The organism is Aestuariibacter sp. GS-14, assembly GCF_006494365.1.
GTDB lineage: Bacteria > Pseudomonadota > Gammaproteobacteria > Enterobacterales > Alteromonadaceae > Alteromonas > Alteromonas mangrovi.
Genome location: NZ_VHIP01000019.1, coordinates 1 through 57,671, shown reverse-complemented (window position 1 = coordinate 57,671; position 57,671 = coordinate 1). Strand labels below are relative to the sequence as shown.

Genomic DNA, 57,671 nt, shown 5'->3' with positions numbered 1-57,671 from the left:
ATAGTGCATATAAATGGGCTTCTGGAGTGGCCGATATCAACTCGATGTAATCCCCCCTGCGTTGCACCTGAACGTCTGGTAGCAGACTCTCAATATTGGCAATGGCGTGTGTGCTGCGAAAACGTATACACTTGCCGCCTAATCTGGCTTTAATGTCAGCCGGGATCCCTTCTGCCACCACCCGACCTTTCGACAGCACCACAATGCGGTCGGACAGTGCGTCGGCTTCTTCCAGATAATGCGTTGTGAGCAACACGGATGTGCCATTGGCCGCCAGCGTACGAATACAGGTCCAGAACTCTCGGCGAGCGGTGGCATCGAGCCCTACCGTTGGCTCGTCCAGAATAACCAGACGCGGATTACCGATGATCGCCATGGCAAACAGCAAGCGTTGTTTCTGACCACCAGACAGCGTTTGCACCTTGCGGTTGGTGAGGTCGGTTAATAAGGCGGTTTTCAGCACGTAATCGAGCGGCAGGCTGTTAGGATAGTAACTGGCAAATAACCGGAGTTGTTCGATCACAGTGACGTTATCGGGCAACGCGGCAGATTGGAGCATCACGCCCATTTGTTGTTTAGCAGCCCAATGCCCCGGCTTGTGGTTAAACACCAAAACCTCACCTACGTCCGGGCGAAGCTGGCCTAGCAGTGTGCTAATAGTGGTGGTTTTTCCTGCGCCATTCTCGCCTAACAGGGCAACAACCTCGTTAGCGTGAATGGTCAGATTAATCGCGTCGAGCGCAGTTTCTTTGCCAAAGTATTTTGACAACTGACGGACGCTGACCAAAGTATGTTGAGACGTTTGCATAATGAATCTCCCTAGTGTGGAGACCAGTATGCCCAGCGCAATGAATTGGCGTAATTAGCATGTGTCACAACTTTTATGTGACATTTGTCATAATCTGCGCGTTTGGGCACTACGCCCGGTATCGCATGGCTTCTACAAACAATGAAAAGGCCGGGGAGTATTGGCTGCGATTAGGGTAATACAAATAGTAGCCGGGGAACTCATCACACCAATCATCCAGCACGCGGATAAGCCGGCCATCGGCCACGGCGTCTTTCACCATGTCCTGGGGCAAATAAGCAATACCTACGCCTTTCAGCGCGGCATCACGTATAAAAAAGGACTTGTTTACGGTTAACGGGCCTTCAACCCTCACGTTTACCTCGCGCCCGTCTTTTTCGAAATCCCAAACCAATAATCGCCCATAGGTAGGCAGGCGTAAATTAATACAACGATGATCCGACAAATCCCTGGGGCTTTGAGGGATGCCGTGCTTCTCAAAATAAGCAGGCGACCCCACCACAGCCATGCGCAGTGGCGGGGAAATACTCACGGCAATCATGTCTTTTTCGAGGCTTTCACCTAACCGCACACCGGCATCAAACTTATCAGCAACGATGTCAGTAAGGGCATAATCCACCGACAGTTCAATGTGGATTTCCGGGTAGGTTTGCATAAAATCGAGGATTTTAGGCCATAGCACATTCCGCGCGGCATACTCAGCAGTTGAAATTCGAATCGTACCCGACGGGCTGTCTTTCAGGGCATTTAATGAGTCGAGTTCATTTTCAATATCCTGCAACCTGGGGGCCACGGAGCTATACAACTTTCGCCCGACTTCGGTGAGCGACACGCTGCGCGTGGTGCGGGTAAACAAGCGCAGTCCTAAGCGCTCTTCCATTCCTTTGATGGTATGACTCAGCGCCGACTGTGACACCGACAAACGGGCAGCGGCACGCGTGAAACTCTCTTCTTCAGCAACAGCAATAAAGGCAATTAAATCGTTTAATCGGGTTTTCATAGGCTACGTCTTATTGGCTGGCAATAACCATAACAGAAATAGTGTTACTTGCCTGACCGAAAATGAAGAGAGACAGCAAGGTCATGCGTTGGGTACATTGAACAAGCTGTCTCTGGGCACAAACTGTCGTTACACTAATCTTTTGTGATTTGAGGCGCGAAAGGCTGTTCATACAATCGCTTGCCGGTAGCCTGATACAGTGCATTGGCAAGGGCCGGGAAAATTGGTGGAAACGGTGGTTCACCAAGGCCCGTAGGATCAGTGTCGCTTTGAACAAAACTCACGCTAATGTTCCTGGGGATCTCGTTCATGCGAATCATCCGGTAACGGTCGAAGTTTTGCTTATCGGGTTTGCCATCGGTAAAGGTCATCTCGCCGTACATAGCATTGCCAATACCATCAATGACAGCCCCTTCCACCATATTAACCGCCCCTTCGGTGTTCACCACAATGCCGCAATCAAGCACACTAAACACATTATCAATCTGCGGATTGCGCGGATTGGCTGCGCTCAGTGTGACTACATGTGCGGCATAGGAGTTGTGGCAATAATACACTGCCACACCTTTGGGCGTAGTGGCGGGTATGCTGTCCCAGCCGGCTGTTTCCCGCAATTGATGCAGTACTCCGGCGTAACGGGCGGCGTCGTAATCATTGTTGCTACCCACCGGATTTTGCTGTGCCCGTTTTAGCAACGATAAGCGTAAATCAATGGGATCCTGCCCCATGACTTCTGCCACTTCGTCCAGGAATGCCTGCTCAGCCATGGCCATAAAATTAGAGCGCGGCGCGCGAAACGCCCCCACCGTAATATTTGAATCAAGGGCAGTGCCTTCCGCCAGATAGTGCTCGATGGCACCGGCAGGGAAGCGGTTTTCATGCACGCAATGCTCGGGTACACCTACGCCACTAACGTGATAGGCAATTAACTCTTTGTTGGCAGACAGCGCCGCACGCAGTTTTACTGAATACGTTGGGCGGTAAATGCCCATGGTCATGTCGTCTTCGCGGGTATACATTAACTTAACCGGCTTATTAACCTTTTTCGATATTACCGCGGCTTCAACCAAATAATGCGAATATGCCCGACGGCCAAACCCGCCGCCCATGCGTTTCATGTCTATCTCAATATTGTCGGGCGATACCTTTAACCGCTCGGCAAGGGTTTGACGAATAAAAATCGGCCCCTGCAACGGCCCTGACACTTTAATCACCTCGCCAGTGGCATCGGCAAAGAAGTTCATAGGCTCCATAGTGTTATGTGCCAGATAGGGCGCGTAGTAGGTACTTTCTACGATTTGCGCTGCTTGTTCAAAAGCGGCTTCGGGGTTACCGTCCCGGCGCAATACGTCTAATTTACCGGCTTTGCCACTCAATACAGCTGCCATGGCTTGCTTGTGACCGGCCGTACTTTCCAGTCCACCCGGCACGTTAATTACCACCGGCGAACCAAAGCGGTCAATGGTTTCTTGATAACTACCAACCGTTTTCCATTGCGCGCTGAGTGCCCTTTTGGCTTTCATGACCTGCCAGGTGGAATCACCCACAATAGCCACCATAGTGGGAAACGCGGTTACGTCGAAGTAGTTTTTGGTGTATTCCGGCGTCATTGAATCAAATACAAACACATCGCGAATACCGGGCATCTGCTTAATGGTGTCAGTGTCAGCGCTTGCCAGCGTTTGCCCGAATGCAGGCGCGTGCACAATCATGGCAATCAGCATGCCATCAACCTGCGTATCCATACCAAACAAGGGTTTGCCGGTAACAATATCCTGACCCACCAGATTCTTTTTAGCTGAGCCTATTAACGTGAAGCTGTCTTTTGATTTAACGGCGACGTTTTCAGGCACGGGCAAAGTGGCTGCCAACGACGCTAACTCGCCATAACTGGCCTGTTTGCCCGATGCCGTGTGTTTTACTGTGCCCTGATGCGTGGTTAGCGAAGCCATTGGCACATTCCAACTACCTGCTGCGGCTTGCATCAACATATACCTTGCTGCTGCGCCCGCCATGCGCAAGCTGCTCCATGCCTGCCGGATAGACTGACTGCCACCCGAAAACTGCCGTTGATAAAGCGCCGGATCATAAGGGGCTTGCTCAGCCGAAATCGACTGCCAGTCGGCGTCGAGTTCTTCCGCCAGTATCATGGGCATAGAGGTCATCAGGTTTTGTCCGAACTCCGGGTTTGGCACCATAGCCGTTATAACCCCGTTGCTGGCTATGCGAATAAACGCATTTAAACTAAACAACTTGTCAGGCAGGCTATCAGCGTCGGCGCGCGCTGCCAGAGACGATCCCAGCCAGGAGAAATTGATCAACAAGCCACCACCTGCCGCGGCAGAAGCCCGTAAAAACTGACGACGGCCGATGGAAGTGAGTACATTTTGTGTTGGGGAGTGTGTTGTCATGCCATTCTCCTTACACGTTTACAATGTCGATTGACGCTGTTTTGATGGCCGCTTTAATGCGGGTGTAAGTCGCACAACGGCAAATATTCCCGCTCATACCCGCTTCAATTGCTTTATCGTCGGGGTTTGGATTATTTGCCAATAATGCCGCAGCCGACATAATTTGACCTGACTGACAATAACCACATTGCGCAACGTCGTGTTCCAACCAGGCTTTTTGTACCGGGTGCTCGCCGTTTTCAGACAGCCCTTCAATGGTGGTTACCGCGTTATTGCCAACTGCAGAAACTGGTAACTGGCAAGCGCGCATAGCACTGCCATTAAGATGTACAGTACACGCACCGCACATAGCAACACCACAGCCATACTTAGTGCCCACTAATCCTAATTCGTCGCGAAGTACCCACAACAATGGGGTGTCAGCCTCAACCTCCACCTGATGGGAGGTGTTATTAACGTTTAACGTGTAACGTGGCATGCGTGCACTCCTGGCAGCGTAAATAAATTAGTCAGATTCAACTATAGCAATCATTAGTCGAAGCACTATTGAATTATTCCGCAAAGAATAATGAGAAAAACTCATCAATCACTATCACCGGTCTCATTCAATTTATTGATGTATTTATTTACCTATATAAAAGTGTCACCTATGCTTTTACTACTAAAGTTGCAGGCAGCCTCTCATTTTATGAGCGACATGTTAACGCTATTGAGGATCGCCAGTATAAGGGAACAACCATGCCACAGTTCGATACACTGACAGGCCTGTTTAGCCGCAGAGAAACTATTGCTTGTGTTGAAGCGCTTGCAAGGGATTGTGGCATTGAACATTTAGCCATTATCGATGTTGAGCTACTTCGCTTCGGCAGTATCAATAATGCCGTGGGTCCGGACACAGCGGATAAAATTATCAAAACGGCTGCTGCCAGATTGTTAAAGCAGTTTTCTCACGTACCGGTAATAGGTCGTTTGCATGGCGACCATTTTTGCCTGGTATTTACCCAATCTGAGAATCTGGAGGATGAAATCAGCAAATTACTTGAATTTGCGCAACGTCCAATGGCTATTGAAGGGCAGATAATTGTGCTGGGATTACGGCTGGGAATTGCAAAAGGCAATGCGTCTCTTTGTGACGGGAAAACCTTAGTTAATCACGCGGAAATTGCTTTAAACAATGCAAAGCGAAGGAACCTGAATATCGTAGAGTTTTCCCCGACAATGGTTTTAGAAGCGCAACAGGCCCACGAAATAGAAAATGATTTACGCGTATCATTATTCATTAATTCCAATGAGTTACATCAGGCTCTGACGAATAATGAATTTGAACTGTATTACCAGCCCATCATCAATATTGCGAGGAAACGGGTAGAATATTTCGAAGCATTGATACGCTGGCACCATCCAGTTAAAGGCCTGATCCCTCCGCTACAGTTTATTCCTATCGCAGAACGCATCAACATAATGAACATACTCGGGCAATTCATCATAGACAGAGCGTGTTTGGACGCAGCCAATATTCCCGAAATGAAGGGCTACACACCTGGTATCAGTATTAATATCAGCCCGTCTCAATTCCAGGATGCCGAGATATTATTGGCAACGCTTGAGCGAGCAATCCAAACTACCGGGATTTCGAGCAAGCAAATCCAGCTGGAAATTACTGAATCAACCGAGTTTTGTCATGTTCTGGAAGACTCACTCGCCTCACTCAAAGACCTTGGCGTGAAGCTTTCTATCGACGATTTCGGCACCGGCTTTTCCGCAATTTCCAGGTTAATCGAACTGCCGTTTGATTGCATAAAAATAGATAAAAGCTTTATTCGTGATTTAGTGTGTAGCGATACGAAAACCAGGAATAAAGCCGAGAAAATGATTTCAGGTCTCATCAGAATTGCCGAATCTATTGGTCTGAACATCATTGTTGAAGGCGTGGAAACCAAAGAGCAACTGGCATTAGTAGGCGCATTTGGTGCGACGTTAATTCAGGGTTTTTATTTCGCAAAGCCGATGCCATTTGATCAGGCAATTTCATTCCGAATTGAAGAGGAAACGGTATGAGTTCGCTCTCTCAGATCGCTTATATCAGCCGCAGTGCCATTGTCGGTAACCAACATACTGTTGAAAACGAAATTACCCGTATTTTACAGGTTGCACAAAGCAACAACAGAGCAAAAAACATCACGGGAGCACTCTTGTACTCAGGCGGCTATTTCTGTCAGGTTATAGAAGGTACGCAAGAAGATATTGAAACGCTTTTTGAGTCTATCCAAATGGATGCCCGGCACATGGCGGTAACCGTATTGAATTACGAACAAATCGCAACCAGGCAATTTGGCGATTGGCAAATGGCCCTCGCGGGCATTGAAGAATCACTCCGCTTTCATGTTGAAGGCCTGGTTGACGATGCAACTCAGATTAAAGTTCAGGAAAGTGCCAGGGATGTTGTAAATACGCTGTATAAACTGGTGATGCAAAAGCAGCATATATTCACTCAACGAACCACCCCATAACCGGAATATTGCGTTTACAGCGGATAAATCAGCGACACATTGATAAAGTCCAGTCCGGGATTAGAGGCGGTTATACCACCATTTGAATAATGCATATAGCGCAGTGAAACCGCGAGCCCTGAATTGAGCTGCATAAGCAAGCCCAGCCGGTCTTCAAACTGAAACTTGGATCCCAAATCCTTTTGCCCAAAATGGCGGTTTTCCAACAAGCTGGCGCCGATACCAAATTCCAGTTCAGTGGGTATTGAAAAAAGCCTGCCTAATGATTTGCGGAGCACGGGCGTAACTGCATAAACGGCGTTGTTATCAAATCCAGAATCCGCCCCTGCTGCCTGTAGTTGAGTAAGGCTTAATTCGGTAGTAACCGCCACCCTGCCCAATAATGGCAGGCGGTAATTGGCTGATGCCCAGGGCGACAGCCCTAATCTGGCCCCGGCAATTTCCCCTTCGCCTTTAAGCACGTCTACCGAGATTTGATTAAGCGCCTTTGCGGTTGACGAAAACAGGGTGAAAGTAAAGATAACCCAAAGATAGTTGTTAAGCGTATATCGCAAGCCGTTAATACCTCTCTTCAAATAAGTAAACTGAAAAACGCAGCGATGAATTGCATTATCCAGCGCTGCATATATTTGAATTAACCGGCTTGTTGCCAGCTTAGCGCTCCACTGAAACTGCGGTTCACCTCCACCAGGCGTAGGAAGTGCGATTGCTCGACTTGTGCGAGTTGGTCACGACTGGCAATGAGTTCGCGCTCCGTATCGAGCAATTGCAGAAACTCAAGGCTCCCTTCTTCGTAGCGGATCCTGGCGATAGTGGCAGATTGCTGACTCGCCTTAAATTGCTGCTTGGCACTTGCTAACTGTTCGCGGCTGTACTGATAGCTTTGTAACGACAAGTCCATGTCGTTTACCGCTTCAATCACGGATTGTTCAAAGCGAGCCAGCTGCGCATCAGCGTCAGCATTTGCTGCACGCACCTGTGCTTTTACTGCCGACCAGTTTAGCCCCGACCATTGCAACGTAGGCGCAATACTCCAGCTTTGCGAGGCACTGTTCAATGCCAGACCTGGCGATGACAAAAAGCCCAGAAACCCACTAACAGAGAGTGATGGATAAAGCGACGCGGTGGCCACACCAATATCCGCTACGGAAGCGGCAAGGGCGCGCTCTGCACTGGCCACATCAGGACGGTATTGCAGGTAATTTACGCCTTGCGCTACCGGCAGTGGCGCTCGCAAAGTTGGTAAACTGGCGGCGCCGCCAAGTTCAAGTTCATTAGCCTGACGAGCAACTAACGCCGCCAATGTGCGTTTGGCTGTTGCCTGCGCGATTCGCATCGACGGAATATCCGTTTCAACCCGGTGAATTTGTGTATCGATTTGTGCCAGTTCAAATGTGGTTGCGGTTCCTGCATCAACTTGTGCCTGAATCACGTCCCGGCTTTGCTGCAGAAAGGCCAGGTTCATTTGCGCACACACTAACCGAATCTGCGCCCCACGATATTGCCCATAACTGTTTACCACCTGACTGATCACCTGCAGTTGGGCATCGCGCCACAGCAAGTTGGCTTGTTCAGCTCTGGCTAAGGCCGCCTGCTCCGCTCGCACCAGCCTGCCAGCCAAATCAGCATCCCAATTCAATGACAAACCGGTATTGAAGCCGCGCAGCTGCACACCATCGTCGGCGTCGAGCAACGACGTATTTTCAACCGACTGATAGCCTGCGGACACACTGCCCTGAGGCCAACGCTGGGCACCGGATTCACTGAACACCGCTTGTGCACGGCGCACGTTGGCTAGCGCCTCGTGCAATGACCGGTTTTCAGTAAGTGCCAGGTCAATTAAAGACGACAAGGTCTCGTCCTCAAAAACCTGCCACCAGCTTTTCACCGAATTAGCGGTTTCATATGGCACTGTCAGTTCAACAGTGGACACGTTATCGGGAGCCTGGTAGTCAGGCCCAACCGCACAAGCTGAGACCATGCCTGTCAGTAACATTGCACTGGCGATACGAGTAAGCTTAAGCATGCGCCTCTCCTTCTGGTGATTGTGCTTTCGAAGCTGTTTCTGGCTGGCGCTTTGCCAGCAGGAAATAAAACAGCGGTGTTAATAGCAAGCCGAAGATAGTCACACCAATCATGCCGGAGAATACCGCTACCCCCATTGCCTGACGCATTTCCGCACCTGCGCCGGTAGAAAACACCAGTGGCGCTACCCCCATAATGAAGGCGATGGACGTCATCAGAATTGGGCGTAACCGCAGCCTGCCTGCTTCCAGAATGGCGTCCATGATCGACAGCCCCTGGTCTTGCAACTCTTTGGCAAATTCCACAATTAAGATGGCGTTCTTGGTGGCCAGCCCCACCAGCACAATAAAGCCAATCTGGGTAAGAATATTGTTGTCGCCGCCATATAGCAGTACACCGCTTAATGCCGACAGCAAGGTCATCGGAATGATCAATACAATGGCCAGTGGTAAACGCACGCTCTCGTATTGCGCAGCCAATACCATAAACACCAACACAATCACCAGCGGGAAGACCAGCATATTTGCGTTGCCCGTCAGGATTTGCTGATAGGTAAGCTCAGTCCATTCGTAGGTCATGCCGTTAGGTAGGGTTTCAGCCAGGATCTCTTCAATCGCTGCCTGAGCTTCACCCGAGCTATGACCCGGCGCAGGGCCACCGTTAATTTCAGCAGTGGGAAAGCCGTTGTAGTGCATCACTCTGTCGGGTCCAGCAACGTCACGAATCTGAATGAAAGAGTCCAAAGCAACCATTTGCCCCGCCTGATTACGCACTTTTAGCTGACCCACTTGTTCGGCAGTTACGCGATACGGCGCATCGGCCTGCATATTTACCTGAAAGGTGCGGCCAAACAGATTGAAGTCGTTCACATACGTCGCACTCATGTAGCCTTGCAGGGTTTGGAACAACAGATTGAGATCGATGCCTTGCTGTTTGGCTTTCTCGCGATTAATGTCAATATCCAGTTGCGGTACATTCACCTGATAGCTTGAAAACACGCCGGCCAGCACCGGATCCTGCCAGGCTTTCTGCATCACCTGCATAGTGGCATCATTCAAGGCTTCAAAGCCGTAACCAGCACGGTCCTGAATTTGCAGACGGAATCCACCAATGGTGCCCAGCCCCAGCACCGGCGGGGGTGGGAAGATAGCCACAAACGCCTCCTGAATAGAGGCATACTTCGCATTCAGTGCACCAGCAATGGCATTTGCCGACAAAGACGGATCCGTGCGTTCTGCAAAGTCATCCAGTGTCACAAACACAATGCCGCTGTTGGTGGCGTTGGTGAACCCATTTACACTCAGGCCCGGAAACGCAATGGTATTGGCAACACCAGGGTGTTCAAGGGCAATCTCCGACATCCGCGAAATGACGCTGTCAGTTCTATCCAAAGACGCAGCATTCGGCAGTTGAGCAAACGCAATCAGGTACTGCTTGTCCTGCGCGGGAATATACCCGGTAGGTGTAGTGGCAAACTGCAAACCCGTTACGCCCACTAACACCACATACAACGGCACCACTACCACACCAAAACGGATAATCTTCTTCACCACGCTTCCATATCCTTTGGACAAGCGCGCAAAGAAGCGGTTAAAAGGCGCAAACAGCCAGCCACCAAACAGCTTGTCCATCAATCGGGTAAGCCTGTCTTTGGGCGCGTCATGGCCCTTCAGCAACAACGCCGATAATGCTGGGCTTAGCGTTAACGAGTTAATCGCCGAAATAAACGTAGAAATGGTAATAGTTAGTGCAAACTGCTTGTAAAACTGCCCGGTTAAGCCGGTCATAAAGGCGGTAGGAATAAATACCGACGCCAGCACCAGTGTGGTTGCCACAATCGGGCCGGTCACTTCTTTCATGGCTTTGGTAGTTGCTTCTACGGGCGACAAGCCTTCGCTGATATTACGCTCAACGTTTTCCACCACCACAATGGCATCGTCCACCACAATCCCAATGGCCAGTACCAGGCCAAACAGCGACAAGGCGTTTAACGAAAAACCCATGACCTGCATAAAGGCAAAGGTACCAATCAATGAAACCGGTACCGCCACCAGCGGAATGATAGAGGCCCGCCAGGTTTGCAGGAATAACACCACCACAACAACAACCAGTAATACGGCTTCAAGTAGGGTTTTTACTACGGCTTCAATTGAGCCACGCACGAACACCGTCGGGTCGTAGGCCAGCTCATAAGCCACACCTTCCGGGAAGTTCTCAGCCAGCATCGCCATAGTGGCACGTACATCTTCTGAAATCTGAATGGCGTTTGAACCCGCAGATTGGAATACCCCCATACCGACAGCAGGGTTGTTATCGATGGTGGAGCGCAGGGCATAAGAGTCAGCGCCTAATTCGATGCGCGCAACGTCTTTCAGGCGACTGATCGCACCGTTGTCACCCACTTTAATGATGATATTTTCAAACTCTTCCACATTGCTCAAACGGCCTTTTACATTCATCAGAATATTAAAGTCAGCTCGCTTTACCGGTTGCGCACCCAAACTGCCCGCCACAACCTGCTGGTTCTGTTCCTGAATTGCACTGGCAATGTCTGATGGAGTGAGATTCAGTGCGGCCACTTTATTGGGGTCCAGCCACACACGCATGCTGAATTCACCTGCACCGAACTGACGAACCTGGCCAACGCCGTTTATTTTGGCTAGCTCGTCTTTCACGTTTAACGTGGCATAGTTGGCCAGATACAACATATCGTAGCGATCGTTGGGTGAATAAAGATGCACCACCAAGGTAAGGTTAGGTGAGGATTTTTCTGTTACCACGCCTAGTCTTTGTACTTCCTGAGGCAAGCGCGGCACGGCGCGATCAACCCGGCTTTGAACCTGCGACTGCGCCAAATCGACATCGGTGCCAATAGCAAAAGTAATAGTAAGTGTCATCAGGCCATCGGCATTGGCTTGTGAAGACATATACAACATGTTTTCAACGCCGTTGATTTCCTGCTCCAGCGGTGACGCCACGGTTTCAGCAATGATCTGCGGATTAGCCCCCGGATAGCTGGCGGTGACGACTACGGTAGGCGGCACGACTTCCGGGTATTCCGTGATCGGCAACTGCCACACTGCAATGCTGCCGGTAATAATAAACAGCAGCGATAAGACCGATGCGAACACCGGTCGATGAATAAAGAATCGGGAAAACATAATGACTCCTATTGCGTTGCCGTTACGTCAAACGAGGCAGACAAGGCAATTTGTGTGGGATCCAGCATGGCTTGCGAGGCTGCAATAGCCGTTAAGGTGGCGTCGTCGGCCATAGGGGTGAGGTCTGGATTGATTGTCATACCGGGCATGACACGCTGCAGCCCATTTACCACAATGGTGTCGCCAGGTTGAAGGCCCGAGGTGACCAGGCGCAAATCACCCACAGATTCCCCCAGCGTAATCGGGCGATATTCAATGGCGTTGTTTTGCGCGACTACCAATACAAACTTGTTGTTTAAATCGGTACCCACGGCTTTTTCATCAATTAAAATGCCGTCGTGTGGCTGACTGCCTGCCAGGCGAATATGCGCATACAGACCAGGCATTAATACGCCATCGTCATTACTAAAACGCGCTCTTACCGTAATGCCGCCGGTTTGCTGGTCGACCTGGTTGTCTACAAAATCAATGTAGCCGCGGTACTGGAATGCGTTATCACCAGACAACGCCAGCGCAACGGGTTGATTGGCGTTGTTGTTATCAAACCCACTCTGAATGACTTCGCTGCGCACATAACGCAGGTAAGTTTGCTCATCAACACTGAAATAGGCGTACATTTCGTCAACTGACACAATACTGGTAAGTGCACTCTGACCGGCAGTAACATAATTACCCTGTGTAATGTGGGCACGAGATACCCGTCCGGATACGGGTGCGGTTACCTTGGTGTAAGACAGATCCAGTTCGGCGCGTTTCAGTGCTGCACTGATGGCAGACACATTGGCTTGTGCCTGTTGTAATGCCGCGAAGCGACCATCAAGGGCCTCCTGAGAGATTGCCTGTTGTTTGCTAAGACGCTGACCGCGCTCATAGTCATTTTTAGCAAGCGTTAACTGGCTGGCTGCACTGTCCAGTTCTGCTTGCAACCTGGCTACATCAACTTCAAACGGCGTTGGGTCGATATCAAGCAGCACATCACCTTCTTTAACTAACGCGCCTTCTTTAAAGTGGATATGGTTAACGTAACCGGATACACGTGGCATTAATGTCACAGACTCAGGGGCACTGAGCCGGCCACTAAATTCATCCCAGTCACTAACCTGCATATTAACAACTTCAGCCACGCTTACCGTTGGCGCCGTCATTTGCTGGGCGGGTTGTTGAGCATCGCTACCACAACCAGCGAGTACAACGGTGGCAATAGCGCTTAGTAAAAATAGCCTGGCGGTGTGTCGTGTTGACATGTCTCACTCCTGTTTGGGACGATTTAAAAGTAAATATGAGCAATGGGGAGTGCTCATTCAGAAGTGAGAAGTGTAAATTTAGAAAGGGAGAACGATAATATCTGAAACTTGGCAATCATTGCACATTCCTCTAACCATTGGAGAATCAGGCAATGCAGAAACAGTATCAGGCAAGACTTGCCAATTTGTAAGAAAATATAACAACAAAATACACGCAAACCAATATACACAATAGCTTAAGGCAATACCTGCGTAGAAGCAGTTGTCAAAACCTACACAATCATTGCCTAATCCTACAATGCCTGATTCTACAAATTGGCCGAGTAAATATTACACTCTATACTTACTTTCAGAAACGAATTGCTGTTCAGGAGTCACCATGAACCCTCAGGTACATACTTATCAAAAAGAGTTAATCGAACTGACCGCGCGCGTGAGTCAGGAAAATGGGCTCATGGAAACCCGGGTACCGGGTGTGCGTACGCTGCGAAGTAATTCAAAAACCTGCACCAGCCCGGCGATTTATGAACCCATGCTGTGCTTGTTACTGCAAGGCAGTAAAAAGCTGTATGTGGGTGAAAATGTATTTCAATACAACGCACTGGACTACCTGATGGTGCCCATCATGATGCCGGTAATTGGTGAAATCGTGCAGGCATGCGACAACGAGCCCTACGTAGGTATTAGCATTGCGCTGGATTTGCGTGAGTTATCGGAGTTATTGATCGACATGGCCGATGTAGGCACGCCTACCTGCGGCAAAGAATGCAGCATTAAGATTATTAATGCCGACTTAGAGATGTTGTCTACCTTTAAGCGTATTCTGTCGCTGCATGAATCACCTTCGGATATTCCGATTATGCTGCCCATGTTAAAGCGCGAGTTAATGTATCGCGTGCTCAAAGGGCCAGCCGGTAACCAGTTGCGTCAGTTTATGCTCTATGATACCAATGCCAACCGCATCAGTAAGGCCATTGAAATTATTCGCGACAATTTTGATTCGCCATTAAAAGTGAAATCCCTGGCTAACGCTGTGCACATGAGCGAGTCGTCGTTGTACAGCACGTTCAAAGCGGTAACCAGTATGTCACCGCTGCAATACCAGAAACACCTGCGCCTTAACGAAGCGCGCCGTTTGATGTTGCACGAAGGCATCGAAGCCGCCGCAGCAGGTTATAAAGTAGGTTATGAAAGTCCGTCACAGTTCAGCCGCGAATACAGCCGCTTGTTCGGTGCACCACCAATCACAGATATCAACCGGGTTAAAACGGCGCAAGCTGCCGCTTCCTGAATTATGTCAAATATAGACGAAGGGGCCCGGTAGGCTCCTTGTCCTAAATACCGCAACACACCGTTTGGGCGAGAACTATATTTACGGCCTGTTATGTGCTCAGCCGAATATCGATGCAAAAGGTAGGTTACATCCATGAGCAGCATTGATACATTATGCGTTATTTCATGCATAAAATTCATATTCAATGTTAGAACGAATCCACCTTGCCATCCTTCATGCCATCGAAAAACAGGGCACCCTCACACAGGCTGCCGATTCCCTGCACCTGAGCCAATCCGCACTGAGTCATAGCATTAAAAAGCTGGAACAGCAGATGGACACGCCACTTTGGGAAAAAGACGGTCGCCGGTTGCGCCTTACCCGGGCAGGGTTTGAAGTGCTCAGGTTGGCAAAACGCGTATTGCCTCAATTTGAGCATACGGAATTGCTGGTGTCGCAAATTGCAAGGGGCGAACGGGGTATGTTGCGCATTGGCATGGAATGTCACCCTTGTTACCAGTGGCTGTTAAAGGTGGTGTCGCCCTTTCTCGAAACATGGCCGGATGTGGATATTGATGTAAAACAGGCTTTTCAGTTTGGGGGCATGGCAGCGCTATTCGAGTACGAAATAGATATGCTGGTAACGCCTGATCCGCTGTTTAAACCGGGCGTAACCTTCACTGCTGTTTTTGGTTATGAACACCGTCTGGTGGTTGCCCGTTCCCATCCCCTTGCTCAGCAAGCGTTCGTGAAGCCGGAACAACTGCAACATGAAGTGCTTATCACCTACCCGGTTGAACCCCAGCGTTTGGATATTTTCAGTCAATTTTTAACGCCTGCGGGCTGCACGGTAAAACAACACAAAACCATTGAAACTACAGAAATCATGCTGCAAATGGTGGCTGCCGGCCGCTGTGTGTGTGCGCTACCCGGATGGCTGGTTGAAGAGTATGCCAACCGACTTCCCATCACCAGTCTGGCCATTGGCGAAAGTGGCATTCATAAGCACATCTATTTAGGGGTCCGCGAGGTCGACCATACCATTCCTTATGTTCAGGATTTTATTCGCCACGCCAACGCCACCGACAACAGCTAAATGCTCAAACAATAAGCAGTTAAATCAATGTGTTGAACTTATCTCGTTTTTTTACCTCTATTTGACCCGACCGGGTGTACGCTCAGGTCGGATTGTGAATTTACAAGGAATAAAAAATGAAAAAGTACATTGGATTGATTATCGGCAGCCTGCTCTCGGCGTCCGTTATGGCAGAAACCCCCTCCTATAATTTTGTGCAGGCTGGCTACGTGAATGCAGATTATGCGGATCTGCAGCCCTTCGATCTGGTCGGTTTTGAATTTCAAGGCAGCGTTGAACTTACTGACTCAATATTTACAACGGGCCGTTTTCGCATGGTGGACGACACCATTTCATCTTACACACTGGAAGAAACCAACTGGCAGGTAGGCGTTGGTTACCAAATGCCGTATGGCGAGAATACCGTATTTGATGTGCGTTTGAACTATGGAGATATCGCATTTGATTTCTCTATTCCCCAAGGCGATTTTGAAGACTCTGCCAGTCATTACAGCGTGTCTTCGCACGCACGCCACAAGCTCACCGATGACATAGAGGTTTACGCTGGGCTGGAATGGCAAAAATGGAAAAAGGGCTCTGACCAAAAAGCGTATCGTTTGGGCAGCCTGTACAATTTTAACGAGCTGGCGGTAGGTTTGGAGTATGTAAAATACTCTGACTCCAGTGCATATACGTTATTTGCCCGCTACAATTTTTAGTTGCTCTCGAAGGCCGGTCGTTCACCCGCCCGGCTGGCAATGCTTACAAACATAAATGCGCCGATTGCCACGCTCCATTCTAACAATAGGCGTCTCACACACCCGGCACGGCTGGGTATCACGATTAAATACCATCAAGCGGCTGGCCTCATAGGGCAGCTTGTGATTTTTGGCATACCGATAGAATGCATCTGGGACGGTGTATCCCGCCGTTTTATAGGCGCGTTGAGTAACCTCAATTGATACGCAAGCCAGTGCCTTAAGCAGTTCTGCCGTCAAATCCTTAGGCCGCAAATCCGGATGCACGCCGGCGAAAAACAGGATTTCACTGCGAAGGTAATTGCCGATACCCGCCAGAAATGCCTGATCAAGATACAAACTGGCCAGCTTTCGTCCTTGAAAGCGCGTCATCATCAACCGTTCGGTAATCTCTTCCACAGAGGGTGAATCATTCAGCACGTCGGGTCCGAGTTTAACTAAAAAGGGATGCGATTGGATTTCGGCGGTCGGCCACACACTGATGTCTGAAGCGCTGTACAACAGTGCTGCGCCTTTGGCAGTGTGCAGGCCAAATCGAAGCTGGCGATTAGTGTTCGGGTATTCGCCGTTCTTTCTGACGTACCACAGGCCATACAGTTGATTATGAGAATACACCGTCAAACCAATATCAAAATGAATCAGCATGGCTTTGCCCCGACTCTCTACATTTATAACTGTGCTGCCGGTAAATTCCTGGCGATGTGATTGAATGGCAGAGTGCCCTGCATCAACGTGGGTTACTGTTGCGTCGATTAACACCTGCGCAAGCTTATCGCGGCTTCTGCGTATTTCCGGACCTTCTGGCATGTTATTTCCTTTTTAACGGTTGTTACTGATAAAGCGAGCATTTGGATGATACCACCAGCGACATTGTTACCCAGCTTCGGTAATTTTTATAAATCATATGAAAATTCAACACGTTGCAGAATGGCTACAGATCGCCTTTTTTGTCAAAATTGCGCGCAAAAAAACAACAACCATGAAAAAAATTCCAGTTTTTACCCTCCAATCAGGCAGATAATGATTGGCACACGACTTGAAATATCTCTTGTAACCAAACGTGCTATTCCGGCTGCCTTTTACTCCGGAAGCCAATCATTAACAAGAGGAATCGTGTTATGAAAAAACTGATCACTACACTAACCGCGTTAACCGCTGTAACGGCTTTTAATACTTACGCACAATCGCCAGATGAAAACCTGAATGAATCGGGCATTTATGTAGGTGGTAATTATGGCTACCTGCGCGTTGAAGGCGAAGACGAGTTTGATGACGACAAAGATGTATGGCAGGGCGTATTGGGTTACAAATTCAATTCCTACATTGCACTGGAAGGCTCGTACATCGACTTTGGTGACTACGGCAATAATGTAGCAGGTGCATCAACGGACGGTTACACCGCGGCGCTGAAAGGAATCATCCCTATTGTTGGTGGACTATCAGCTTACGCTAAGCTGGGTCAACTGTGGTCTGAAACCGATTATCGGTTAGCAGGCGCGACAACCACAAAAGACGACGAGAGTGTGTTTGTCGGTGCCGGTTTAAGTTTCGCGGTTACGCCGCAGTTTTTAATCAATGCCGAATATGTGGTGTATGACACGGAGCTGGACGCTGATCAGGTCGCTGACGACCTGGAAGATACCAATTTTGAAACGGATCTGAAGCAAGCCAGTATCGGGGTTGAATACCGCTTCTAAATGTTCCTCCCAAAGTATGAAGGAGGCAAACTGCCTCCTTCAGGTATTGCTTACTTAAAACGGCTCGCAACGACCGCAAACGCCTCCTGCCCGCGTTTGGCTTCGTCGTTAAGCGATTTTCTGTACCACTCATCAAACTGCTTTAGGGGCTTGGCTGAATTGAAGTAACGTATACCTTTAATTAGTAACGCTACGCCTGCAGTTGCGGCAAGTACTGGCCAACCAAAATCAATTTTACGATTGTACAAATCAAATCCCAAATAGACCAGGCCACCAACCCATAGCAAATGCCAAGTTCCTATTGAATGAGTATGAATTGCACTGTGGAATGCCGATGCTTTTAAAGCCTGAAAAGCATATTCTGGTGTTCGCTCAGTATCTTGATGCTGAACAATTAAAGAAGGCTGCCTATTACCATCCCAAGACTGCCCATATACGCTACCGGTTTCAATAATGTCATCCCCTTGTGTTTGTGAATCAGAATTCATTAACCATCCCAGACTCACTACCTGTCCGGTCTTTAATTTATCCAAATCCAAATCCACTAGCCGGAATTTACAGAGCTCGCCGTTAATGTCATATGCATCAATGTAATCATAATGTGTTGTAGTGTGTTTCACATCTACATCTTTTACATAACTATTACCATTGCGTGTGGTGCCCTTACGCTGAGTTACCTGGGTGGTGACTTCTTTATCCTTGTTGTGATCATCGATTATATAAGGCTGCCACTTCACAGATAAATGACATTTTTTACCTTTCTGCGTCACAGAGAAGAATTTTTCATGAGTCTCTGACGCAAATTTGGCGCCTAATTCTTTCAGTAAGCCCTGCCGAATTAGCTTAGCCTCAGCAGAACGTTTAATTTCCTGTGCGACCTCATCATTTACAGCATTAACCTGCGTTAACTGACTATCTTTTCCTGGAGCACCACATTGTGGACAGCTTGGTGACGAATCACTGATTTGCGAGTCACATTCCCAACATGCTACGAGTGCCATAAAACCTCCATATTATTTGCTTACACGAATTTTTTATTATTAAGTGTTGTAAAAGCCTGTTTATCTTTGCTGTGCGTTTTAGTCCTCCATGACAATGGCAATAATTTAAATTAACCTAACTACTATAAATAACAAGCAGTTACATGATATTTTTTCAATTTTATCGCAAATTAACATCGCCAACAAAGTCATTATCGGCGCAGTATTTGGGTATTTTAAACATTAAATTGGTGAGATTTTTAAGCCTGCCAGGCCCAATCGGGATGATTCAGCCCGAGATTTTGTACAAACAACTCGTAGTCGTGTTTGCCCATCGCACGTGCCACCGTTTTGAATTGTGACTTGGCCTTTATATTTTTTACCTGCAGCAGGTCAAGGCGTTTATCGGCATTTTCGTCAAACTGGTCCGCCAGAATGGCCTCGATCTTTTCACTGGTTTGCCAGTATTCCAGCACGTATCCAATCAGGCGGTTATAGATCCCCGGCATGCGTTTGTCTTCCATGGCTTTGGCCAATCCGGTTGTTGAGACTGCTTTTTGAAACGACGTAACGGTTTCGCCTTTGGCAACGTCATCAATGGCTTTGAGCACAGTTTGAATATCGCGTAATAATTTAATGTGCCCCGCCTGTCCGTATTCACTGGCGTGCAGTATTTCCAGATCAGCCAGCAGCATATCCAGGTTTATTAAATGACGTTGAAGGGTACCTATCATTGCGTGTTATAAGTTCTTCAGAAGCGTGAATCCGGTAAGCATATCATGAAGTTAACGTTTATCGTACGAATGATACGGCGTGGAAATGTAAAAAAGCCCGGGCGAACCCGGGCTACAAATGTGTCTTTGGAAACAGAAATCAGCTTAGTACAGCGCGTATGAGATGCTGAACTTCACACTGCGAGGCAGAATATAACGGCCGTTGGGTGCATCAGCGTTACGTGGGTCACCTTCCGTAATGCCTTGCTCGTCCGTTACGTTATCTACCGATAGTTGTAGTTTTAGTTTATCTGTTGGCTCCAACATGACACCAAAGTCCACTTTTTCATAACCAGGCAGAACAACGGTGTTTTCGTTGTTGCCAAAGCGGTCGTCAACGGCCGTTATTGTGGCATACACATTGGCGTACATCTCGCTCACCTCAAACTCGTAAGATGGCGTCATACGTACCTGCCAGCCAGGCTGACGTTGCGCTTCATTGCCCTGATTCGACGCGCTGGCGGTAATTTCTGTGTCCTGCACAGTGGCATTCAGATTCAGACTAAAGCCTGAGTCATGCTCATAATTACCATCCAGTTCAATACCCATTGCCTCGTTGGTCAGTATTTCCGCTGGTGCGCCGGGCTGACGAACAAAGGTGTCGCCTTTCACCCGGTTTGCAAACAACGTTGCAAAGAATTGCAATTCGTCATTCATATACTTGTAACCCACTTCGCCCTGAGTAACTTCTTTGATCAGCTCGTCGCCGCCGGTGTACGCACCCCAGTTATCACGGAAGTCGTCAAAGTAAGGCATTTTGTAACCGCGGTTTACGCGTACAAACACACCACTGAAGTCATCAAGTGCGTAGTTCGCACCGAACGTCCAGGACGTTTTGCTTTCGTCGTATTGAACGGCCTTAGTAACCACACCGTCCAAACCTTCGTCAACAGAGTAGTTAACTTCGTGCTGCTCGCGACGAATACCGGCGTCGATGATCAGGTTGTCAATACCGTAGTAAGACAGCGTGCCGTAAAAGGCAGTAGTTTGTGCGTCACCTGCAGAGTTGATGTCGTAGTTCCAGCCGCAGCCTTCCGGTGCTGTATTACAGTCGATCCCTGCTAGCATTTCACCGCCGGGTTGCAATACGTGATAGGCATGATTACCCAGGCTCCACCAGTCTTTGGCTTCTGTAGTAGCGGTATATAAACCAAAGGCGGTATCGAAGTTGTCCCAGCTCTTGGAAACGGCAACATCATTGGTAAAAGCAAAAATGTCTTTCAGTACTACCCAGCGGCCAATTTGCTGAATCGGCGTATTACCGCCATAAGTTGCGCCGGTTACGGCACCAGTTACTACTGCATCAGTAACGTCAGCAACCGTTGTTGCAGAACCATTAGGCACCAAACCAAAAGTATTGGCGTTGCCATCAGTAATGGAGAAGCGGTCAACCACACGCCAGCCGTCTGCTAAATTCAGCTTCAGACTTCCGCCGCTCACGTGGCCGTCCCAACCCCGGCCGTTAGCGAAATCGAAAGACTCTTCGGTATTGTCTGGCCCATAAGTAATGGTAGCCTGACGGTTCATCGGGCCAATTTGTGTATAACCCGCATCAATGCCGTCCACATTCAGTGGTGTCGGCAGGTACCAGGTGCCGTGATCGTCAGTTTGACGTGTGTACAGATTCAACTCGCCATTTTCGAAAACCTTGGTGAGGTTAATGGTGAATTGATTACCCTGCTCAGAGCGAAAACCCGCATCGCGGATCCCCGGAGAACTCTTTACGTAACCACCGATCATGTAATAAAGATCATCATCCAACGCACCGCTCAACACCAGGTCTACCCGGTTCAGCCCGTAATCTGACACCGTGTACTTAGCCAGCGCCTCAGTGCTCTCGCCGCCGCGTTTTAAACGGAAGTTGGTCGTTAACCCAGGCTGACCATTGCTCACTACCGGGTTTGGACCACCGCGTAACCCTTCCACCATTTCAATGGTTTCGTCGATACGAAATAGCTGCGTGTTTTCCAGGAACGACAGCGTTGGAGCCGGATACACAGGCGATCCCTGCAAAGATAAGGTTAAGAATGGTGCATCACCACCGCCGGGGAATCCGCGTACAAATACGTTTGCGCCCGACTCACCACCAGAGCTTTCAACCCAAATCCCTGGAATGGCTTTAAACAAATCAGCGGTAGATTTAGGCGCAAGTTTTTCAATGTCGCTGGCGTCGATATTCGTTACCGCAAAGCTGGCATCAATTTTTCTGATCCCCGCGCCACCCGGCGTACCACTAACAACGATGATTTCTGTGTCATCACCTGCTGACGGGGTGTTTTTGGCTTCTTGTGCAACCGCTGAATGCCCTGCAAAAGCAAAGGCAACCGCGCTGGCTAACACGCATTTTGAAAAACCTGTTTTCATGGTGTGCTCCTGAACGATAGTCAAAATTAGTTGTTAACCGCGACCAGTTATTTGGTTAATTTTTTGTCACAAAGTGCGGTATAGACGTCAAAATAGATCACAATGCAAACGTTTGCAATAATAAAATGCAAACGATTGCAATTAAGCATTTCCGGAATCGTAAACCATGGTGTACTCCTGCCAGACGCTCAGCATAAAAGCGCCAACGCTACGAGGAGTGCATGGTTTGGGGACTTCAGGGTGTCAATTTGCTCAATTCACGTTATAGTGAATAAAAAGGTATTTTGAGCATCCATACCATTGAAAACAGATAGCAAATTAACCCTGGCCAAGTTGGCCGAGCTGGCGGGCGTTTCCACCTCAACCGCATCCCGTGCGTTAAAAGACAATCCGTTAATTAAGGAAGAAACCAGAGCTCGCATTCAGGCGCTCGCCAGTGAACACAACTTTAGCGTAAACGCCGCTGCCAGTCGTTTGCGTACCCAAAAAACCCATGTAATTGCAGTGATCCTGAACCTGATCGATCACACAGAACAAAGCGTATCGGACCCCTTTCTGCTAAAAATTGTGGGTGAATTGAATAAAGCACTGAACGCCGCCGGTTATGAAATGCTGTTGTCGAACTCGTTTATGGCCAGCGATGATTGGGCCAGCTATTTTGTGTCCAGCCAGCGGGCTGATGGCATCATTGTGGTTGGTCAGGGAAAAAGTACCGTTAAAATAGACAAGGCTGCAGAGGCACAGGTCCCTATTGTAGTGTGGGGAGAGCCCCATACGCCGGCCAACTATCCTATCATTGGGGGCGACAACTACGCTGGTGGCTACATGGCCACCAAACACCTGATTGAGCGCGGTAGTAAACACATTCTTTTTCTGGGCGATCCCGGTCACGCAGAGATGGAACAACGCCATAAAGGCTATGTAAACGCGCATCGCGATGCAGGGTTAACCGTCGATCCGTCATTTACCAAACCCATTGATATTACCTCTACTGCCGCTCATGCGTGTATTAATGACGCAATTAAACAGCATGGTCTGTACTTCGACGGCTTAATTTGCGTAAGCGACATGGTGGCATTTGGTGCCATAAAAGCATTGAAGGAACGCTATGTCGGTATTCCTGGCGATGTGAAAATTGTCGGCTATGATGACATTATGCTTGCTGAACTTATGCATCCGGCGCTCACAACCGTACATCAGAATGTGACGATGGCAGCACACCTGATGGTGGAACAACTGCTGTGTCAGGTGAATCAACAACCCGTATCATCTCAAGTGGTTGAAACCTATTTGGTTAAGAGATTGTCCAGCTAGTTATATACCAGTAAACAATGGTGAATCTTAGTAACACGAAATGCAAACGTTTGCATTTTTGTATTGCTAAGGCTAGACTTCGCCAAAATGTATTAACAGAGTATTTACAGATGCCGCGATTTCTTGTGTTTGCCGCCATTGCTGCGAGTTACTTTTTGTTTGCCATTCTGCTGAACAGCGTAGGCACTGTGATCCTGCAATCTATCAACAGTTTCGATATATCCAAGCCCGATGCCAGTACACTGGAAGGCTTTAAGGATTTATCCATTGCCTTTGTCTCTTTTCTTGTCGCCTCGTTTATTCCCAGAGTGGGCTACAAGGCGGCATTACTCACCGGTTTATTTTTAGTTACACTCGCTTGCGCTGCTACCCCATCCATACCCGATTTCTGGATGATAAAACTGCTATTTGCATGCGTAGGTACCAGCTTTGCGCTGGTTAAAGTGTCGGTGTACGCGATTATTGGCCAGCTTGCCCCTGACACTCGTGCCCACTCATCGATCATGAATGTGGTAGAAGGCATTTTTATGCTGGGTGTATTGAGTGGCTATTGGGTGTTTGCCGCCTTTATCGATCATCAAAACCCCAGCGATCTGGGCTGGTTGAACGTGTACTACCCCTTAGCCGCACTAGGTGGATTGGTTGCACTAATAGTATGGCTGGCGCCGATTGAAAAGCCCGCCCTTCCACCGCTAAAAGCGGGAGCGTGGCAAGACTTTATTACTACCCTGAAACTAACGTATCAGCCGCTGGTACTCATCTTTGTGATTTCGGTATTTTTATACGTTCTCATAGAACAGGGGATCGGTTCCTGGTTACCCACATTTAACCGCGAAGTGATTGGTTTACCCGTGAATATCAGTATTCAGCTTACCAGTGTATTTGCCATTGCACTGGCAGTAGGACGCTTATCTGCGGGCGCCGTGCTTCGCAAACTCCACTGGTATCCTTTTTTAAACGGCTGTCTCATCGCCATGGCAATACTGATTTGCGTAAGCCTGCCGTTAGCCCAACCAGTACAAGAAAACAGTGTGCAAGGCCTGTTAGACATTCCATTGGCAGGTTACCTTTTCCCGTTAATTGGCCTGCTGATGGCGCCTATCTATCCGGTGTTAAATTCTGTCATGCTTAGCTCTCTGCCCAAGCACCAGCATGCGCCTATGACTGGGCTAATAGTGGTATTTTCCGCATTGGGTGGCACCACTGGCTCAATTATCACGGGTAGTGTATTTGCCGCATTCAGTGGGCAGGTTGCCTTCTATCTCGCACTGGTGCCGTTATCCGGCTTATTGTTGGCGCTGTTTCAATTCCATCGCGCAACTCAACGTTTCTCTCAGGTTTAGAGGTTTTTCATGTCGAGCCCCGCTACCCCAAACCGTCATTGGCAAGAAGTCATGGCGTTTTTCGATAGCCCGTTGTTTATTGACGTACAATGCGCCGGGATATTCCCAGACAGCAAGACATTTGCTGATGCTACCCCGATTAAACCGATTGCTACTATTCTTTCGGACTATCTGGCATTGCGAGCGCAGCCCGACTTTTCATTGATTGAGTTTGTGAGTGCTAACTTTACACTTCCTACGTCAGTCAATATGAAACTAGGCGGCGACACACCCTCATGTATAAGCGACTACATTGTGCGTATGTGGGACGTGCTAACCAAACCGGCTGATGCCGGCAATGACTATAGCCTGATTTCGCTTCCCCACCCTTACATTGTGCCGGGTGGAAGATTCCGTGAAATTTACTATTGGGATACGTTTTTCTCAGCGCTGGGATTGGCGCACAGCGGTAAAACAGAACTTGTACATCATCTGATCAAAAACTTTCTATATATTCAATCTGAGCTTGGCTGCATACCCAACGGCAACAGGCTGTATTACGCAACGCGCAGTCAGCCCCCGGTACTGGCGTTAATGAGTCGGTTTGCCAACAATGCCGATAACCAGCTACAGGCCGATTTATGTGCAGGTCTCGAGCACGAGTACCGCTTTTGGATGCAGCAAGAGACAGGTGCTAACGGTGAAGCGACCCTTCGCACGGTACAAATAGACAATGGGACTATACTGAATCGCTATTTTGATACCAGCACAACTCCCAGACCAGAAAGCTATCGCGAAGACAGCCACTTAGCAGAAGATTTTTCTGACCAAGACAAAGGGTTATTCTTCCAGCATATTCGCGCCGCATGCGAGTCAGGTTGGGACTTCAGTTCGCGCTGGTTAAGCGATCCACAGTCGCTATCGACAATCCGAACCTGCGACATCATTCCGGTAGACTTAAATTGTTTGCTGTACCAGCTGGAACGAACCTTAGCGAACAACACTACGGGCGATGTTGCGATTCAATACAGTCGCTCAGCTCAAATCCGGGCTGAAGCCATACACCAGTATTGCTGGTCGGCTTCACGTGGTTATTTTATGGACTATCACTTTCCCTCCAGGCAACAAACCAGCGTACTGTCGCTTGCTGGCGTCATGCCATTGTTTGTCGGCATCGCCACAGCGGAGCAAGCCAGACAGGTTGCCGACATGCTTTATGCCCGCTTTCTCTGCGAGGGTGGACTCGTTACTACAGTGAACACCACCAGCCAGCAATGGGATTCACCCAATGGCTGGGCACCGCTCCAGTGGTTCGCCGTAAAGGGGCTGATGCAGTATGGCTATAACGATCTTGCTCAGCTTATCATGCAGCGTTGGAATTCTCTTATGGCAGCGCACTTTGCTTCACATGGCGTAATCCTGGAAAAGTATAATGTAGTGAATCCCGCCAGCGCAGTCGGCGGCGGCGAGTATGAAGTGCAATTGGGATTTGGCTGGTCCAATGGGGTTTATCAGGATTTCGAATGCATGATGAATAGTCAGTCACAATGTAAATAAAATGAAAATAAATTGTACTAATGCATTTGAATAAGAAAGATAAAAAGCCGGTTTTTTGCCGGTTTTTCTGTTTCAGAAAACACGTAATAAATTAGCCAAAAAATCACACAACTAATTGAATTAAATTAACTTGCACTCTGATTTGGTTTTTCCAATCAACTGAATCTGATTTTTTAATTATCTAAATTCCCTTTCCTCATTAACAATTATTCCTGTTTACAACTACTCTTGTTTACAACACGGGTTTTATCCCGAACGAGGAGAGCATATATGAAAATGAAAAAAACGTTATCACTGGCGGCGGCAATTGCCATTGCCTTATCACCAGTGGTGTTCACTGCCTCAGCTCACGCTGAAGCAGAGCCAAAAACCAACAAATTCTGGTGGCCGGATCAACTCGACCTCAGCCAATTGCGCGCCCACGGCATTGAATCTAACCCATACGGCGAAAAATTTGATTACGCCGCTGAGTTCAATTCACTGGATCTGAAAGCGGTTAAAGAAGACATCCGCGCCGTGCTTACCCAATCTCAAGACTGGTGGCCAGCAGACTACGGCCATTATGGTCCGTTTTTCATTCGTATGGCCTGGCATGCAGCCGGTACCTACCGTGTACATGATGGCCGCGGTGGTGCAGGCGGTGGCCAACAGCGTTTCGATCCGCTGAACAGCTGGCCGGATAACGCCAACCTGGATAAAGCCCGTCGCCTGTTGTGGCCGGTTAAATCCAAGTATGGCCGCAAGATCTCCTGGGCTGACCTGATGGCGCTTACCGGTAACGTAGCACTGGAAGACATGGGTTTTAAAACTTTCGGTTATGCCGGTGGTCGTGAAGATGACTGGGAACCAGACTACGTTTACTGGGGCCCGGAAGGCAAAATGCTGACCGACGAGCGTCGCGACAAGTTTGGTAAACTGAAAGGCCCACTGGCGGCAGTTGAGATGGGTTTGATCTACGTAAACCCAGTTGGTCCGCACGGTAACCCGGATCCATTACTGGCAGCAAAAGACATTCGCATGTCGTTTGGCCGCATGGCAATGAACGACGAAGAAATTGTGGCGCTGATTGCCGGTGGTCACACTTTTGGTAAAGCACACGGTGCCAAGAAACCGGAAGAATGTGTTGGTGCAGAGCCAGCAGCGGGTGCCATTGAAGACCAGGGCTTCGGCTGGAAGAACAAATGCGGCAAAGGCCACTCAGAAGACACAGTAACCAGTGGTTTAGAAGGTGCCTGGACAGTGACACCTACCCAGTGGACAACTAACTACCTGGACAACCTGTTCAGCTTTAACTGGGTGAAAACCACCAGCCCGGCTGGCGCAATTCAGTGGGAGCCTGATACAGACGCAGCGGCGAACATGGTACCTGACGCTCATGACGCTACTAAGCGACACAAGCCAATTATGTTTACCACTGACATCGCGATGAAAGAAGATCCGGCATTCCGCGCCATTGCAGAACGCTTCCGTGAAGACCCGGCTCAATTCGAACTGGCATTTGCCAAAGCCTGGTTCAAACTGAATCACCGCGACTTAGGCCCGCGTGCGCGCTACCTGGGCAGCGAAGTACCGGCAGAAGAATTGGTATGGCAGGATCCGATTCCGGCGGTAGACCATAAACTGGTTACCGATAAAGACGTAGCCAAGCTCAAAAAAGCAATTCTGGATACCGGCTTAAGCGTTCAGGAACTGGTTCGCGTAGCCTGGGCCTCTGCCGCTAGCTTCCGTGGTACAGATATGCGCGGTGGTGCGAACGGCGCACGTGTTCGCCTTGCGCCTCAGAACGGTTGGGAAGTAAACAACCCGGCTGAGCTGGATAAAGTATTATTGGCACTGGATAAAGTGAAGAATGACTTTAACCGCAAGGCTGGTAAAAAACGTATTTCTACAGCAGACATTATTGTTCTGGCGGGTGCGGCAGCAATTGAAAAAGCAGCCAAAGACGCAGGTCACAACGTGAAAGTACCGTTTGTACCAGGCCGTATGGATGCCTCTCAGGAAATGACAGATGTAGAATCGTTTGCTGTACTTGAGCCAGTAGCTGATGCATTCCGCAACTACTATGCACCGGAGAAGAACTACTTATCTCCTGCAGAAGCGCTGGTTGAACGTGCCGATCTGCTGAACCTGTCGGTACCTGAAATGACCGCACTTCTGGGTGGTTTGCGCTCGCTGGATGCCAACTATCAGGGCGTGCAGCACGGTGTATTCACCAGCAAACCTGGTACATTGAGCAACGACTTCTTCACCAACCTGTTAGACATGGGTACAGTGTGGAGCAAAACCGACCAGGAAGGCGTTTACGAGGGTCGCGATCGCAGCACTGGCGAAGTGAAGTGGACCGCAACACCAGTAGATCTGATCTTCGGCTCTAACACCGAATTGCGTGCCATTGCAGAAGTGTATGCCGCTGGCGACGCCAAAGAGAAGTTCATCAATGACTTCGTGGCAGCCTGGGCTAAAGTCATGCAAAACGACCGCTTTGATCTGAAATAAATCGGGCTTGTGATGCTAAAAGGCGGCGCATTATGCGCCGCCTTTTTTAATTAGGCAGGGTTTGCTTTACACCAGCTGCTACAAGTATTTGTCGCATTTGGCTTTCGGTTACCGAGCTCGGGCATAAGCCCTGACTAATCAGATCACTGCGCACTGAGGCAGGATCACAGCGAGAGTCAATTCTGGTATTGCGCTGAACATAACGCACCAATTGTTTTTGCAGTTCCCGGGTTAAACAAGACATACATACCTCTACTTCTCTGTTTGTCTCACATCAATAAGCACATGCCATTGTGTACAAAAATTGTGCATATCCCGGACCATAATTTAAATAGCGTTATCTATTAATGGCTTAATAAAATCACGTTTTTGACATTAGTGAATTGTGTCAATTATACCGACAACGACTAACCCAGCCATTGATTCAGCACCACATGAGTTTTAATTTTAATGATGTCATCTATGGTATCTATGTGCTCTCGGATCTCGTGCAAACGGCGCATAGTATCGGCCCGAATTAATACGATGAGGTCGCATTCTCCGGTAACCCCGTAGCACGACACCACTTCCGGTATCGCCCGGAAATAGGGGACAACATCGGCACATCTGGCCCGCTTATGCTGAATCTCCAGGTAGGCAGCCACTCCCTCTTTTTGCGACTCCGACAACATCACCTGATAACCGCGAATTACATTGGTTGACTCCAGTTTTTTTATGCGCTCGGTTACCGCTGAGCGCGACAACCCCACTTCATCAGCAATAGCTGACACGCTGGCGCGTGCGTTTTGTCTTAGCTGTGCGATAATTGCACGATCGAATTTATCCATAGCATTCCAACACTTTAACGGTAAATGTGCTTTATACCGTCATAATGACGGTAACAACCCGCTGAATGCAGGGCAATTAACACACAATGAAAAACAAAAAGCAGTATATTACGCAATATGGTTTTATGCATTGTAAAACCTGAGCTTTGGTTTTTGCTGGTCTGCCTCACAATAAAATATAAAAAACCAATTTAAAATCATAACGATAAAACACTAAAAACCACTGTACACATTTTGACACTTCACTGAAACAGGACATCGAACACCATTATGCAACACACCGCAAATAAAATCGGACGATGGCAAGGTGCAGGCCTGCTAACCACCACTTTGCTGGGTACCAGCGTATTTATCCTGCCACAAATGACCATTGAAACCGCCAGTGACTGGGCAATGTTAAGCTGGGTACTGCTCACCCTTGCTATTTTGCCGGTTGCCATGGTGTTTGCTAAGTTATCGTCGCATTTTCCCCATGCCGGGGGCCCTGCGTATTTTGTTGAAAAGGCGTTTGGCAAATCAGCCGGCAGAACCATTGGATTGTTGTTTTTATTCGTCGTTCCCATAGGTGCGCCAGCTGCGATTATTATGACTTACTGGTTTATCGAAACTTTATTTGGACTATCACCAGAATGGGCTCTACCAGTGCAGTTTAGTATTATTGCGCTGTTGTTTTTACTGAATTACCGGGGCATTCAGTTTTCCGCTACGTTGCAACTTATGCTCACTCTGATCATCACCCTGGTGGTGATTGCGATGGTAGCAGGCAAATCATTTTTACCTGACATCATCACGACAGCGCAGTTTCAAGCGCCATTAAACTGGACGCCGGTGCTCGGGGCGATGGGCATTGCCTTCTGGAGCTTCCTGGGTATTGAAGCTATTTCTCATCTGGCTGAGGATTTTGCCGAGCCCAAGCGGGATCTGGTACCCGCTATTATGACTGGCACCCTGTTAGTTGGTGTGATTTATCTGGGTTGTACCTATTTACTCATTGATACGCCACAAACAGACACACTGAGTATGGTTAGCGTTTTCGACCAGTTATTTAGCAATGGTGGCGCCTATATCATCGGCGCATTGGGTGTGGCAGGTGGCCTGGCAACAGTTAATGTGTATACCGCCAGTTTATCCCGCCTGATTTGGAGTCTGAGCAACGACAATGTGTTGCCACGTTACTTTCAGCAATTGAACAATTACCGCGTTCCGCAACGCGCATTGCAATGCATATTGGTTGTAATGACAGCAACGCTGGTGATCACCCACTACAGTGCGCATGATCTGGAAGATCTGATTGGCTGGGTAAACGGCGTCTTTGTGCTGATCTACCTGGCGAGTATGCTGGCGGCCTTAAGGCTACTGTCTGCACGTCACCAGCCACTGGTTGCATTAAGCTGTATCTTTTGTGCCACCATTGCTGTTGGTTTAGGCACTAAAATGCTCTATGCCCTGGGCTTATTTACGATTTTTGCCCCGCTGCTGTGGTATCAACAACGGTACATTTTACCCAGACTCAAGCGCAGCGTGTAAAAACGCTGCAGTTCATTCAGCCATAGCCGATAGCGCCGGAATGTCGCCGCTGGTGATGGCGGGTAAGGCCGATGTTATTTTCTCAACCGGCCAATCCCACCAGCTCAGCTTTTCCAGCAGAGCGATAGTAGTATCGTCATAACGCATTTTTAAGACCTGGGCCGGGTTGCCTGCGACAACCGCATAAGCAGGTACATCTTTAGTGACCACCGATTTAGACGCCACAATGGCCCCGTTGCCAATGGTTACGCCAGGCATAATGGTGGCATCGTAGCCAATCCAAACATCGTTACCGATACGTGTGTCACCTTTATAGGGCAGCTCTCCCGGTTGAGGTGCAACTGACTCCCAACCATTGCCAAAAATATAAAACGGATAAGTACTTACACCATGCAGTGGATGATTGGCACCATTCATTATAAATGTGACCTTGTGCGCGATAGCGCAAAATTTGCCAATGATCAGTTTGTCGCCGATAAAATCGAAGTGATACAGCACGTTCTTTTCGAAATTACGCGCAAGCTCCGGATCATCTGCGTAGGTATAATCTCCCACAATGATATTGGGCGACTGAATGATATTCTTCAGAAATGTAACTTGCTCGGCCGCCGCAATGGGGGCCAGATGATTAGGGTTTGGTCCAATTGTCATAGTGCTTCCTCAATGTAAACAGAAGCAAACTGAGACCTAATCGTAAGCCCTTAAGGTTGCTTCCAGACTGCCAGGCGCGTTTGTTGGCGCTGATAAACTGCGCACATCAGCGTGTTTAAGCTGCCCTACGAATGTCCCTCGCCAGTGCCCTGCCTGTTGTTCTGATGCGGTCACTTCCTGAATGATTGCAATCATTTTTACAATGGCATCGGTAATCGCAAAATTGCTGTTTGTGGCAGCAATCACCAGACGTTTCATTTCTGGCTGAGTAATTTTCAGTGATTTCACTACTTTGCTGTCTTCCAGGTGGTACATGGCCGATGACGGTAAAATCATTAGCCCTTCACCCTGAATTACTTGCCTGAGTCCTGTCATTAACTGCCCTGAATAGGCTTTGTCGTGCTTTAATGCGACACCTGTTTCCCGCTCGTACTTATCGATCAATCTCCCCAGCGCATCTTTGGTACCCGGCGTAAGCAATTCGAACTGACTCAACTCCCAGAAACGAATGGTGTCCCTGGCTTTCAGTGAGGTGTAGTTATCGGAGGCTTCATTTACCCCAACCACCAGATACATAAATTCTTCTATTAGCGGATACACCGACATAAACCGGGGCTCCACTTCCTGCTCGTAGGTTAACGCAATGTCGATCTGGTTGCTTTGCAGCCATTCTTTGACCGCATAGGATGGGCCTGTGCTAATTTCCAATTTTAACTGCGGATACCATCTTGTTACCTGCGCAATCAGCGACATTGACAGCACATTACCAATCGATGGCAACATGCCCACGCGCACTTTGCCTTGCTGAACTGCCGCAAGCTGCTGCAATTCCATTTTGGCACTGTTGATATCGTCGATGAGTTTGCGGGCATGCTTTTCAAACAACTTACCTGCCGCAGTTAAACTCACCCCTTTAAAACTGCGATCAAACAACGCACTTCCCATTTCCCGCTCTAAATTGGCGAGTTGCTGGCTGATTGCCGGTTGGGCAATATCCAGTTCCCTCGCCGCAGCTGCAATACTTCCTGTTTGCACGGTTACAAGAAAATACTGAAGCTGTTTAGAATTCATAATGGTAAAGACTCTTCAAGTGTACTGCCTCAACTTGGTATACGAAATATGCGTTTTGTAACAAACCTTTTATATTTCAATATACTTCACTTTTCCTATTTGAATTCAGCAAGTTACATGCCACCACCTGGTCAGGTTTTGAGCCTAAATTGTTAAATTATTGTGGTGATGGAATTTATTATAAAATATTTTATTGTACCAACACCCCCTTAAACGCATGATTTCATTGATCAAAATATTGGGCTCAATATTTTCTTTATAACCCTCAATATTCTTTTTTCTTCCGATCTACCGTGCTCTTTTCTTAGTCTCATTACAGACGATGGCGCGTGTTGTCGTCCTCACTAAGCTCAAGAAATGTTTAAGTTTGGTGCTTACGCGTACCATTTTGGGGCAATTTTAGCCATTAGCGTGATTTCACGCCTTGCGCGCTTGCACCTTAAAAGATCATAGCAATATGGCAATTTAGGGAACACATGATGAAACTCAATAAATTACATGCAGCAGTACTGGCAGGTCTTGCCGGCTACTCACTTTCGATGACAGTGGCAACCTCTGCATTAGCAGAAGAAGCAGCTGAAGAGAACGTTGAAAAAATCGCGGTTGTGGGTGCTCGTGGTGCTCCCCGCTCGGTAACCAGCTCACCTGTTCCGGTAGACGTTTTGACTGCCGACGACATTAACGGCGTAGCTTCATCAGATATGAACGACATCATGATGACGCTGGTTCCCTCTTACACACTCAGCCGTCAGCCGATTTCTGATGGTGGTACCTTTATTCGTCCGGCGTCACTGCGTGGCCTGCCAACCGACAAAACACTGGTACTGGTAAACGGCAAACGTCGCCACCGTGCGGCATTGGTTCAAATCGGTGGCTCTGGTACACAGGGTCCTGATCTGGCAACGATTCCTGCTGCCGCGCTTGGCAGTGTTGAAGTACTGCGTGACGGCGCTGCCGCTCAATACGGTTCAGATGCGATCGCCGGGGTAATCAACTTCCAGCTCAAGAACAACGCCGAAGGCGGTTCACTGTCGCTGGATGCCGGCCAGTACTATGAAGGCGACGGCCAGCAATACACCATCAGCGGTAACAAAGGTTTCTCGCTGGGTGATGACGGCTTCCTGAGTGTTTCGGCAGAAATCACCGATTCAGAAGCCACTTACCGCAACGAACAGTACTGTGAAAGCTGGTTCTGTGTAGATGACCAGTCAGATGAGTACATTGCAGCTGCTGAAGCAATGGGTAAATCAGTTCACGGTACTGACGGCGCGGTTCAGCCATGGGGCCAACCGAACTACAGCGGTGCTAAGGTATTCCTGAACGCAGGTTATGCGCTGTCTGGTGAAATGGAGCTTTACAGCTTTGCTAACTACTCAGAAAGTGAAGGCGACGGTTCATTCTTCTATCGTTACCCAGGCAACGGCACGATCGAAGATCTGCGTGAAATTGACGGCACCATTTACTCACCACTGGAAAAATTCCCAGGCGGCTTTACTCCTCGCTTCTTCGGTGACATCACAGACTACTCTTTTGCCGCCGGTATCAAAGGAACCGCAGGTTCACTGGGTTATGACGTAAGTGGTCGTTACGGCTACAACGAAATTTCCTACACGCTGGCTAACACCATCAACCCGTCAATGGGTAGTGCATCGCCAACTAAATTCCACCCCGGAGACCTGAGCAACGACGAATTGCAATTCCAGGCTGATTTCACCTATGACCTGGCAGAGTATATTCTGGCATTTGGTGCCAGCTACATGGAAGAATCTTACGAGATTTCTCAGGGTGACGAAGCCTCTTATGCAGTAGGCCCACACTCAATCCCTGATCCATACGGTCTGTGTTCACGCGTAGACAACGGTTTTGGTTTAGCTACCGACGCCCAGGTTGCAACCGCTATTGCTAATGGTCTGGATTGTAGCGACTCAAGTGACCCGGTATATACCGCGGTTGGTGTAGGCTCTAACGGTTTCCCTGGCTATTCAGACGAATTCATCGGTACTTACGAGCGTGACTCTTATGCGGTTTATGCTGATATTTCTGGTGATTTAACTGAATCATTGTTTGCGCAGGCGGCGATCCGTTACGAAGATTACTCTGACTTTGGTTCAGAAGTGGTTTACAAGATTGCAGGTATTTACCAGTTAACCGAAGAAATCGCATTGCGTTCTTCTTACGGCACAGGTTTCCGCGCCCCAACTCCGGGTCAGCAAGGTACCACAAACGTATCTACCCGCTTACCAAACGGCTTCCCGGTTGCTACTGGTTTGTTCCCGGCCAACAGCGTTGTTGCACAGGCGCTTGGTGCAGACATCCTCAAGCCTGAAACCTCTACCAACTTTACGTTTGGTATGACCGCTGAGTATGACAGCCTGACCCTGACAATTGACTACTACCACATTCTGCTGGAAGACCGTGTTAACGCGATTTCAACTCTGGATGTATCAACTGATCCAACCTCAGGAAGCGCATACGACAACTACCTGGCACTTGAAGAGGCTGGTGTAGTAGGTGCAAACACTATCGGCGGTGTGTTCTTCTTCCAGAACGCATTTGATACCGTAACCGAAGGTGTGGACATCGTTGCTACCTACAGCATGGAATCTGAGTACGGTGACACCATGATCACGGCGTCATTCAACTACGGCACTAACGAATTCGACGGCGACCCGGGTGATCTGTTTAACGCAGAAGACCGTTTCGACTTCGAAAACGGCACACCAGAAACCCGTGGCGTATTCTCGGTTAAACACACAATGGATGACTTCTCCGTTACTGGTCGCGTGAGCTACTACGGTGGTTATGAAAACGCAGCAAGCAGCTCTCTGGCAGTAATCCAGGAATGGGATCCAGAGTACATGTTTGACTTAGAGGGCACTTACTTCATTAACGAAACACTGTCGGTGTCTCTGGGTGCGCGTAACCTGTTCGACAACTACCCTGATCCAGGTACTGATGCGATGGGTGAAACTTGCTGTGGTCGAATCTACCGCTCAGACTCTATCGTTGACTGGCAAGGTGGATACTACTACATGAAGCTGAACGCAACGTTCTAAGATGCGCTTCATTATGATGATCTAACCCGATTACGACCAGCCGAAAGGCTGGTCGTCTGTATCGGGTAACTCATCGCGATCCACGCGACAAACCGCCCAAAAAATTATACTTTCTACTTTATAAATATTACAAAAAATCGAATTTTTATTTAACAAGTGGAGCACTGTTGTTATGGAGATTGAACTCGTCTGGTTCGTCCTCACTTTGTGCGTTGCGGGCGCAGTCGCAGGCATTACATCCGGCCTTTTTGGCAATGGCGGAGGTTTTGTCGTCGTACCTGCCCTTCTCGCAGTTTTTCCTTTTTTCACCCCAGCCTCTGATGAGTTAGTGAAAGTTGCAATCGGGACCTCCCTGGCCTCCATTGTGATTTCCAGTGCTCGTTCAGTCCTTGCACACAAGAAACGTGGTGCAGTGGATTTTGAGATGCTCAAGTCCTGGTTTATCTGGATTGTACTTGGCGTGCTGAGCGGTGTGGTCATTGCCAACCACACCAGCAGTGGTGGATTAACTATCGTATTTGCAGCAGGTGTATTGCTGTATTCGATTTACTTTTTATTCCCGGATTATGTGGTTCGTCCGGGTATGTCTTTCTCTATGCCTACCGGTCCTGGGAAAGCCATTCTGGCCTTTGTAATTGGTGGATTTTCAGCCTTGCTGGGGATCGGTGGGGGCACCCCTACGGTGATTACTATGGTCATGTGCCGACGCACAATTCAACAGGCTGTTGCTACCGCAGCAGGTGTTGGTGTGCTCATCGGCCTGCCTGGCGCAATTGGATTTTTATTCATGAAGAACGCCAGTCCCGAAACCATGCCATTGGGCACTGTTGGGTACATTAATTTACCTGCACTGGTGGCCATTAGCGTGGGATCAATTATGACTGCGCCGATTGGAGCTTCGATGGCGCATAGTTTCAGCGAAAAAATGCTAAAGCGCTTGTTTGGCGTTTATCTGGTAATAGTGTCCATTGCCATGTTTAGTAAAGCATTATAACCGGCCACACTCAATTTAGAGGAACAACACATGACATATAACCCATCAAGAAGACTATTTCTGGGCGGTTCATTAGCTGCCTCAGCGGCAGGCGCGGCAGGTATTATTACCCCCGCCGGTCTGGCATCGGCGAAAACCATGCAGGCGCCTAACATTATGTATGGACCAACGCCTGGCGTTGCTAAACTTAACGCCAACGAAAACCCTTACGGCCCAAGCGATCTGGCATTGAAAGCCATTGCCGAGGCCAGTAAAGACGGCGGCGCTTATTATGCGTATCGCGCTGCGATGTACCTGCGTGACATGCTGGCAGAATCAAATGGTTTGAAACCAGAAAACGTGTCAATTACCGCGGGATCCAGCTTAATTCTGGCTTTCGCCGCTTTTGCAGCCACCAGCAAAGGCAAGATCCTGGGCCCGGATTTATTCTGGGATACCACGTCAATGGCGCCAATCCGTCAGGGTGGCCCGGAGATCGTTCGCGTGCCCAATACCGCAGCACTGGATATTGATCTTGATGCACTTTATAACGCGATCACGCCTGAGATCGCCATGGTACACGTGTGTAATCCAAATAACCCAACCGGCAAAATTCTGGATCCGGTGAAGCTTCGCGAGTTCTGTATCAAGGCATCCAAGAAAACGCTGGTACTGGTTGATGAGGCCTACAACGAACTAATCGAAGATGGTCCTAAACACTCCATGATCCCGCTGATCAACGAAGGTCACAACATCATTGTTGCCCGCACCTTCTCTAAAATCTACGGGTTGGCTGGTATGCGTGTTGGCTACATGCTGGGCAGCGAAGAAAACATGGAGTTTATCAACAAGTATGGTCTGGGTGGATACTCAATCAACCAGGCTGGCTTAGCCGCAGCCATTGCCAGCTACAATGATGAAGCCTTTAAAACCTTCTCCCGCGACAAAGTGAAAGAAGGCCGTGAGATCATTATGTCGGCCGTAAAAGCCAATGGCCTGACTGCGCTGCCTTCTACCACCAACTTCGTATTTGTAAACCTGGGTGACGACGGTGATGCCAATGCGTTCCGCAAAGCCATGGAGCAGCAGGACGTATTGATTCGCGGTCAGTACCGTACTTATCAACAATGGTCACGCGTCAGTACCGGCCGTATCGAAGATGTTAAGAAATACGCCGCAGCAATGCCAAAAGCACTGGATGAAATGTACAAATTAATGAAAGCCTAACGGCATTCGAACGAGTCCCTTGGACAGTACAAGACGACAGGAAGTCAAAGGCCGCATCACGCGGCCTTTTTTATTGCACATTCATGTCATTTAGCACAAAAGCTCCATGTCAGACTTGCCGCAATTCACTGGGTGTCAAGCCTGTCCAGCGTTTTACCGCACGCCTGAAGTTCGTAATGTCGGTAAAGGCCATCTTCAGTGCACTTTGCTCGTTATTCAGCTTTTGTACTTGTAAGTAAAAGATAGCCTGTTGCCGGCGAATACTGTCGTGCAGTTCAGTAAAACTGGTGTGATGTTCGGCCAATTTTCGCTTCAGCGAAGACGAACTCAATGCCAATTGGCTCGCAGCCTCGGGGAGCGTAAGTGCAGCATTTGCGTTAAGCAATGACCTGACGTTATCGAGTAACCCCATTCGGTAAATGCGTTGCCGCAAAAGGCGATGACGAGCATAAGCATTGAGCATCGAACTGGCCTGTAAACAGGGTACACGCAACGCGGATTTTTCTATTCTGATCGCAAACATCGGCTGGTTAAATTTAAGTCTGAAACCAAGATGCGCTTCGTACTCCTGAATATGCCGGGGTCGTCCGAATGGAAAGTCAAAATGGAACGGCAGGCGCTTCCCGGTACACAGTTTAGCCAGCGCCACCAGCGCTGCACAATAAGCTTCAACCATAAAAACAAATTGCTTACCGCTGCCCATAGCATCCTGGAGCAGATAATACTCGTTCACATCATCCTGATAGCGTTGCGCCGACACAAACGGACTAACAAGGGTTTGCAGTACTGGCAAAGCCCTGATGCATTGCCCAAAATGTCGGGCATGCAGGAAATACGGCAGCACATCATGCATGTGTCCTGTTACCAACTGTTGCCCAAAACGAAACGAGACATCATAGCCTTTTGCGTATTGCTGTGCGTTAGCGGCGAGTTTTTGAATTTGCCGGCAACTTAAAGCGTTGTTACTCACCAGATCGTCGGCGAAGATCCCCGTGCCGCGCAATATCTTATACTCCGGTGCCCCACGGGCGACGGCGACAGAGACTAAGCTGGCCGCAATCTGACGCCCTGGCAACACCTTGTCGTTAAGCGTAAGCAGCGGTGCAAACCCTGAACCTGAGCACAAGCGATGCATCATACTTTCACTTCTGACAAGCAAACCATTTTGCGCACTTGCTTACGCCACCTGCTGAGACGTTTCGTCTAATTGCCGGTTTAATCCTGACATCAACTCAGACAGGGTACCCTGGTGCTGTAACCGCGCGCAGGCACTGCGAACCGAATGGAAAATTGCGGTTGTTTGCCCGCCACTTTTGAACGCGACGTTGCGAATGCTTCGCTCTAGTTGGCTAGCCAATTCGCGGGCTTCAGTTAATCCGGTATCCGGTAACAGGATCACAAATCGGTCGCCAGCGTAACGACAGGCCAGATCCACAGCACGTAAATTCATCACGATAAGCTGGGAAATTTCACGCAAAAAGCGATCACCTTCCTGATGACCATAACGCAGGTTAAACTCAGAAAAATCATTGATGTCTAATACGACTACAGAAGCGTCAAGGCCCTGCTCCTGTAAAGCGGTTGCCCTGTCACGCCAGTAATCCGCACGGTACAATTGCGTGATTACATCAATTTGCTCGTGGCTGCGATACCAAAGTTCTCTGCGCTGCAACTGCCTGTTTAGCGCCAGTTGCTCCTGATGCCAGAGGTACAACGCATAACTCATCACGATCATGCCCACGGCTGCCGGAATAGATTCCACCAGGCTTAACCAGGTTGCCGCATTACTGTAATGCATAAACTCATCGATCACGTCTAACAGTGCGGAAAAGCTGAACAAAGACAGCCCGATTGCCAATAATGACGTAACTTGCCCCGGGGGTCTGCTCATCATCACAGCCAGGATCCAACATAAGGTTAGCAAGCACACACTTCCCTCGCCCACCACATCCAGCCATTCAACGCTGCTGATAGGCTTAAGTTCGCCATGCAGTGAACACAGGGCAACAGCCAGGGTTAATATCACCAGTTCAAAGGCAAGCAGCCCCTGGTGTCGAAACAATAAACTGAAGTTCATTCGGTAGTTCCTACTTTCTGCAGTAACAATAAAACACGTACCACAGCGTAAATGCTATTGCACAAATCACAGGGGTCATTCTGGCTCACAAATATGACATTACTGTGATATCGAGGGGCTCAGCAACGGTTAAAAAAGCGAGTAGCTATTAATAATCAATAATTTAGAAGGGGGTCATTTGGGCTCATTGTTTTTGGAATTCAGCCAAATTGATAGGATTTTTAGCTGTTATCGCCAAAACATCTCGGTGTGTTTCACAGAACTGTCATTTTTGATTTCTACCTTAGCCACAGCACGCATTCATACACACCAACCCATGCATGAGGTTGGTGTTTAACACTTCATCAATGAGAACGCACATGACTATGAGAATTTCACAGATCGCGGTTGCAGTGGGAACACTCTTTGCGGCCACAGCTTCGGTTGCCGCGGATAACGCTGGCCTTATCGGTCAACTTACCAACGTTCAGCAGGACCGTGTTTTTGCCGGCGCAAAAATCGAAATAAAAGAGCTTGATAAAGTAACGTATTCCCGCCGGGACGGTACCTTTCGGTTTTCCAACCTGCCGGAGGGTAATTACACACTGGTAGTGACTTACTTGGGCACCAAGCCCGTTACTCAGGCTGTGTCACTTGTTGCAGGGGAAAACATGGTCCCGGCGATCACACTGGAAGCCAAAGACGACGCACTCGAAGAAGTGATGGTACGCGGGCAACGCAGTGGACAAGCCAGTGCAATTAACCAACAACGTATGGCCGACAACATCAAGTCGATTGTATCGGCGGATGCAATTGGTCAGTTCCCGGATCAAAACGCAGCGGAATCGTTGCAACGCCTGCCGGGCTTATCCATAGAGCGGGACCAGGGCGAAGGCCGGTTTGTAGGCATACGCGGTATCGATCCTAACCTGAATAACGTAACGATTAACGGCTTGAACATTCCTTCTCCCGAAGCCGGTGTGCGGTCTGTTGCACTGGACGTTATCCCATCAGAGCTGATTCAAACCCTGGAAGTGTCTAAATCGGTTACTGCGGATATGGACGCCGATGCCATCGGTGGTGCCATTGAAGTAAAAAGTGTCAGTGCGTTCGACCGCAAAGGCCAAACGGCCACCCTAAGCGCACAAGTGAGCCAAAACCAATTGCGCGACGAACTGAGCCCCAAAGCCTCGGCAACCTACACTAACCTGTGGGATGACACTTTTGGTGTTGCCGCTGCACTGAGTTACTTTGAACGCGACTTTGGATCAGACAATATTGAATCCAATGCCGACGATGAAATCGAGCAACGCCACTACACCATAACCCGCGAGCGCTTGGGCGCAGCGTTAAACCTGGACTATCGCCCCGATTTTAACAACCAGTATTACCTGCGCACCCTGTTCAGTGAATTCTCAGACACTGAATACCGCCAGCGCAATACCTTTGTGCTCGACGGCGAAGACTCAGAAGTTGAGCGCGATTCTAAAGACCGCTATGAATCACAATCTATTTTTACCGCCGCACTGGGCGGTGAACACAGCCGCGGCGAGTGGTTTTTTGACTATCAGGCAGGCTATGCGAAATCTGACGAAGATGAGCCTAATGCGCTGTATTTTACGCTGGTAACAGAAAACAGCAGCGTGGATGGCGACCTGATGCGCCAGATTCCCTCTCTGTCCTACAATGCAGATGTGAATGATCTCAGCACCTACGAGCTGGACGAAATCAGTTTTGAAGACAACTACACTCAGGATACTGAGCACAGTATTCAGGCGAACATCACACGTTCATTCGCCAATGATCCTTACCTGAGCGAACTGAAAGCCGGTTTCAAGCTGCGTCAGCGCAGTAAAAAGGTCGACAGCAATATTTACATTTACGACGGCGATTTTGACGGCGTAGACCCAACTCAGTTTGCCGCCGGTGAGCCCGATTGGGGACTGGGCAACTTCGGCCCGGGCCTGAATCGCTCAACACTGCGCAGTTACTTTAATCAACACCGCAGCGCACTGGAATTGGCTGAGCTGGACTCAGAACTTGAGTCTAACGGAGCATCATATAACACCAACGAAGATATCTTCGCGGCGTATTTCATGGGTACCTTCGACATTGAGCAGTGGCATATTGTGGCAGGTGTACGTTATGAAAACACGGATTTTGATACCGCAGGTATGCGCGTTGAACTGGTTGAAGACGAACAAAACGACGTAGAAGAAGTGGTAAATACCCCCTGGCAGGCTGATCGTTCATACGATTACTTCCTGCCCAGTATAAACGCAAAATACACCGTTTCAGACCAGTTGATCCTGCGTGCCGCGTTTACTCAAACCATTTCTCGTCCGCGCTTTGAAGAATCAGCGGCTTATCAGATTATTGAAAGTAAAACGGAAGAAGACGACGGTGAATTTGTTACCGAACGCGAAGCGGAAGTAGGCAATCCCTCTCTGTTGCCCTACGAAGCAACTAACTACGACTTGTCTGTGGAATACTACCCAGGCGACATCGGCGTGTTGTCTGCGGGCTTATTCTATAAGCAAATCGACAATTTCGTAATCTACGCCAATGTTGCAGGCACCAGTGGCTGGGAAGGCTTTGATGAAGTGATTCAGCCACTTAATGGCGAAAGTGCAGACCTACTGGGCCTGGAGCTGTCCTGGGTGAAAGCGTTCGACAATGGATTATTATTGTCGGCCAACGGCACCTTCTCTGACTCGGATGCGACGACATTACTGGACGGCGAGCGCTATAAAACCAGTTTGCCCAACCAGTCAGACACCGTAGGTAACCTGACCGTGGGATACGAGGCCAACAATTTCAGCCTGCGATTAACTATGGCTTACAAGAGCAAAAACCTGGAAGAGATCGATGGTGACATGATCCGCATGGAAGACGCTCACCAACAGTTCGATTTTACCGGCAAGTACTTCGTAAACGAAGATGTCACTGTGTATTTCAATGCCATCAACATAAATAACGAACCGTACTACCACTATTTTGATCAGCGCAATCAAAACGCGCAGTTTGAAGAATATGGCCGCACCTTTGAACTGGGCTTTAACTGGCAGTTATAAGCCACAGCACAGTGTGGGCGTACTCAATAAAACGTGCGCCCACACTCCGTTTTAACTGTCCGGCTTACGGGCTCGGGCCCGGCCGGACAGCAACACAGCAACACCTAAGGTAAAAAATGAAAATACAGGTTTTATGGGGCGTAGCATGTTTAGCGTTTTCCGCAGCCTCCCTGGCAACAGATGTCTATAACGAAGCGTATTATCAGCAACACACTATTGCCACCGCACATCAACAAGTAGCAGACAAAAGCTGGAATTGGCTGGTCGTGGGCGATTGGGGACGCAATGGCCATTTTGCCCAGCGTGACGTTGCCCGCTGGATGGACATCGCTGCCTACCAGTTTGACGCCGACATGATAGTCTCAACCGGCGACAACTTTTACGACAACGGCATTGCCTCGATAGACGATCCCTTCTGGCAAACCTCCTTTGAGCAGATCTATCACGGCCCGCATTTATTTAAAGACTGGTATGTCGTGCTTGGCAACCATGACTACCGCGGAAACTGGCAAGCACAAATTGAATACAGTGCCAAAAGCCGCCGCTGGAATATGCCTGCACAGTACTACAGCATGATGAAAACGCTGGAAGACGGTGCCACCGTTCACCTACTTTTTTTGGATACCAGCCCGCTGAATCCAGACTATCAGCACGATACCAAATACGCCGAAACACAAGAACAGGACGCCACCGCACAATTAACCTGGTTGCACCAGCAACTGGAGGAACACAAGGACGCCACCTGGACTTTTGTTATTGCGCATCACCCATTGTACTCAAGTGGTAAACGATACGGCAAAAATGACGCCATACGCTCAGTGCTGGAACCCCTGTTGGAACAATACAAGGTGGACGCTTACTTTGCCGGACACGAACACGACTTACAGCACAATCAACCGATGGGTAAACACATGGCCCATTTCGTTTCAGGCGCGGGGTCAGAAGTTCGTCCCACCGGCCAGCATGAATTTACCCGCTTCGCCGCGTCAAGCGCCGGTTTTGCGGCAGTCAGTATTAATGCCCGGGAAACACTCATTCAGTTTATTGATGATCACGGCAAGGTGATTTACCACTACTCGTTACAGCCGCACAAGGGAGTTACCCAATGAAATTAGCCTTATTAACGCTGACCTTTGGGTTGCTGCTCACCGGCTGCACAGTCACCGCCGAGACACCCGCTCTGGTAGAGCAGGCCAATCCAATTGTATTTAACGCGGTACCAGTGAAAGGTGAAAGCCTGTTACCGGTTGCCAATAATGTACTCGAGGGGTGGCTGGTAACCAGCGAACAAAGCGGCCTGACCTGGCTGACACCAGACTTTCAATCGCAACATCAATGGCAAGGTCATATTAGCCAGGCTGACTGGCGCTGGCTTAACAACGACACCCTGTTAATCGCGGCCCTGGACAATAACACCACAGCTTTGCACCTGCTGACTCTGGATACCCACACCGGCCAATTCACCTCACAATTGCAGGTGCCGTCAGACATTGCTGATCGCGAAACGGTTTGCCTGCAACAATCAGGCGAGCATTACTTTTTGTTTAGCACCGATGCCCGCGGATTGCTGACTCACTCGCTATTGCAGTTATCTCCGTCGAATTGGCAAATAGCAGATGTTCGCACCCTGATGATTGGGCCCAACATTTCCTCGTGTAGTGTGGCAGACGACACAGCAACGCTCTATCTGGCCGAAGAAGAAATAGGTATTTGGCAGTATGAAGCCGATTCTGAAGGCGAAAATGGACGAATACTGGATTACTTCCCTAACACGCCAGAGATTGAATCTGTTTCGGCACTGCCCGACGGGCGGTATTTCGCGGTGGCAACCAGTGAGCCGGTTATTCACCAACGAAGCGATAATAACACCGCATGGCCGGTTGAAGCACAGTGGGAACTCAAGAGTATCCGTGTTGCCTCTACGGAGCAGGGTCTAATCGCAGGCATCTACGATGAGGCAAGTAACACCCTGTTTTCGTTAGATTTACCGGGGGATCCCGTAACACGTGAAGTGGTTTCTCGCACCGACATGTTAACCGCAGATGCCCAAACCACGCCGGTGAACCGTTATGGCGATGCCGCCGATGATCCGGCGTTCTGGATAAATACTCAAGCGCCGGCAGACAGCCTCATCCTGGGTACCGACAAAAAATTTGGTCTCAACGTATATAGCCTTGATGGTACTTTGCAGCAAAGCTTACCGGTTGGCCGGGTAAATAATGTAGATGTACGACAAGGTATTGCCAGCGGCCACGACATGGTCGATATTGCCGTGGCAAGTAATCGATCATCGCAGTCGCTGTCTGTTTTCTCGATTAATCAACAAGGTTCGGTAGCCTTGCTGGACAATCTGCCCACCAGATTGTCGGACGTGTATGGTTTGTGTACGGGTGTCATTAACAACAGATTGCAGGTTGTGGTTAACGATACGGATGGTCGATTTGAACACTATGCACTAACAATAGAAAACTCCCATGCAAGCGCGCAGCTTGTTAGCGAATTTACCCTGCCCAGCCAGCCAGAGGGCTGCGTGATAGACGATGCCACCAGCACTCTTTACTATGGCGAGGAATCAACGGGCATCTGGATGCGCCACCTGACAACTGTCGGCGCATCACCGGAGTTAATTGCAGGTACCAACGCGCAAGTACACGCTGATATCGAAGGAATGGACATCTATCGTTTTAACAATCAGCGTTACCTGATCGTGTCCAGTCAGGGCAACAGCCGATTTGCGGTTTACGCACTGGACGATAATCATCGCCTGCTCGGCACTTTTGGTATAGCAATTAACCATGTGGCAGGCATAGATGGCGTATCGGAAACAGACGGTCTAGCGGTGACTTCACACGCTTTAGGAGACGACTACCCCATGGGCATGCTGGTTGTGCAGGACGGGCGAAATGTCATGCCGGCCGCGCCGCAAAACTTCAAAATACTCAATGGCGAAAAACTCGTAGAATTTATACAACGTCATCAGTAGTCTAAACCTACCCCGGGGCGGATAATCCCGGGGTACTCCGCTTTTTCGTACTTTGAATCACCTCTTATTTCGCCTGATACTCAGGTATACAGGCTCATACATAACATGTGGCGGATTACCATAAAATAGCCAATAGTCACATTTGTCGCAATACATTGAGCCCGATGCCTGACAAGTTACTTGTGAGCAGTAAATTTTCATAATTACTCCAAGATCACTTGCAGGATTATGAAAATGACAAATACTTAGGTTAACGAATAGGCCCCGGAGTGCTGCATGAGTTTATCGGTACTGGTAGCAGATGATTCAAAGCTATCACGGCGAAGCGTAATACGCGCGCTTCCGCCAGAATTGGACGTTAACATAGAGGAAGCCTCAAACGGCAAAGAGGCTATAGACCTGCTGTCTGCACAGCCATTTCAGTTGTTGCTACTCGATTTAACCATGCCGGAAATTGATGGCGTTGGCGTGTTGGAGTTCCTGTCCAGTCAGCCACAGACGCCCAGCGTCATTGTGATCAGCGCCGATTTTCAGCCTGAAAAACAGCGCATTGTAATGTCGTTGGGTGCCAAGAAGTTTCTTCGCAAGCCACTCGACAAAGAAGAGCTGGCCATGACGCTTTTTGAGTTAGGTTATCTATGAACGATGCAATTGCTTTTAACGAAGACCAACGGGATGCCCTGCAAGAGCTTATGAACATTTCCATGGGCCAGGCTGCCAATAGCCTTGCCCACTTAATCGAAACCAAAATTGGCATATCGATTCCCAACATAACTGCCGTCACCCCGGAACAACTGTTTGATATGGTAAGGCACAATCAGGAAGCCTATTACACGCGCCAGTCATTTATGGGTAATATTCACGGCGAGGTAATGTCTATTCTGTCGCAGTCGGGACTTGCCGAAGTGGCCGAGTTAATGGAATACGAGCACCCCTTGTCTGAAAGCGACATTGAAGAAACCATTCTGGAACTTTGTAACATTCTGGCAGGCGCCTGTTTGTCGGGCCTGTCGGAGCAATTGGAACTCTCCACCAATTTGCAAATGCCCACCCTGTTTCACCCGGAAAAACACGATTTTAAACAACTTGGCTGGCAACACAGCCTGGTGATGGAAGTAAAATTCGATATTCAGATTTCGTCTTTCACTATGCGGGTAGTTTTTTGCCTGGACGACGCCTCTTTAAATACGCTCACTTCCACCATCGACGAGCTTTTGGGCTAGCGGGTCATGGACAACCCTTTGCTTAACAAACTCCCCATTGGGATTTGTTTAGTTGACGAAAATTACACTATCACTTATCTGAACGCGTTTTTTTTAGATCGCATGCCCCCTGACATTCGCGACAATGCACTGGGCAGAACCTTAGACGACGTGTTTCCCGAACAAATTAAGTTCCTCAAACGACGAATTAAGTCGGTTTTCGTTTTAAAACATCCGAGCTTTAGCTATTGGGAACAACGACCGCATATTTTCCCATTCAAAAGCAGCCGTCCGATTACCGGTGAAGAAACGCAAATGGTGCAAAATATGGAGATTGTGCCGCATAAAGACCCCGACACAGACAAGCTATGCGCCTGTATTTTAATTCAGGATGTCACCGCGCAGGCCAGCTACTTTAAAGCACAGGCGCAATTAGCCGAGGAGCTCAAAGCGGAACACGAGGCCCAACGCAAACTGATCCGCAAACTGGATCGCGCACAAGCGCAACTGATCCAGGCAGAGAAAATGGCTTCTACCGGACAATTGGCTGCCGGTATCGCCCATGAAATTAATAATCCCATGGGATTCATCACAGCCAACATGAATACGCTTGAGCAATACATTAAGCACCTGTTACACGCCTGTGAAACCAGTCGCCAATTAATTGATGCCCACTCCGACGGCGAGTTAAAGCGTGCGTTTGACAAAATACTACAAACCAATCACGTGGACCTGGTAAGCGACGATATTGCGCCACTGATTGAAGAATCGAAAGATGGCCTGAAACGGGTTAGGGAAATTGTATCGACGTTACGTTCATTTGCCGAAGACACACAAACGGGTTGGGGATTGTTAAATCTGGATGAAACGGCCAAACAGTTAGTACAGCTGATTGGCGTACAATACAAAGCCCCCACCTACAAGGTGCAATGTGAGCCCGCAAACTTAAAATGGTACTGCGAATCATCCAGCCTTAAACAAGCGCTTACCAATGTGCTGATGAATGCCGCTCAGTCGATTAGTGATAAAGGGTTGGTCATGCTGTCTTTTGTACAACGCGGTCAAATGCTGCACATTAAAATTCTGGACACTGGTTGCGGCATAAATGAAAAACACCTTGGCCGAATCTTTGAACCTTTTTTCACTACTCGCCCGGAAGGTCAAGGGCAAGGGCTGGGTTTATCGGTTGCCTACACCGTGGTAGAAAATCACAAAGGTAAAATGGTGGCGAACAGCAAACCCGGCAAAGGAACGGTTATCGAAATTTTATTGCCTGCGTTATCTGAACAGCAGGCAGATCTTATTTCTTCCGATCCTGCATCCAGTAAACATCCTGAATCGTTATAACCCTGTAGTACGTCTGATTTTTATGCACAGGATGTGTGGAATTCGATCTACAAACAACGCTATTGATGATTATTAAGAACGCTTACGCAAGCACAACAAGAGGCTGTTATGGAGCAAGAAACACTTTTTCCGCTACTATGCGGAACAGCACAAGGCTGCAGAGAAGACTTTGCCGAACTGTATAAAGCGGCCAGTCCACAGGTATTTGCCGTGGTCCTCAAATTACTCAGGCACAGAGAACTCGCCGAAGAGGCAACACAGGACGCATTTATAAAAGTCTGGCATAACGCAGCAAGCTATCAGATGGCCCGAGGAACCGTACTGACCTGGATAATCAGTATCGCCAGATACCGTGCGCTCGACATGCTCCGATATCAACGCATACGCAAAACAGATGATACTGAGCCGGATAGCATGGCTTCAGATGACGACAATCATTTTGAACTGGAGGCGAAGCTCTCACACCCAAAGCTTGAGGGCTGCCTTGACGAACTGGATACTCAACAGCGGCAAGCCATTCACCTGGCTTATTTTAACGGACTATCACACCTGGAAGTAGTTGAACATTTATCATCACCTCTGGGCACCATTAAAAGCTGGATCCGCAGAGGCCTGGTAAGCTTACAGAGGTGCCTGTCATTATGAACTACGCAAAAGACACACTGTGCAACGCATTAGCGGCAGAATATGTTCTGGGCACCCTGAAAGGTAAAGCCCGGCAACGTTACGAAACACTCATGATGGAAAACCAAACTATCAGGGAAACAACCTGGTTATGGGAGCAGCACCTCAACAGTATGGGTGAGGGCCTGAAACCGGTTACACCGCCACCGGCCGTGTGGACCAACATTCAGCAAAAATTGGGATGGATAGACAAACCCGATAATGTTGTACCACTTATAAAAGAAAAGCCATCGGGCAAATTCTGGCAGGTATTAGCGGGTCTGAGCACCGCGGCAGTGTTACTGCTTGTGTTACTGTTACCCTTTACCAAGCCAGTTGTAGAGCCAGAGATAACCAGTGTGGCAGTGGTCACCGATCAGGCTCATCAGCCTCTATGGTTAATTGAACTGTCGGATACACACATTTTCACCCGGGCAACCAGTAATTTGCTGCCTCAGGTGAATAAGGACTACGAATTATGGATGGTACCCAGTGACGGTACCGCACCGATATCACTCGGTTTGCTACCCAAAAACGGTGACATTCAGTTAATCAGACCGCCTCAATTAGTGTTAGCCGGAGTATCCGCGCTGGCGGTTAGTCTTGAGCCACTTGGTGGTTCGCCCAACGGTTCGCCTACCGAAGTACTCTATATCTCACCACTTACCAAAGTGTAATTTCACGCGGGCTTTCAAAGCCGGAAGCCCGCGTATTTCCCCGAAAAATCGCCCCCATAAAAATATTTTTATAATTTCGCAACATTGCTGCATCCACTTCGCATCCCTCAGTCGTACGGTTTAATAAGAGAAGTTGACTACGTACTTTCACCTATACACAGCTGTTAACTTCTTCATGGAACTCACGACAACACTCACCCACATGGGGAATTGATATGAATAAAATAAGCTTGCCAATACTACTAAGCAGTCTGGCGATAACATCGCTTGCTAACGCATCCAGTCACCGTGAGGCGCCGAACATTGCGCGTTCGCCTGCCCTGGACAGCACTGACTTTTATGCCTTTAACAGTTATGAAGATGGCCGTGAGGGGTTTGTTACGCTCATCGCAAACTACATTCCGCTGCAGGACGCCTACGGCGGTCCTAACTATTTTGCAATGGATCCTGCCGCGGTTTACGCCATCCACATTGATAACGATGGGGATGCCGTGGAAGACATTACCTTTACCTGGCAATTTACATCTAACCTGGCTGCCAATAACGAAGGTATTGCACTGAATATTGGCCCTGCCGATAATCAGCGAACAGTGAAGGTACCGCTTAAGAATGTGGGTGCGATTAGCGCCGATGACATGAGTGCGTCAAACTTCTCAGAGTCCTACAACTTCACCATGATTGAAGGTGCGATGCGCACCGGCACCAAAACGATGCTGAGCGCAGATGGCAGCATGGGCTTTGCCAAGCCGCTGGATTATATTGGCAACAAAACCTTTAGTTCAGCACAGGAGTATGCGCGATACGCAAACAAATTTGTGTACAGTGTTGCCGTTCCTGGCTGTGAAATGCCAGCAAAAGTATTCGTAGGCCAACGCAAGGATCCCTTCGTTGTAAACCTTGGAAAAACCTTCGACCTGGTTAACTACGTGCCCGTTGAAGGCGACAGTGCACCGGGCGCCAATGATGCTGGCGGCTTTCCAGGTGGCATTACGCAAGATACCAGCAATGATGACCTCGCAGACAAAAATGTAACCAGCATTGCCCTTGAGATTCACGCCAGTTGTATCACCGGTGACGGTAACGGCACCATAGGTACCTGGACCACTGCCAGCTTACCGCAGGCGCGCATTCTGAATCCCAACGCTACATTCAGTAAGCCGGATGTGCAGCAAGGACCACTGACTCAGGTTTCTCGTTTAGGCAACCCACTGGTTAATGAGTTAGTTATTGGCATTGGCGACAAAGATCTGTTCTCGACAGCGCATCCAAAAGATGATGGACAGTTTGCCGACTATGTTACGCACCCCGCTCTGCCAGAGCTGCTTAATATCTTATTCAAGGATGCGGTGAATACTACGCTGGGCGCAAATCTGGATACACTGGCGCCCACCAATATTCCCAGAATAGACTTGGTAACGGCTTTCCTGACCGGCTTCCCGGGCGTAAACCAACTGGCCACCGTTACGCCATCGGAAATGCTACGTTTAAATACCGCTATTCCGGCAACCCCTGCAGAAGCGCAGTCATGGGCTGGTGTGGCAGGCGATGACCTTGCTGGATTCCCAAATGGTCGCCGCCCGGGTGATGACGTGGTGGATATTGCACTTCGGGTTGTAATGGGGCGCTTGTGTTACCCCATTCCGGTTAACGGCGTTGATACCGATTTGGGGTTGTGTGCCCCTGAAGATGCCAATGTTGGTAACGTCCCCTTTACAGATGGCGCCCCGTTGGATGCCTCAATGATGGACAGCAGCTTCCCGTATCTGGCTACACCACTGCCAGGTTCAGAATAAAGGAGATAACTATGCGTAGATATCAGTATGCTTTGCTGGCTGTCGCCATAGCGCTGACCGGATGTTCAGGCTCATCAGACAACGACAACGTAGCCAAAGACACCAACCGGGCACCTGTTGCAGGTACGCTTGTATTAACCACTCAAGCTGAAGTGACTATTAACGATCAGCTTAATGCAACCGACCCCGATGGCGACTCGCTAACCTATCAGTTGGTCAGCAGCCCAATGTACGGCGAACTTTCGCTATCTGCTACCGGTGCATTTACCTATACACCGCAAGCTGAATACACCGGCAGCGACAGCTTTAGTTACAGCGTTTCTGACGGCACCGCATTTGCGGTGACCGGGTTTGTTGATATTACCGTTGAAGCGCTCGAAGTATCGTTTAACGACTCAGTTCGAAACATATTTTCGCTGAATTCAACAGACGAACCGGTAAGCGTGAATGGTCGGGCCTATGTTGAGGATGCCAATAATCCTGGCAACTTTGATGATCTGATACAAGACTAACCAACGGGCCAGGGATGGCCTCTACCAGGTGGATTTATGAAGAACAAGCTTGCTATTCCATTTTCACTGCTAGGCAGCTTTACTGCCTTGTGTATAACCATTATTGCGGCCTTTATTTTGGCCATCGGTACTGCGTTCGCTCATGTTCATGAACATGACGACACTAACAACACCGCACAGACAATCTACAGCCCCCGGCAAATTGAACAATTGCTGGATAACAGCACACGCCCAGACTTCGATGCCAGACAGCTAACGCCGGTATTAGACTATTTGGAACATATCGCTGCAGAAACAGCACTATCAGCAAAACAGAGAATGTTCTATGCCAGGCTATTGCAACACGAACATCGGTTTGCTGAAGCGCAGGTACAGTTAAATTTACTACTCGAAACAAACCCACTGAACAGTCAGGCAAGATTACTGCTTGCCAACGTCGCCTTGAATCAGGGTAATGCTGAAATAGCCGTTCAGCTTTGCGAGCGATTAGTTGGGCAAACTGATCTGATTGTGGCGACTACCTGTCTGCTGGAAGCTCGCATGCAACAATCCCCATCGACAGAACACTATAAGCAACTGGTTAACCTGACTCGCTTTAGTGCTCGCGCTCCTATCAATGTTCAAACCTGGCTCAATGAGGTGCTGGCTGATATGGCACTGTATGCTGAACAACCGTCCCAAGCTATCACGCATTGCGAGGAAACCGATTTTAAAAATTGGCCTGTAAGTACCTGGGCTAGCTGGTCTAAAGCAAAAATAGCACTGGGTGAAGGCCAGGATATTCTTACCCGTCTATCCCCTTATATTGAAAACATCGCTGTACCTAACGACAGTATGTTGCTTTATTTGGCATTGGCTGAACAACAGGTGGGCACCACTGATAAGTGGATTAAAAAAATGGCGCAGCGCGTTCAGTTGCGGGAGCTGCACAATGATACGACCCATGCGGCAGAGGTGGCCTTGTATTACCTGCACCTGGCAGAACAGCCAGAACAGGCACTAACCTGGGCAACCCTGAACTGGGAGAACGCAAAATCGCTGAATGACAGGCTATTATTGGAGCAAGCGAAGTCTGCTAATCGGTTGATTGCTAGTCGTTAAACGGCCGCATCAACATGCCCTGAACCGGAGCAATCTCACTCACAGCGCTGATACAGATATACGCCAGCGTTTGATTCAGTTCGCACTAAGCGGGAGGCATACATCAGGTAGTTAAGATGTGAAAGACACTCAGCCACCGCAAAAAACATATGTCGCCCGGTTAACGGGCGTTTGTACATAACAGGCAAGCATTCCACTAAGCTACGCGGCGTTTCACAAAAGGTTTCCAGCGCATCCAGTTGAGCCTGATGGTGCTGGCGAAGTTCAACGGCTCTGTGAGGTAAACCAATATAAGGCACATTATGTGAGGGCAAAACCAAGGTATCAGCGGGCATTTCAGCCAGAGCGGAAAGGCTCGTAAAATACTCAGCCAATGGATTCGCCTCTGGTTCCTGACTGTATACACCAATGTTAGGAGAGATCTGGGGCAGAATTTGATCACCACCAATAAGCAGCTTTTGTTCGCAGTTATACAAACACACATGCTCTGGCGAATGACCAGCAAACGTCATGATCAGCCAGGATTTGCCCGCGACCTGCAACGTTTCACCGTGTTTTAATCGTTGGAAAGCAAGAGGCAATGGCTCCACACCTTCGGTATACGACTCCCGGGGTTTAACATGCTGATCAATAATGGATTGCTCAACGCCCGCTCGCTGAAAATAGCGCTTATCGGTGTTGAGATCAGCGCCAGGGTTAGGACCAAAAATACTGCGAGCGGCAAAATATTCCAGCGCACTCATATACAAAGGCACATCAAACTCACGACATAACCACCCGACCAGGCCGCAATGATCCGGGTGCATGTGTGTAACAACCACAGCTAATAATGGTTTATTGAATTGCTCAAAACAGGCCTGCCAAATTGCTTTACTCCGGCGACTGCTTAGTCCGGTATCCACCACAACGATTCCATTCGTGTCTTCCAACACATAAAGGTTGATGTGGTCGAGTTCGAACGGCAGTGGCATGCGCAACCACCAAAGGCCCTCATTCAGTAGAGTCCACTCGCCGGATGCCGGTGTTGGATGTGAAGTTAGCGTTATCATTGGTGTACCGTGTTACACTGTCGGGCAAGCAGTATAGCATTGAGAACCTGGTCAGCAGCCACCGAGACTATTTATTTCGCTAATGATTATCGCTAACTTTCCCGTATACCTTTACACCAAACTTCGCGACCGGAAGACTGCCGAATGACTCGTCAGGTAACAACAGGACAAGGCGTCATCCTGACTGCCCGTACCCTGTTCCAGGGTAAACATGAGCTTATTGAGTTATGGTTGGCAACCGAAAACGGACCGATAAAATTACTCAGCCCGATTGAATCATCAGTGTGCTTTGTGACGCAAAAAGACAGTGGCGCGCTGGCAGCAATAGCCGCGTCACTTGGCGTATCAGTGAACATATCTTCTATAGCCCTTAACACATTTGGCCATGAACAGGTAGCCAGCGTAAAACTCAGTCAAAGCAGACTGTTACAGCAATTGCGTAAGTTGGCGGCAGAGAAAGGAATAACGCTTTACGAAGCGGATATTAAAACACCGGATCGCTACCTGATGGAACGATTCGTTACGCTGGGCGTAAACTATCGTGGATATGCCACCTCACACAGTCATGTGGTTGAAGACGTAAAAATAATACCTGCGCAGTATCGCTGCCCGCTTCACGTCATGTCTATAGATATTGAATGCGACGAGCGCGGAAACCTATTTTCCATTGGACTGGCGTCTGATAAATGCAATCGGGTGCTAATGATTGGCAATCCGGTTAGCGAGCCAGTTGACGAGCCAGTTTGCGAACAGTTCTCTCAGCCACACACTCTGCCAACTCAAGGAAATAACGGCCGTTTTGAGTATGTTTGGTGCACACACGAAACAGATTTATTGAACACCTTTATTCAAACTGTGCAGCATGAAGATCCCGATATTTTTCTGGGTTGGAATGTAAAACAATTCGACTTTCCGGTACTGCAAGCAGCGGCTCAACGCTGTGGCGTGTTACTCACAGTAGGACGGGAAAATACCGCCCTGGATTTGCGCACCTTCGAGGACAACCGGGCTTATGTGGACATTCCTGGCAGAGTGATTGTAGATGGAATTGAAGGGCTGAAAACCATGACCTATCAGTTCGACAGTTATTCCCTCGACAATGTTGCCACGCAACTTCTGGGCAAACAAAAGCTCATAGATGATCCCGATAAACTCGGCACCATTAAGCGCCTGTTTCGGGAAGACAAAGCCAGCCTTGCCGAATACAACTTTGAAGATTGCCAGTTAGTACTGGAAATTGCCGACAAAGTGAATCTTATCGACTTTCTTATTCTTCGAAGTGAATTAACCGGCATGCGCATCGGTCGTCCTGGTGGTTCCGTAGCGTCGTTTGTTAACTTATATTTACCTAAGCTGCATCGCGCAGGTTATGTGTCGCCAAACCGCCCACTACATGGAGGCTTAGCAAGTCCCGGCGGTTATGTAATGAACTCGAAACCTGGCCTGTACAGACATGTGTTAGTGCTGGATTTTAAAAGTCTGTACCCGTCTATTATCCGTACTTTCAAAATCGATCCATTGGGATTGGTAGAAGGACTAAAACATCCGGATAACGCGATAACCGGCTTTAAAGGTGCAATGTTTCACCGGGAAAAACACTTCCTGCCAGACATTATCAGTAGTTTGTGGCGCCAACGGGATGAAGCCAAGCGCCAAAAAGACGCGGCGCGTTCTCAGGCTATCAAAATTTTAATGAACTCATTTTATGGCGTGTTAGGCAGTGGTGGATGTCCATTTTATGATCCTCGCCTTGCCAGTTCTATCACTTTGCGCGGCCATGAAATCATGCAAACCACTGCGAAGTGGATTCAGGAATACGGCTACGACGTAATTTACGGCGATACAGACTCGACGTTTGTGCATTTGGCCCAATGTCAGAATGAAGAAGAAGCCAATGCCATCGGCAAACGTTTGCAGGACGACATTAATTTGCGATGGCGGAACAAAATTGAGGAAGAACACCGTTTACAGTGCGCGCTGGAAATTGAATTCGAAACGCACTTTAGCACGTTTTTTATGCCAACAATCCGAGGCTCTGAGGCCGGTAGTAAGAAACGCTATGCCGGTGTTACTCATAAAAATGGCAAAGAACAGCTCATTTTCAAAGGACTGGAAAACGTACGCTCAGACTGGACGCAACTGGCTAAAACATTTCAGGAAAAACTGTACAGATTGATTTTCGCCGGAGAAACCGTTGCCGACTACATCAGCAGTACCGTTAATGCGATCCGAGACGCTAAATGTGATGAACAACTGGTTTATACCCGTCAGCTAAGAAAGCCATTATCGGAATACACAAAGTCAGTACCGCCTCACGTGAAAGCAGCGATCCAGGGCGACGAAAACAATCGCCGATCCGGTAAGCCACTTCAATATCAAAAGCGAACGGTTATCCATTACGTTATGACAACCGCAGGCCCGCAGGTAACTCAATACCAAACCCATCCACTGGACTATGACCATTATATAGAGAAACAAATCCGCCCCATCGCCGATAGTATATTACCCACTATTGGCGAAAGCTTTGATTCGATGGCGAGTCAGCAGATTGGGTTGTTTTGAGAATCATTCAAAGAATTTACTTTGGATCCTCCATCCCAGCCGCTTTCAACATTCTGTCATCCCGGCCTGTACATCTGTCATCCCGCCCACACATCTGTCATCCCGGCCTTGAGCCGGGATCTACTCAAACAGGCTGTTTGGCTGCAACATGAAGTTTGACTGAGGTCCCGGATAAGTACTGCGCACTTTCCGGGAAGACGGGTGTATTTACTGATACATCTGACATTCCGGCCCGCACATCTGTCATCCCGGCGCGCACCTCTGTCATCCCGGCCTCGAGCCGGGATCTACTCAAACAGGTTGATTGGCTTCAACATGTGGATTGGCTGAGATCCCGGACAAGTGCTGCGCACTTTCCGGGAAGACAGGTGTGAGGTTTTGCACTTTGCGTGAAGACGATTCTTTTGCTTTGCACTTTTCAGGAAGCCCGTTGACTGGCAGAAACAAAAAAGGCCCACTCAATCGAGTGGGCCTGTCTTTTAATTGGGAGCCCCGTAGCCGGCGCGGGCGGTGTTCTACTGTTACATGGGGGCGGAGGTTGACCGAATGTCC

General features: G+C 48.8%; 46 protein-coding genes (1 of these 46 running past the window's edge). 26 read left to right on the top strand and 20 right to left on the bottom strand.

Features of this window, described 5'->3' with window-relative positions; genetic code table 11:
- The 4 genes from FJ444_RS20065 to FJ444_RS20050 form a co-directional block, all read right to left on the bottom strand.
- A protein-coding gene (locus FJ444_RS20065) for an ABC transporter ATP-binding protein (RefSeq protein WP_140961501.1) crosses the window boundary here: on the bottom strand, nucleotides 1-808 show its 5' portion. 122 nt of this gene lie to the left of the window's left edge; 808 of the gene's 930 nt are visible here — the first part of the coding sequence; its start codon is at nucleotides 806-808; the stop codon falls past the left edge of the window.
- Between the two features lie 109 nt (nucleotides 809-917).
- Nucleotides 918-1,808: a LysR family transcriptional regulator gene (locus FJ444_RS20060; protein ID WP_140961499.1), complete on the bottom strand. Its 891-nt coding sequence runs from the start codon at nucleotides 1,806-1,808 to the stop codon at nucleotides 918-920.
- 134 nt (nucleotides 1,809-1,942) lie between these two features.
- Complete coding sequence (locus FJ444_RS20055) at nucleotides 1,943-4,219, bottom strand: xanthine dehydrogenase family protein molybdopterin-binding subunit (protein WP_140961498.1); 2,277 nt, start codon at nucleotides 4,217-4,219, stop codon at nucleotides 1,943-1,945.
- A 10-nt stretch (nucleotides 4,220-4,229) separates the two neighbouring features.
- Complete coding sequence (locus tag FJ444_RS20050; RefSeq protein ID WP_140961496.1) at nucleotides 4,230-4,697, bottom strand: (2Fe-2S)-binding protein; 468 nt, start codon at nucleotides 4,695-4,697, stop codon at nucleotides 4,230-4,232.
- Nucleotides 4,698-4,957: 260 nt separating this feature from the next.
- Here FJ444_RS20050 and FJ444_RS20045 point away from each other — a divergent pair, with 260 nt between their 5' ends.
- Complete coding sequence (locus FJ444_RS20045; protein ID WP_140961494.1) at nucleotides 4,958-6,277, top strand: bifunctional diguanylate cyclase/phosphodiesterase; 1,320 nt, start codon at nucleotides 4,958-4,960, stop codon at nucleotides 6,275-6,277.
- Nucleotides 6,274-6,729: a BLUF domain-containing protein gene (locus FJ444_RS20040; RefSeq protein ID WP_140961492.1), complete on the top strand. Its 456-nt coding sequence runs from the start codon at nucleotides 6,274-6,276 to the stop codon at nucleotides 6,727-6,729. Before FJ444_RS20045 ends, FJ444_RS20040 begins: the two co-directional genes overlap by 4 nt.
- A 14-nt stretch (nucleotides 6,730-6,743) precedes the next feature.
- Here FJ444_RS20040 and FJ444_RS20035 read toward each other — a convergent pair whose 3' ends face one another.
- From FJ444_RS20035 to FJ444_RS20020, 4 genes are all read right to left on the bottom strand, one after another.
- Nucleotides 6,744-7,283 (bottom strand): acyloxyacyl hydrolase, encoded by a 540-nt coding sequence (locus tag FJ444_RS20035; RefSeq protein WP_181405244.1) that lies wholly within the window; start codon nucleotides 7,281-7,283, stop codon nucleotides 6,744-6,746.
- Nucleotides 7,284-7,363: 80 nt separating this feature from the next.
- Complete coding sequence (locus tag FJ444_RS20030; RefSeq protein WP_140961488.1) at nucleotides 7,364-8,755, bottom strand: efflux transporter outer membrane subunit; 1,392 nt, start codon at nucleotides 8,753-8,755, stop codon at nucleotides 7,364-7,366.
- Nucleotides 8,748-11,918 carry a multidrug efflux RND transporter permease subunit gene (locus tag FJ444_RS20025; protein ID WP_181405247.1) on the bottom strand — a complete coding sequence of 1,057 codons (3,171 nt, stop codon included), beginning with the start codon at nucleotides 11,916-11,918 and terminating at the stop codon, nucleotides 8,748-8,750. Before FJ444_RS20025 ends, FJ444_RS20030 begins: the two co-directional genes overlap by 8 nt.
- A gap of 5 nt (nucleotides 11,919-11,923) precedes the next feature.
- Entirely contained in the window at nucleotides 11,924-13,159 is a 1,236-nt protein-coding gene (locus FJ444_RS20020; protein ID WP_140961484.1) for an efflux RND transporter periplasmic adaptor subunit, read from the bottom strand.
- 379 nt (nucleotides 13,160-13,538) lie between these two features.
- Here FJ444_RS20020 and FJ444_RS20015 point away from each other — a divergent pair, with 379 nt between their 5' ends.
- The 3 genes from FJ444_RS20015 to FJ444_RS20005 all read left to right on the top strand — a co-directional run bounded on the left by FJ444_RS20015 (nucleotide 13,539) and on the right by FJ444_RS20005 (nucleotide 16,226).
- Nucleotides 13,539-14,450 (top strand): AraC family transcriptional regulator, encoded by a 912-nt coding sequence (locus FJ444_RS20015; RefSeq protein ID WP_181405243.1) that lies wholly within the window; start codon nucleotides 13,539-13,541, stop codon nucleotides 14,448-14,450.
- A 187-nt stretch (nucleotides 14,451-14,637) separates the two neighbouring features.
- Nucleotides 14,638-15,528 (top strand): LysR family transcriptional regulator, encoded by an 891-nt coding sequence (locus FJ444_RS20010; protein ID WP_140961481.1) that lies wholly within the window; start codon nucleotides 14,638-14,640, stop codon nucleotides 15,526-15,528.
- A 116-nt stretch (nucleotides 15,529-15,644) separates the two neighbouring features.
- Complete coding sequence (locus FJ444_RS20005) at nucleotides 15,645-16,226, top strand: outer membrane beta-barrel protein (protein ID WP_140961479.1); 582 nt, start codon at nucleotides 15,645-15,647, stop codon at nucleotides 16,224-16,226.
- Between the two features lie 21 nt (nucleotides 16,227-16,247).
- Here the strand turns inward: FJ444_RS20005 and nei are convergent, their stop codons facing one another.
- Complete coding sequence (gene nei / locus FJ444_RS20000; protein WP_140961477.1) at nucleotides 16,248-17,072, bottom strand: endonuclease VIII; 825 nt, start codon at nucleotides 17,070-17,072, stop codon at nucleotides 16,248-16,250.
- Between the two features lie 311 nt (nucleotides 17,073-17,383).
- On the opposite strand from nei, the gene FJ444_RS19995 reads away from it, so the two are divergent.
- Nucleotides 17,384-17,962, top strand: a complete 579-nt coding sequence (locus tag FJ444_RS19995) for a porin family protein (RefSeq protein ID WP_140961475.1) — start codon at nucleotides 17,384-17,386, stop codon at nucleotides 17,960-17,962.
- A 50-nt stretch (nucleotides 17,963-18,012) separates the two neighbouring features.
- Here FJ444_RS19995 and FJ444_RS19990 read toward each other — a convergent pair whose 3' ends face one another.
- The 3 genes from FJ444_RS19990 to FJ444_RS19980 form a co-directional block, all read right to left on the bottom strand.
- On the bottom strand, nucleotides 18,013-18,963 hold the full coding sequence (locus tag FJ444_RS19990; protein ID WP_140961473.1) for a zinc ribbon domain-containing protein: 951 nt from the start codon (nucleotides 18,961-18,963) through the stop codon (nucleotides 18,013-18,015).
- 239 nt (nucleotides 18,964-19,202) lie between these two features.
- Complete coding sequence (locus tag FJ444_RS19985) at nucleotides 19,203-19,676, bottom strand: hypothetical protein (RefSeq protein ID WP_140961471.1); 474 nt, start codon at nucleotides 19,674-19,676, stop codon at nucleotides 19,203-19,205.
- 144 nt (nucleotides 19,677-19,820) lie between these two features.
- Nucleotides 19,821-22,079, bottom strand: a complete 2,259-nt coding sequence (locus FJ444_RS19980; protein ID WP_140961469.1) for a TonB-dependent receptor — start codon at nucleotides 22,077-22,079, stop codon at nucleotides 19,821-19,823.
- A 300-nt stretch (nucleotides 22,080-22,379) separates the two neighbouring features.
- Between FJ444_RS19980 and FJ444_RS19975 the strand changes: the two genes are divergently transcribed.
- The 4 genes from FJ444_RS19975 (at nucleotide 22,380) to katG (ending at nucleotide 28,768) form a co-directional block, all read left to right on the top strand.
- Entirely contained in the window at nucleotides 22,380-23,393 is a 1,014-nt protein-coding gene (locus FJ444_RS19975) for a LacI family DNA-binding transcriptional regulator (RefSeq protein ID WP_140961467.1), read from the top strand.
- A gap of 110 nt (nucleotides 23,394-23,503) precedes the next feature.
- Entirely contained in the window at nucleotides 23,504-24,736 is a 1,233-nt protein-coding gene (locus FJ444_RS19970; protein ID WP_140961465.1) for a sugar MFS transporter, read from the top strand.
- Between the two features lie 9 nt (nucleotides 24,737-24,745).
- Nucleotides 24,746-26,272, top strand: coding sequence for a trehalase family glycosidase (locus FJ444_RS19965; protein ID WP_255439359.1), 1,527 nt, complete (start codon nucleotides 24,746-24,748; stop codon nucleotides 26,270-26,272).
- A gap of 270 nt (nucleotides 26,273-26,542) precedes the next feature.
- Nucleotides 26,543-28,768 carry a catalase/peroxidase HPI gene (katG, locus tag FJ444_RS19960; protein WP_140961463.1) on the top strand — a complete coding sequence of 742 codons (2,226 nt, stop codon included), beginning with the start codon at nucleotides 26,543-26,545 and terminating at the stop codon, nucleotides 28,766-28,768.
- Between the two features lie 46 nt (nucleotides 28,769-28,814).
- Here katG and FJ444_RS19955 read toward each other — a convergent pair whose 3' ends face one another.
- Together FJ444_RS19955 and FJ444_RS19950 are read right to left on the bottom strand one after the other, a co-directional pair.
- Nucleotides 28,815-29,012 carry a hypothetical protein gene (locus tag FJ444_RS19955; protein WP_140961461.1) on the bottom strand — a complete coding sequence of 66 codons (198 nt, stop codon included), beginning with the start codon at nucleotides 29,010-29,012 and terminating at the stop codon, nucleotides 28,815-28,817.
- A 163-nt stretch (nucleotides 29,013-29,175) separates the two neighbouring features.
- The gene (locus FJ444_RS19950; RefSeq protein WP_140961459.1) at nucleotides 29,176-29,595 is read right to left on the bottom strand and encodes an Lrp/AsnC family transcriptional regulator; all 420 of its coding nucleotides are present in this window, start codon (nucleotides 29,593-29,595) and stop codon (nucleotides 29,176-29,178) included.
- A gap of 270 nt (nucleotides 29,596-29,865) precedes the next feature.
- Between FJ444_RS19950 and yjeH the strand changes: the two genes are divergently transcribed.
- Nucleotides 29,866-31,122 (top strand): L-methionine/branched-chain amino acid transporter, encoded by a 1,257-nt coding sequence (yjeH, locus tag FJ444_RS19945; RefSeq protein ID WP_140961457.1) that lies wholly within the window; start codon nucleotides 29,866-29,868, stop codon nucleotides 31,120-31,122.
- Nucleotides 31,123-31,134: 12 nt separating this feature from the next.
- Here the strand turns inward: yjeH and FJ444_RS19940 are convergent, their stop codons facing one another.
- Nucleotides 31,135-31,773 carry a Vat family streptogramin A O-acetyltransferase gene (locus tag FJ444_RS19940; RefSeq protein ID WP_140961455.1) on the bottom strand — a complete coding sequence of 213 codons (639 nt, stop codon included), beginning with the start codon at nucleotides 31,771-31,773 and terminating at the stop codon, nucleotides 31,135-31,137.
- A 36-nt stretch (nucleotides 31,774-31,809) separates the two neighbouring features.
- The gene (locus tag FJ444_RS19935) at nucleotides 31,810-32,844 is read right to left on the bottom strand and encodes a LysR family transcriptional regulator (RefSeq protein WP_140961453.1); all 1,035 of its coding nucleotides are present in this window, start codon (nucleotides 32,842-32,844) and stop codon (nucleotides 31,810-31,812) included.
- 479 nt (nucleotides 32,845-33,323) lie between these two features.
- Here FJ444_RS19935 and FJ444_RS19930 point away from each other — a divergent pair, with 479 nt between their 5' ends.
- The 3 genes from FJ444_RS19930 to FJ444_RS19920 all read left to right on the top strand — a co-directional run bounded on the left by FJ444_RS19930 (nucleotide 33,324) and on the right by FJ444_RS19920 (nucleotide 38,100).
- Complete coding sequence (locus tag FJ444_RS19930; protein WP_181405246.1) at nucleotides 33,324-35,900, top strand: TonB-dependent siderophore receptor; 2,577 nt, start codon at nucleotides 33,324-33,326, stop codon at nucleotides 35,898-35,900.
- A gap of 172 nt (nucleotides 35,901-36,072) precedes the next feature.
- The gene (locus FJ444_RS19925; RefSeq protein WP_140961449.1) at nucleotides 36,073-36,894 is read left to right on the top strand and encodes a sulfite exporter TauE/SafE family protein; all 822 of its coding nucleotides are present in this window, start codon (nucleotides 36,073-36,075) and stop codon (nucleotides 36,892-36,894) included.
- Nucleotides 36,895-36,924: 30 nt separating this feature from the next.
- Nucleotides 36,925-38,100, top strand: a complete 1,176-nt coding sequence (locus tag FJ444_RS19920; protein WP_140961447.1) for a histidinol-phosphate transaminase — start codon at nucleotides 36,925-36,927, stop codon at nucleotides 38,098-38,100.
- A gap of 109 nt (nucleotides 38,101-38,209) precedes the next feature.
- On the opposite strand, the gene FJ444_RS19915 is transcribed toward FJ444_RS19920, so the two are convergent.
- Nucleotides 38,210-39,238 carry an AraC family transcriptional regulator ligand-binding domain-containing protein gene (locus FJ444_RS19915; protein ID WP_140961445.1) on the bottom strand — a complete coding sequence of 343 codons (1,029 nt, stop codon included), beginning with the start codon at nucleotides 39,236-39,238 and terminating at the stop codon, nucleotides 38,210-38,212.
- A gap of 39 nt (nucleotides 39,239-39,277) precedes the next feature.
- Complete coding sequence (locus FJ444_RS19910; RefSeq protein WP_140961443.1) at nucleotides 39,278-40,177, bottom strand: GGDEF domain-containing protein; 900 nt, start codon at nucleotides 40,175-40,177, stop codon at nucleotides 39,278-39,280.
- 359 nt (nucleotides 40,178-40,536) lie between these two features.
- Between FJ444_RS19910 and FJ444_RS19905 the strand changes: the two genes are divergently transcribed.
- The 11 genes from FJ444_RS19905 to FJ444_RS19855 all read left to right on the top strand — a co-directional run bounded on the left by FJ444_RS19905 (nucleotide 40,537) and on the right by FJ444_RS19855 (nucleotide 53,508).
- A complete protein-coding gene (locus tag FJ444_RS19905) occupies nucleotides 40,537-43,230 on the top strand; it encodes a TonB-dependent receptor (protein WP_140961441.1) in 2,694 nt (897 codons plus the stop codon).
- A gap of 116 nt (nucleotides 43,231-43,346) precedes the next feature.
- Nucleotides 43,347-44,339 (top strand): metallophosphoesterase, encoded by a 993-nt coding sequence (locus FJ444_RS19900; protein ID WP_140961439.1) that lies wholly within the window; start codon nucleotides 43,347-43,349, stop codon nucleotides 44,337-44,339.
- Entirely contained in the window at nucleotides 44,336-46,213 is a 1,878-nt protein-coding gene (locus FJ444_RS19895) for a phytase (RefSeq protein WP_140961437.1), read from the top strand. Before FJ444_RS19900 ends, FJ444_RS19895 begins: the two co-directional genes overlap by 4 nt.
- A 276-nt stretch (nucleotides 46,214-46,489) precedes the next feature.
- Nucleotides 46,490-46,855 carry a response regulator gene (locus FJ444_RS19890; RefSeq protein WP_140961435.1) on the top strand — a complete coding sequence of 122 codons (366 nt, stop codon included), beginning with the start codon at nucleotides 46,490-46,492 and terminating at the stop codon, nucleotides 46,853-46,855.
- Nucleotides 46,852-47,436, top strand: coding sequence for a chemotaxis protein CheX (locus tag FJ444_RS19885; RefSeq protein WP_140961433.1), 585 nt, complete (start codon nucleotides 46,852-46,854; stop codon nucleotides 47,434-47,436). The genes FJ444_RS19890 and FJ444_RS19885 overlap by 4 nt, the downstream gene beginning before the upstream one ends.
- Nucleotides 47,437-47,454: 18 nt before the next feature.
- Complete coding sequence (locus FJ444_RS19880; protein ID WP_255439356.1) at nucleotides 47,455-48,762, top strand: ATP-binding protein; 1,308 nt, start codon at nucleotides 47,455-47,457, stop codon at nucleotides 48,760-48,762.
- 108 nt (nucleotides 48,763-48,870) lie between these two features.
- Complete coding sequence (locus tag FJ444_RS19875; protein WP_140961429.1) at nucleotides 48,871-49,407, top strand: sigma-70 family RNA polymerase sigma factor; 537 nt, start codon at nucleotides 48,871-48,873, stop codon at nucleotides 49,405-49,407.
- On the top strand, nucleotides 49,404-50,102 hold the full coding sequence (locus FJ444_RS19870) for an anti-sigma factor domain-containing protein (protein WP_140961427.1): 699 nt from the start codon (nucleotides 49,404-49,406) through the stop codon (nucleotides 50,100-50,102). Before FJ444_RS19875 ends, FJ444_RS19870 begins: the two co-directional genes overlap by 4 nt.
- A gap of 215 nt (nucleotides 50,103-50,317) precedes the next feature.
- A complete protein-coding gene (locus tag FJ444_RS19865; RefSeq protein ID WP_140961425.1) occupies nucleotides 50,318-51,895 on the top strand; it encodes a DUF4331 domain-containing protein in 1,578 nt (525 codons plus the stop codon).
- A gap of 11 nt (nucleotides 51,896-51,906) precedes the next feature.
- Complete coding sequence (locus tag FJ444_RS19860; RefSeq protein ID WP_140961423.1) at nucleotides 51,907-52,407, top strand: Ig-like domain-containing protein; 501 nt, start codon at nucleotides 51,907-51,909, stop codon at nucleotides 52,405-52,407.
- A gap of 36 nt (nucleotides 52,408-52,443) precedes the next feature.
- Nucleotides 52,444-53,508, top strand: a complete 1,065-nt coding sequence (locus FJ444_RS19855) for a lipopolysaccharide assembly protein LapB (RefSeq protein WP_140961421.1) — start codon at nucleotides 52,444-52,446, stop codon at nucleotides 53,506-53,508.
- Between the two features lie 35 nt (nucleotides 53,509-53,543).
- Here the strand turns inward: FJ444_RS19855 and FJ444_RS19850 are convergent, their stop codons facing one another.
- Entirely contained in the window at nucleotides 53,544-54,557 is a 1,014-nt protein-coding gene (locus FJ444_RS19850; protein WP_140961419.1) for an MBL fold metallo-hydrolase, read from the bottom strand.
- Nucleotides 54,558-54,701: 144 nt separating this feature from the next.
- Between FJ444_RS19850 and FJ444_RS19845 the strand changes: the two genes are divergently transcribed.
- On the top strand, nucleotides 54,702-57,119 hold the full coding sequence (locus FJ444_RS19845; RefSeq protein ID WP_140961417.1) for a DNA polymerase II: 2,418 nt from the start codon (nucleotides 54,702-54,704) through the stop codon (nucleotides 57,117-57,119).
- Nucleotides 57,120-57,410: 291 nt separating this feature from the next.
- Here the strand turns inward: FJ444_RS19845 and FJ444_RS21520 are convergent.
- A partial coding sequence (locus FJ444_RS21520) for a hypothetical protein (RefSeq protein ID WP_219993929.1) occupies nucleotides 57,411-57,671 on the bottom strand: 261 nt, incomplete at its 5' end.

Bases quoted from the DNA above. Each gene is read 5' to 3' on its own strand.
- FJ444_RS19955 (WP_140961461.1), bottom strand. From the start codon at position 29,012: ATGTCTTGTTTAACCCGGGAACTGCAAAAACAATTGGTGCGTTATGTT.
- FJ444_RS20030 (WP_140961488.1), bottom strand. From the start codon at position 8,755: ATGCTTAAGCTTACTCGTATCGCCAGTGCAATGTTACTGACAGGCATG.
- FJ444_RS19895 (WP_140961437.1), top strand. From the start codon at position 44,336: ATGAAATTAGCCTTATTAACGCTGACCTTTGGGTTGCTGCTCACCGGC.
- katG (WP_140961463.1), top strand. From the start codon at position 26,543: ATGAAAATGAAAAAAACGTTATCACTGGCGGCGGCAATTGCCATTGCC.
- FJ444_RS20045 (WP_140961494.1), top strand. From the start codon at position 4,958: ATGCCACAGTTCGATACACTGACAGGCCTGTTTAGCCGCAGAGAAACT.
- FJ444_RS19965 (WP_255439359.1), top strand. From the start codon at position 24,746: ATGTCGAGCCCCGCTACCCCAAACCGTCATTGGCAAGAAGTCATGGCG.
- FJ444_RS19935 (WP_140961453.1), bottom strand. From the start codon at position 32,844: ATGAATTCTAAACAGCTTCAGTATTTTCTTGTAACCGTGCAAACAGGA.
- nei (WP_140961477.1), bottom strand. From the start codon at position 17,072: ATGCCAGAAGGTCCGGAAATACGCAGAAGCCGCGATAAGCTTGCGCAG.
- FJ444_RS19855 (WP_140961421.1), top strand. From the start codon at position 52,444: ATGAAGAACAAGCTTGCTATTCCATTTTCACTGCTAGGCAGCTTTACT.
- FJ444_RS19950 (WP_140961459.1), bottom strand. From the start codon at position 29,595: ATGGATAAATTCGATCGTGCAATTATCGCACAGCTAAGACAAAACGCA.
- FJ444_RS19990 (WP_140961473.1), bottom strand. From the start codon at position 18,963: ATGGCACTCGTAGCATGTTGGGAATGTGACTCGCAAATCAGTGATTCG.
- FJ444_RS20050 (WP_140961496.1), bottom strand. From the start codon at position 4,697: ATGCCACGTTACACGTTAAACGTTAATAACACCTCCCATCAGGTGGAG.
- FJ444_RS19900 (WP_140961439.1), top strand. From the start codon at position 43,347: ATGAAAATACAGGTTTTATGGGGCGTAGCATGTTTAGCGTTTTCCGCA.
- FJ444_RS19875 (WP_140961429.1), top strand. From the start codon at position 48,871: ATGGAGCAAGAAACACTTTTTCCGCTACTATGCGGAACAGCACAAGGC.
- FJ444_RS19865 (WP_140961425.1), top strand. From the start codon at position 50,318: ATGAATAAAATAAGCTTGCCAATACTACTAAGCAGTCTGGCGATAACA.
- FJ444_RS19980 (WP_140961469.1), bottom strand. From the start codon at position 22,079: ATGAAAACAGGTTTTTCAAAATGCGTGTTAGCCAGCGCGGTTGCCTTT.
- FJ444_RS19995 (WP_140961475.1), top strand. From the start codon at position 17,384: ATGAAAAAACTGATCACTACACTAACCGCGTTAACCGCTGTAACGGCT.
- FJ444_RS19915 (WP_140961445.1), bottom strand. From the start codon at position 39,238: ATGATGCATCGCTTGTGCTCAGGTTCAGGGTTTGCACCGCTGCTTACG.
- FJ444_RS20015 (WP_181405243.1), top strand. From the start codon at position 13,539: ATGAACCCTCAGGTACATACTTATCAAAAAGAGTTAATCGAACTGACC.
- FJ444_RS19940 (WP_140961455.1), bottom strand. From the start codon at position 31,773: ATGACAATTGGACCAAACCCTAATCATCTGGCCCCCATTGCGGCGGCC.
- FJ444_RS20010 (WP_140961481.1), top strand. From the start codon at position 14,638: ATGTTAGAACGAATCCACCTTGCCATCCTTCATGCCATCGAAAAACAG.
- yjeH (WP_140961457.1), top strand. From the start codon at position 29,866: ATGCAACACACCGCAAATAAAATCGGACGATGGCAAGGTGCAGGCCTG.
- FJ444_RS19885 (WP_140961433.1), top strand. From the start codon at position 46,852: ATGAACGATGCAATTGCTTTTAACGAAGACCAACGGGATGCCCTGCAA.
- FJ444_RS20060 (WP_140961499.1), bottom strand. From the start codon at position 1,808: ATGAAAACCCGATTAAACGATTTAATTGCCTTTATTGCTGTTGCTGAA.
- FJ444_RS19920 (WP_140961447.1), top strand. From the start codon at position 36,925: ATGACATATAACCCATCAAGAAGACTATTTCTGGGCGGTTCATTAGCT.
- FJ444_RS19845 (WP_140961417.1), top strand. From the start codon at position 54,702: ATGACTCGTCAGGTAACAACAGGACAAGGCGTCATCCTGACTGCCCGT.
- FJ444_RS20040 (WP_140961492.1), top strand. From the start codon at position 6,274: ATGAGTTCGCTCTCTCAGATCGCTTATATCAGCCGCAGTGCCATTGTC.
- FJ444_RS19930 (WP_181405246.1), top strand. From the start codon at position 33,324: ATGAAACTCAATAAATTACATGCAGCAGTACTGGCAGGTCTTGCCGGC.
- FJ444_RS19970 (WP_140961465.1), top strand. From the start codon at position 23,504: ATGCCGCGATTTCTTGTGTTTGCCGCCATTGCTGCGAGTTACTTTTTG.
- FJ444_RS19910 (WP_140961443.1), bottom strand. From the start codon at position 40,177: ATGAACTTCAGTTTATTGTTTCGACACCAGGGGCTGCTTGCCTTTGAA.
- FJ444_RS19985 (WP_140961471.1), bottom strand. From the start codon at position 19,676: ATGATAGGTACCCTTCAACGTCATTTAATAAACCTGGATATGCTGCTG.
- FJ444_RS19890 (WP_140961435.1), top strand. From the start codon at position 46,490: ATGAGTTTATCGGTACTGGTAGCAGATGATTCAAAGCTATCACGGCGA.
- FJ444_RS20005 (WP_140961479.1), top strand. From the start codon at position 15,645: ATGAAAAAGTACATTGGATTGATTATCGGCAGCCTGCTCTCGGCGTCC.
- FJ444_RS19860 (WP_140961423.1), top strand. From the start codon at position 51,907: ATGCGTAGATATCAGTATGCTTTGCTGGCTGTCGCCATAGCGCTGACC.
- FJ444_RS20055 (WP_140961498.1), bottom strand. From the start codon at position 4,219: ATGACAACACACTCCCCAACACAAAATGTACTCACTTCCATCGGCCGT.
- FJ444_RS19905 (WP_140961441.1), top strand. From the start codon at position 40,537: ATGACTATGAGAATTTCACAGATCGCGGTTGCAGTGGGAACACTCTTT.
- FJ444_RS19925 (WP_140961449.1), top strand. From the start codon at position 36,073: ATGGAGATTGAACTCGTCTGGTTCGTCCTCACTTTGTGCGTTGCGGGC.
- FJ444_RS19870 (WP_140961427.1), top strand. From the start codon at position 49,404: ATGAACTACGCAAAAGACACACTGTGCAACGCATTAGCGGCAGAATAT.
- FJ444_RS19850 (WP_140961419.1), bottom strand. From the start codon at position 54,557: ATGATAACGCTAACTTCACATCCAACACCGGCATCCGGCGAGTGGACT.
- FJ444_RS20020 (WP_140961484.1), bottom strand. From the start codon at position 13,159: ATGTCAACACGACACACCGCCAGGCTATTTTTACTAAGCGCTATTGCC.